Origin of the sequence: Corallococcus sp. AB032C, from assembly GCF_003668935.1 — a bacterium.
GTDB classification, from domain to species: Bacteria; Myxococcota; Myxococcia; order Myxococcales; family Myxococcaceae; genus Corallococcus; species Corallococcus exiguus.
Map to the genome: position 1 here is coordinate 57,095 of NZ_RAWP01000021.1, position 56,789 is coordinate 113,883.

Below are 56,789 nucleotides of genomic sequence, written 5' to 3' on the forward strand. Positions count from 1 at the left end.
GTCGCCAGCGTCTTCAGGAAGTTGCCCCCTTCCGGCGCCCACGCGGTCACCAGCGCCTGCGCGTGCTTGTGCACGTCCGCCGCCACCACCGCCGCGTAGGCCCGCTTGCGCGCCGCCCGGTCGTCCGCGGACAGCGCCGCCCACGTCCCCTGCGCCACGATGACGGAGTTGGGCCCACACGCCGTCTCCGCGCCCTCGTAGAAGAGCAGGTACTCCAGCGCCAGGAACCCGCGCCGCGTCACCAGGCTGGAGGAGAAGCTGGCCGACTCGTAGCCCTTGGACACGAGCTGCTCCTCGATGGAGCACCGGTTGTAGAGCGGGAACGAGTGGATGTTGTCGCGGATCTCCACGCCGCCCGGGCTGCTGCGCGGCGCCGCGGGCCCCACCTGCATGGGCTCCATCACCTGCCAGACGTCCATCGCCTCGTGGAACGCCGTGCGCGCCGCCGTCTGCGCCGCCGCGTCCGGCGCATCCCTCAGCGCCGCCGTCGCGGTCTGGAGCGCCGTGGCCTTGGGCAGGAACTCCCGCGCCGTCCCCAGGATGCACTCGCCCGCGGCGCTCAACAGCTGCGCGCGCACGTCCGTGCCGCCGTCCCCGGGGCCTGGATCCACCGGCTTGGGCTTGTTGTCGCTACACGACACGCACAGCACCGCGGTGAATGCCAGGGCCCTCACTCCCAGCCAGGAGGGCGCATCAGGACGGGCTTTGAAGACAGTCATGGGATCCGCAAGTATCAAACCCAAGTTGCGAATGACAATTATTATCGAAACCGGGATGTCGTCTTGACTTCGAGTGACTCGCAGTCTACTCACCGCCCCGAAACGCGTCTGAAAATGAGAATCGTTCTCAGGTTCACCACTATAAATGAGAAGTCTCTCATCTATGGCCGACCAAAATGAGAATCACTCTCATATTTCACTCATCCCCTACCCGAGGGTCGAAAATGACTAATCAGAGGAAGCGCCGGAGCATCACGAAGCTGCTGCCCAGCATGCTGGTCCTGGGCCTGACCGCGACCTACCTGGGTGGGTGCGGTGAGGACGACGTAGAGCCCACCCCGACGCCGGACGCGGGCACCAACACGGACGCGGGCACCAACACGGACGCGGGCACCAACACGGACGCGGGCACGAACACCGACGCGGGCACCGGCACGGACGCCGGCACGGTCACGCCGGACACGGACCTGGCGTTCGTGCGGCTGAACACCAACGGCTCGGTGGACACCAGCTACGCCACCAGCGGCATCTCGCGCGTGAGCCTGGGCACGGGCGCCGGCACGGTGCGCGACGCCATGTGGAGCGTCAGCCGCGACGCGCAGGACCGGCTGGTGGTGTTCGCCACCAAGAAGGCGGAAGGCTCGCGCACGGACACCGACCGAGTGGTCGCCCGCATCACCACCAACGGCGCGCTGGACGAGACCTTCAACGCGACCCCCACGCCGACGAAGGAGCGAAAGGGCTTCTACGCGCTGGACATCGGCGGTCTGGGTGACTCCGCCCGCCACGGCCTGGTGCAGGCGGACGGGAAGATCATGTCCGCCGGCTACCTGTCGCAGCCCTCGGGCGTGGGCGCGCAGTCCGCCAACCGCATCGTGCTGATGCGCCTGAACGACACGGGCACGGTGGACAACACCTTCGGCTCCAAGGGCGTGCTGAACTCGGCGCCGTTCGCCACGAACGACCCGACCAAGGAGTGGGGCATCTCCGAGGCCTACGCCGCGGTGCAGCTGTCCACGGGCGACTACATCACCACCGGCTACGGCCGCGCGGCGGGCGTGTCCGGCAACACGGTGGACCTCATCTCGTTCCGCTACACCGCGACGGGCGCGCTGGACACCACGTTCGGCGTGAACGGCGCGTTCATCCTGGACCTGGCCGGCGACAACGACCGCGGCCGTGACGCGGTGGCCCTGAAGGACGACCGCGTGTTCATGGTGGGCAGCGCGACCCGGGGCCCCGCCCAGATCGATGCCCTGGCGGTGGTGCTGACGGCGAACGGCCAGCCGGCCACGGTGGACGGCTTCACCGAGGGCTTCAAGCTCTACCCCTTCGACCGCCCGGACGAGGCCTTCTTCGACGTGGAGAAGAAGGACGTGGGCAACGAGGAGTACGTGGCCGCCGCGGGCTACCGCGCCGGTGGCGGAGAGGACGACGACGCCATCCTGCTCATCCGCAACATGACGACGGGCGCGGAGTTCGCGGGCGCGGTGCCCTTCTCCGAGACGGAGAACGACCGCTTCTGGGGCGTGACGTTCGGCCCTGACAACAAGGTGTACGCGGCGGGCTTCGTCACCGAGGGCGGTGACAACCGCTTCGCCGTCGCGCGCTTCAACCTGGATGGCACGCGCGACACCACCTTCGGCACGGGTGGCATCGTCACGGTGAACGTCATCGCCGGCAAGCTGGACGAGGCCGCTCGCGCCATCGCCGTGCAGGCCGACGGGAAGATCGTCATCGCGGGCGCCGCCGAGGCGCAGTAGTAGGCGTTCACGCAGTCGCGGTCGGCGGCGGTCTTCCGAGGCCGGCGGGGATGTTCCACTCCCCCGCTGGCGCGGTCGACCGCCGCATCTCATCGCACGTTCCTCCGGGAGTCTTCGTCCTCATGGGTGCACCGACCTGGGCAGTCGCCGTCGTTTCCTTCGTTGTCTCCTCGTCGGCCCCGGCCCAGACGCCGCCACCCCCACCAGAGTCTCCGCAGGCTCCGGCCGAGGCTCCGCTGGCGCCGCCGCCGGCCGCGTCCGAGCCCCCTGCCCCGCCGCCCACCGAAGAGCCCGCTCCGGCCACCGCCGGTGAGCCGTCCGTCTCCGCCCCCGTCACCGAGCCCGCGCCGTCAGAGCCCGCGCAGCAGGAGCCCGCCGTGGCGGGTGCCGTTCCGGCCGATGCGCCCCTCGACGGGACGCCGCCCGTGGACAACCGCCGCTTCGAGAGCGTCGTGGTGGGCACGTCCGAGGCGAAGACGAGCGGCTCCATCCACATCCTCAATCCGGAGAAGCTCCAGCGCTACGAGCTGGACGACCCCCAGGCCATCCTCCAGTCCGTGCCGGGCGTGTACGGCCGTGGCGAGGACGGCTTCGGCCTGCGGCCCAACCTGGGCCTGCGCGGCGTCAACCCGGACCGCAGCAAGAAGGTCACCCTGCTGGAGGACGGCATCCTCTTCGGGCCGGCGCCGTACTCCGCGCCCGCCGCGTACTACTTCCCGTTGATGACCCGCATGCAGTCGGTGCGCGTGCTCAAGGGCCCGTCCTCCGTGCAGCAGGGCCCGCAGACGGTGGGCGGCTCCGTGGACCTCATCACCCGGGACATCCCCGCGCAGGAGTCGTTCGGCCTGGACGTCGCGGGCGGCCAGTACCTCTACGGCAAGGCGCACGGCTTCTTCGGCGCCAGCACCGAGCGCGCGGGCTTCCTCATCGAAGGCGTCCACCTGCGCAGCAGCGGGTTCAAGGACCTGGACAACAGCGACGCCACCACCGGCTTCCACCGCAACGAGTGGATGGCCAAGGCGCGCTACCGGCTGGTGCCGGACGGCGACCTGCGCCAGACGCTCCAGCTCAAGCTGGGCTACTCCGACGAGGGCTCCAACGAGACGTACCTGGGCCTGTCGGACGCGGACTTCGCGGCGAACCCGCTGCGCCGCTACAAGGCCAGCCAGTTCGACCACATGCGGTGGCACCGCACCCAGGCGGTGCTCAGCCACGTGCTGGAGGGGCGCGACATCACGGTGACGACGTCGCTGTACCGCCAGGACCTGGACCGCAGCTGGCGCAAGGTGAACGGCTTCCGCGGCATCAGCATCTCCGACGTGCTCGCGGACCCCACCAGCGCGCGCAACGCCATCTACTACAGCGTGCTCACCGGCGAGCAGGACTCGTCCACGCCGGGAGAGACCATCCTCATCGGGCCCAACTACCGCGTCTTCGTGAACCAGGGCCTCCAGAGCGTCGCCCGCTGGTCGGCGCGGACGGGCGCGCTGTCGCACAACGTCGAGTTCGGCGTGCGCTACCACTTCGACAGCATCGACCGGCGCCACACCCAGGACGGCTTCCGCATGGTGTCCGGCGAGCTGGTCGCCGAGGGCGGCGCCACGGAGGTCACCGCCGACAACAAGGACTCCACGCACGCGCTCGCGCTGCACGCGACGGACGCCATCGCCTGGGGGCCCCTGGTGGTGACGCCGGGCGTGCGGCTGGAGGTCATCCGCTCCAAGTCCGTGGACAAGCTGGAGAGCACCACCCAGAACGGGTCGCTGGAGGCGCTGATGCCGGGCGTGGGCGTGTACGGCGCGCTCAACCCCGCGCTGGGCCTGTTCGCCGGCGCCTACCGGGGCTTCTCCCCGCCCGCGCCGGGCCAGCCCCAGGCCGTGGGCCCGGAGAAGAGCATCAACTACGAGGCCGGCGCGCGCTGGTCACGGCGCAGTGAGCGCTTCGAGGTGGTGGGCTTCTTCAACGACTACTCCAACCTCACCGACGTCTGCACCTTCTCCAACGGCTGCTTCAACGACAACCTGGACCGCCAGGTGGACGCGGGCGAGGCGAACATCTACGGCCTGGAGGCCTACGCGGAGAAGACCTTCCGTCCGGGCGGCGGCATCACCTTCCCGCTGACGGTGGCGTACACGTTCACGCGCACGAAGCTGCTCAACGACTTCCGTTCGGCGGATCCGCAGTTCGGCAACGTGGTGGCGGGAGACGAGCTGCCGTACGTGCCCAACCACCAGCTCTTCGCCTCCATTGGCGTGGAGGGCGCGCGCTGGGGCGCCTTTATCAGCTCCACCTTCCTGAGCAGCATGCGCGAGCAGGCGGGCCAGGGCGAAATCCCCGAGGGCCTGAAGACGGGAGCCCTGTTGACGTTCGACGTGAACGCCAACTGGAACATCACCCGCTGGGGGCAGCTCTACGTGAGCGGCCGCAACCTCCTGGACGAGGCCGTCATCGTCGGCCGCCGCCCGTACGGAGCGCGCCCCAACGCGCCCCGCATGCTCATTGGCGGCTTCAAGGTTCAGCTCTAGCACCGCTGGCCGCGCCCCTCCCGAAGCGCAGGTACAGGGAGGGGACGAGCAGCACGTTGAGCACGGCGGAGGAGAACAGCCCTCCGAGGATGACGACGGCCATGGGGTGTTCAATCTCCTGCCCGGGCTTCAGGCCTCCCACCACCAGCGGGACGAGCGCCAGGGCCGTCGTCAGCGTCGTCATCGCCATGGGCTGGAGCCGCTCCAGCGTCCCGCGCAGGACGAGCTCGCGGCCGAACGGGACGCCCTCGCTGGCCTCCAGGTGGCGGTAGTGGCTCACCAGGAGGATGCCGTTGCGCGCGGCGACGCCCAGCACGGTGACGAACCCCACGAGTGAGCCCAGCGAGACGACTCCACCGGTGAGCAGCACGCCCACCACTCCGCCCACCAACGCGAAGGGCAGCGTCCCCAGGGTGAAGGCCACGAGCCTGCCCGACTGGAAGTCCAGGTAGAGCACCAGGGCGATGCCCAGCACCGCGAGCATGGAGAAGCCCAACAACCGCGTGCGCGCACCCTCGCGCTCCGCGTACTCGCCCAGGACCTCCGCGTGGTGGCCGGTGGGCCAGTCCAGGCCGGAGAGCGCGGCCCGGATGTCGGTGACCACCGAGCCCAGCGCCCGGCCCTGGGCGTCGCAGGTGATGTCCAGCCTGCGGGAAGCGCCCTCGTGCTGGATGATGTTGGGCACGGACACGAGCTCCACCCGCGCCACGTCGCCCAACCGGTAGGGCATGCCCGACGGGGCCCGCAGGCGCAGTGCCTGCACCGCGGCCACATCCTGGCGCACGGAGTCCTCGCCCCACACGACGACGTCCAGGGTGCGCTCGTCGCGGTAGACCTCTCCCACCTTGGTGCCTTGCAGCAGCGTGGACACCGCCCGCTGCACGTCTCCCGGCGTGAGCCCCAGCCGGCGCCCCGCCTCCGGATCCAACCGCAGCTGGACCTGCGGCACCAGCACCTGCGGCTCCACCTTGAGGTTCACCACGCCGGGGATGCCTCGCAGCTTCGCCTCGATGTCGCGCGCCTTCGCGCGCAGCACGTCCAGGTCGGGCCCCGAGGCGCGCACCACGATGGAGCCGCTGGCGCCGCTGAGCACCTCCTTGATGCGCTCCTGGAGATACGTCTGCACGTCGCGGTAGAGGCCGGGGTAGCCCTCCACCACGTCGTGGATGCGCTGCACGGTGGCCGGGTAGTCGTCGACGGCGTCCAGGCTGATCCACAGCTCCGCGAAGTTGGGGCCCACCACCTCGTCGGCCACTTCGGCTCGGCCGATGTGCGCGCCGAAGTGGCGCACGCCCGGGATGGCCCGCAGCTCCTCGCTGGCCCGCAGCGCCGTGCGGAGGACCGCGTCTCCGGACGTCCCCGGCTTGGCCACCCAGTGCATGAGGAAGTCGGACTCCTGGAAGTGCGGCAGGAAGCCCTCGCCCAGCATCGCCGCGAGGATGCCTCCTCCCAGCAGCACGGCGATGACGCTTCGCACCGCCACCCGGGGCCGGTCCATCATCCAGGCGACGAGCGGGCGGATGCGCTCACGCAGCCATCCGCCCAGCCGCGGCGTGTGCTCCTCGCCCTTCCCCGTCAGGAACAGCAGGCACAGCACCGGGGTCAGCGTGAGCGCGACCGCCATGGAGGCGCCCACCGCCAGCACGTACGCCACCGCGAGCGGACGGAAGAAGGCGCCGCTCACGCCCTCCAGCAGGAACACCGGCAGGAAGACGAGGACGACGATGATGGTCGCGTAGACGACGGCGCTGCGGACCTCCAGCGACGCGTCGAGCACCACCTGGAAGGCGGAGCGCGGATGGCCCAGCGCCCGGTTCTCCGCCAGGCGCCGCTGCACGTTCTCCACGTCGATGATGGCGTCGTCCACCACCTCGCCCAGCGCCAGCACCAGGCCCGCGAGCACCATGGTGTCCAGGGTGGCCCCCACCAGCCGCAGCGCGACGATGGCGCCCACCAGGGACAGCGGAATCGCCACCAGGCTGATGGCCGCCGTGCGCACGTCCTGGAGGAAGGCGAAGAGGACGATGATGACCATCACGCAGCCCACCAGCACGGCGTGCCGGAGGTTGCCCAACGCGGTCTCGATGAAGGTCGCCGGACGGAAGATGCCCGGCACCACGGTGACGCCCTGGAGCGCCGGACGCATCTGTTCGAGCGCGGCCTCCACCTGCTCGGTGACCTCCAGCGTGTTGCCCCAGGGCTGCTTCTCGATGATGAGGAGGATGCCGGCCGTGTCGTCGACGATGCCCTCGCCGATGGGCGGTGGATGTCCCTCCTGCACCGTGGCCACGTCCGCAAGCCGGATGGAGGCTCCGTTGCGGAAGGCCACGGGCACGTCCTCCAGCGCGGCCAGCGTGGTGGAGCCCGGCAGGCTGACCGCCAGCCGCTGGTTGGGTGTGTCGATGAAGCCTCCCGAGGACGGAAGGCTCGCATCGCGCGCGACGCGCAGGACGTCATCCAGGGTGACGTTCGCGGCGCGCAGCCGTTCCGGATCCACCTTCACCTGGAACTGGCGATCCCGCTGTCCCCAGATGGCGACGTTCGCCACGCCCGGGATGCCCATCAGCCGGGGGCGGATTGTCCACCGCGCCACGTCCGACAGCGCCATCCGGTCCAACGTGTCGGAGCGCAGGCCGACCTTGAGGACGCGGCTCGTCGCCGACACGGGGGAGAGCATCACCGGAGGGCGCGCCACCGAGGGCAGCGTGGGTGCGATGCGAGCCAGCCGCTCCTGCACCAACTGCCGCGCCCGGAACAGGTCCGAGCCCCGCTCGAAGATGAGCACCACGGAGGACAGGCCCAGCACGGACTTGGAGCGCAACGTCTTCAGCGCGGGGACGCCCGCGAGGCCGTTCTCCAGGGGCGTGGTGATCAGCTTCTCCACCTCCAGGCTGGAGAGGCCGGGGACCTCCGTCTGGATTTCCACCAGCGGTGGAGCGAACTCGGGGAAGACATCCAACGGCATGCCGCGAAGGCTCGCGTAGCCGAGGATGAGCAGCAGGACCGCCGCGGCGATGGGGATGATCTTGAGTTGGAGGCAGGCGGAGATGAGCTTGTGCATGTTGGAATCAGGTCTTCCTCAGTGGCCCGCACCGAACTCCGTGCCGAACAGTTCCGCCGCGCCCACCGTCACCACGGGGGTGCCCTCGCGGGGCCCCCGTCCGAGCAGCAGGTCCGTGCCCTCCTGGCGCACGACGTCCACGCGGCCCCGGGCGTAGACGTGCTCCGCCTCCCGCACGTAGACCCAGGCGCCGCCCAGCGCGTCGTAGACGACGGCGGACGCAGGCACGGCGAGGAGCGCTTCTCCCGCGTCGAAGCGCAGCGACACCCCGACGCGCTGGCCCGGCGCGAAGCGCGCGGACGCGGGCAGTTCATAGAAACGGTCCACCGTGGCGGAGACCGGATCCGCGCTCGGAGGCCCCATCACCGGCAGCGCCTCCACGCCCTCGTCCTGGCCGGACAGCAGCGCGTGCACCCGCACGGGCACGTCCGGTTTCACGCGGTGGACCTCGTCGACGAAGAGGGGCACGCGCACCCAGTTCGCGGTGAGGCCGACGACCTCGAAGAGGGGGGCTCCCGCCGTGACGGTCTGCCCTGGCGCGACCGACACCTGGCGCAGGACGCCGTCGCGCGGCGCGAGGATGCGCATGCTGACGTCCGACTCCAGCGGTGAGCGGCTCACCAGCTCCAGCCGCGTGCGCGCGGCAGCCAGCTCCGACCCGGCGACGGCGCGCTCGGCCCTGGCCTCCTCGACGGCGCGCGCCGTGCCCGCGCCATCCGCGAGCACCCGCTCCGCGCGGGCGAGCCGTTCCGCCGAGACCTCGTCGCGGGCACGGGCCACGTCCGCCGCCCTGCGCGCCTGGGCAAGCAGGTCCCGGTCCACGGTGGCGAGCGGCACCAGCCGCAACAGCACGTCGCCCCGCTTCACCGTGGCCCCGGGACGCAGCGCGGTGCCGCCCTCCGCCACGACGCCGCCCGCCACGGGCGCGGTCACCACCAGCGCATTGCCAGACGGGACGACGACCTCGCCGCCCAGCATCCGCCGCCGCTCCGCGCTGCGCTTCTCCACCGGCTGGACGCGCAGGTCCAGCCGCGCCTCCGCCTGGGGCTGGAGCGTCACCGTCGCGAGCGAAGCCTCCGTCACGTGGGAACTCACCGCAGCGGCGGGCGGTGGCGCCGCGGGCTTCTGCTCCTGGCAGGCGAGCGATGGGGCGACAAGACCGGTGACGGCCATCAGCCGGACAAACCTATTCATGAGCCACTCCCTGTTTGCCCAGACCCCGGTCCAGTTGGGCGAGCGCGCGGCGCAGGTCCGCGTCGAGTTCAAGGGTGCGGAGCCTCGCGTCGGCCAACCGGCGCAGGGCATCCAGCACCAACACGTACGGCGCATCTCCAGCGTCGAAGGACTTCCGCGCGCCGTCGCTCGCGGACGTCAGCGCCGGGAGGATGTCCGCCTGAAAGGCCGCGAGTGAGGTGGACGCCTGGAGCACGCGCTCCCGGGCCACGAAGACCTCGTTCGCGACCTGCTGCCGCAAGAGCACGTAGCGGGAGGAGGCGCGCATCAACTCCGCCTCCGCGCGTCCGACGCCCCCGGGGTTCCAGTTGAAGATGGGAACGTCCAGCTGCGCGCCCGGCACCCACAGCGCCTGGGGCGAGCCGTTCGCGGACGTCGACGGCTTCACGTCCAACCGCGCGAGCAGGTTGACGATGCGCGCCTTTTCCCAGCCCAGCCGGCTCCCCGCCAGCTGGATGCCCAGCTCCGTGGCGAGCACGTCCGGCCGGGCGGCCTGCGCCAGCGCCATGAGCTCAGGCAGCGGACGCAGGGTGCGGGACTCGCGGGGGGATTCCTTCGGAACGGCCTGCGCGAACAGCGGGCTCTGCACCACGCCCATCAGGAGCCGCAACCGCTCCCGGGCCAGCAGCACCTCCGTGCGCGCGCGCCGGGAGGCGTCCTCCGCCAGCAGCTTCTCCGCGCGCAGCGCATCCACCTCCACGCGGCTGGCGTCCCCCGCGGCCAGGCGCGCCTCGGCCAGCTCCAGCGTCCGCGACCACAGGCCCGCGAGTTCCTCCAATGCTCCGCGCCGCCCTTCCGCGAGCACCCAGTCCGCGTGCGCGACGCGGACATCCCGGGCGACATCCAGGCCGTTCTGCACGAGCCCGCGAGCGACCTGCTCCACCTGCGCCTTCGCGGCCGCGACGCGGGCCGGACGCTGCCAGAGGGCGAAGAGCGGGAGGAGCAGCGAGGACTCGATTGTCCGGGGGCCCACGGGCAGCAGCAGGGAGAACGTGGGATTGGGCAGCGCTCCCGCCTCGGCCAGGTCGGCCCGCGAGACGCCGAGCTGTGCCATGTCCGCCTGGAGCGCGGCGCTGTTCCAGAGGGCGACGGCGACGGCCGTGCCTTCATCCAGGGTCGCCGCGTCCGTGAGGCCTGGCGGGAGGGAGGGGGTCCCATCCGCGCCTGGGCCCAGGGGAGCGGCACGCGCCGCGAGCTCCGAGGACACCCACGCCCGGTCGTAGGGCGAGGTGGCACAGGCCGTGGCCAACAGCAGCCACGCGAGCAGCATCAAGCGAGCATCGGGTCTTCGGGGCCTGCACCGGGAAGGCATGCGGCGACCCTGCCAGCCCCGGTTGAACGGCGGCTGAACGGCACCGGGAGCCCCCGGCCGGAGCCCTCCCGCCAGTGGTATAGCTCCGACTCGAAAGCCCGCCATGCGAGTCCTCGTCGTCGATGATCATCAGGAGCTGCGCGCCCTCGTCTCCCAGGCGCTGGAGCGCGACGGCCACGTCGTCCGGCAGGCCGGCGACGTGGAGCAGGCGCGGCAGGCGCTCATGGATGCGGTGGACGTCATCGTGCTCGACATCGGGCTGCCGGATGGATCCGGGCTCTCGCTCTGCCGCGAGCTGCGCGAGGACGGCGTCCAGACACCCATCCTCATCCTCACCGCCCACAACCGCGTGGCCGAGCGGGTGGAGGGACTGGACGCGGGCGCGGACGACTTCCTGGGCAAGCCCTTCGCCATCGCGGAGCTGCGGGCGAGGGTGCGAGCACTGGGGCGACGACGGGAGCGGGCCAGCACCGTCCGCGTCCAGTTGGGCGACGTGGTGCTCGACTTCGGCCGGCGGGAGGCGCTCCGCGCTGGCAGCACCGTGCCCGTCACCGCGCGGGAGTGGGCCATCCTGGAGATGCTGGCCGCGCACGGAGACCGCGTCGTGGGCCGGGACGCGCTGCTGGAGTCCGTCTGGGGCGAGATCACCAGCGGGGCCGCGAGCAGCCTGGAGGTCCTGGTCGGGCGAATCCGCCGCAAGCTGGGCGAGGACGTGGTGCGCACGCTGCGCGGCGAGGGGTATGGCCTTGGAAGCGGCTGACACCGGTCACCCCAGGGATTCGATGGTGCGCAGGCTGACGCGCGCCATGCTGGTGGTCACCCTGGCCAGCAGCGCGCTCACGGCTGGAGCCACCGGGCTGATTGCCTATCGCCTGCTGCTCGCGGGCGAGGACCGGCGCCTGCGGGACGCGGCGGTGGACCTGGTGGAGGAGACCGCCGGGATGGGAGCCACGGAAGCAGCGGCGGCGGCCCATGACGAGCAGAAGGAACTGGCTGCCTTTGGCATCCACATCGCACTGTTCTCCGAAAACGAATGGCTGGGCGGCGCAACCGGCATTCCCATCCATGACGGCTGTGATTGGTCCCCACTCCCGGGCGACTCGGGTGTGCGGCTTTGCGGTGTGAGGGGCCACGGGCATCTGGCGGTGGCCATGGAGCGGCTGGAAAGCATCCCCCTCTTGCGGCTCTCCCTCCCGCTGGCCGCGTTGATCGCCGCGGGCTGCGCGGCCCTGCTGAGCCTGGGGGTGAGCCGGCGCGTGGCGCGCTGGGCGGCCCGGCCCCTCACGGAGCTGAGCGAGGCGCTCTCACGCATCGAGCCCGGCGGTCCCATCCCCGCCCCCCTCCATGCCCCGGCCCGCTACGGAGAAGTGAACGCCGTGCGCACCGCGCTGGTGGACCTGCTCACGCGCCTCCATGAAGCCCTGGACCAGTCGCGCCGCTTCGCCGCCAACGCCGCGCATGAGCTGCGCACGCCCTTGACGACGCTGCGGGTGGAGCTGGAGCTCCAGGCGGAGACCCCACAGCCCGCCGAAACCGCGCAGGCGCTGGAGCGGATGCTCCGGACGGTGACGTCGCTGGGGGTGCTGGTGGAGCGGCTGATGGTGCTGGCGGAGGGAACCCAGGGCGAGCTCGCGCTCTTTGAGCCGGTGAGCCTGTCGGACCTCGTGGAGGACGTCGTGCGCGCCCTGCCCGAAGACGAGCAGCGCCGCGTCGACGTCGACGCAGGGACGCGGGGCCTCATCCCGGGGGATGGCCACCTGCTGCGGCAGCTCGTCGACAACGCGGTGGAGAACGCGCTCAAGTTCTCCAACGGCGGACGCGTCCACGTATCCCTCCAGCAGACCGGGGACGCCACGCTCCTCGACGTGCGCGACGAGGGACCGGGCATCGCGCCCGAGGACTCCATGCGCGTCTTCGAACCCTTCTACCGCACGCCGAGCGCCCGCGCCGGGAAGCAGGGCCATGGCATCGGCCTGTCCCTGGTGGCGCTCGTCGCCCGGGCCCACCGGGCCCACGCGGAGTTCCTCCCCTCGCCGAGGGGAGCCCACCTGCGGTTGTCATTCCCCCGTGCCACCGGGCCGGACTGCTAGGAATCCCATCGTGTCCATCCTCATCGTCGAAGACGAACTGCGGGTCCGCGCCTTCATCTCACGGGGCCTCACGGAAGAGGGCTTCCGCGTGCGCGAGTGCGTGGACGGCGTGCACGCCCAGGAGCTGATGCGCCACGAGCGCTTCGCGCTCATCATCCTGGACTGGATGCTGCCGGGCATGTCCGGGCTGGACGTGCTCCGGGCGCTGCGCGCGAAGCAGGACATGACGCCCATCCTCATGCTCACCGCGAAGGACGCGGTCGCGGACCGCATCAACGCGCTCAACGCCGGCGCGGACGACTATCTCATCAAGCCCTTCGCCTTCGATGAGCTGCTGGCGCGCATCCGCGCCATCCTCCGCCGCGTCGACAACCGCGCCACGCCCCTGCTGAGCCACGCGGACCTGACCATGGACCCCACCACGCGGAAGGTGATCCGGGCCGGCGTGGAGATTCCGCTGACCGCACGGGAGTACGCGCTGCTGCAATTCCTGCTCGAGCACGCGGGCGAGGTCCTGTCCCGGACCCGCATCGTGCAGGCCGTGTGGGAGCACGACTTCGAGACCTTCTCCAACGTCGTGGAGGTCTACATCCGCTACCTCCGGGCCAAGGTGGACACGCCCTTCTCCACCAAGCTCATCCACACCGTGCGCGGCGTGGGCTACGTGCTCCGGAGCCGCGCATGAAGCGCCCGCGTTCGCTCCGCGCACAGCTGACCTACTTCTTCGCCGGCTCCGTCCTGGGGACCACGCTCCTCTACGGCGTGCTGGTGACGGTGGTGCTGGCCACCAGCGAGTACTTCCAGCACGCGGAGAACCCCAGCCTGTGGTTGCACGAGGGAATCTTCGACGAAGCGTTTCAGGCCCTGGGCGCCATCGTCTTCAGCATGCCCATCGCGGTGGTGGGCTCCATCGTGATGGGCGGCGCGCTGGCCCGCAAGGCGCTGGCGCCGCTGCGCGAGGCCCGTGACCGGGTCCGCGCCGCGCGGGCCTCGGAGCTGGACCTGTGCCTTCCCGACCGGGGAACCGGTGACGAGTGGGACACGCTGGCGGGGACCCTGAACGAGCTCCTCGCGGACGCCCGCGCGTCGCTCGTGCGCATCCGCTCCTTCACCTCCGACGCGGCGCACGAGCTGCGCACGCCGCTCACCATCATCATGGGCGAGACGGAGGTCAGCCTGCGCAGGGAGAGGACGCCGGAGGAGTACCGCCGCACGCTGGCCATCGTGCTCGATGAGACCCGGCAGCTCAGCGTCCTGGTGGACGCGCTGCTCCAGCTGGCGCGCGCGGATGCCGGTACGCAGGTCATCACCCTGGAGCCCGTGGAGCTGCACGCCCTGGCGCGGCAGTCCCTCCAGCGCACGGAGCAGCTGCTGGCGGCGCAGTCCCGGAGCCTGACGCTGGAGCTGACGGGCGGCCCCACGCAGGTCCGGGGCAATCCGGTCCTGTTGACCCACGTGCTGGACAACCTGCTCTCCAATGCATGCCGCTACGCCCGCGAGCGCATCCGCGTGGAGCTGGACGCGACGGACACCGGCGTCCGCGTCACCGTGGGGGATGACGGCAAGGGCGTGGACGCAGGCTTCGAGGCCCGGCTCTTCCAGCGCTTCGCCCGGGCGGACGCATCGCGACAGGGCGAGGGCACCGGCCTGGGGCTCGCGGTGTCACGGACCATCGCCGAGGCGCATGGCGGCACGCTCGACTACGCGAGGGTCGACGGCGAAAGCCGCTTCATCTTGCGCCTCCCGAAGCCGGAAGTGTCTGACGGGCCGCCACTTCCGGCCGAGCATGCCAGCGCTGACAGGACCACAGCCTGAAGGTCGTCACCGGCCGCTCACCGCGGTGCACCGTCACGGAGGGCAGCTCACGCACCGCCGCGCAGTGCGCGTCCAGCCGCGCCTCCGCGTCGCGCAGCGGCTGGCGCAGGTCCGCGACGATGAGGGCGTCCGCGCCGGGACGCACCCGGTCCAGCCAGAAGCCATACGCCAGCCCGTCGCCGCCCAGCGCGGAGTCGGACTGGGTCTCCGGGTGGTCAGGCAGGTAGTAGGCCAGCTCGCTCGCCGTCTTGTAGCCCCAGCCCACCACCATGGGCGCGGGCGTGCCGGCCGCCTCGCGGTGCCGTTGCACTGCTTCGGCCAGCTCATGCCAGCCGCTCACCAGGTTGTCGCGCTCGCGAAAGGGAATCCACGGGCAGAGCGGCATCAGATACATGCCCGTCATCAGCACCGCGCCCACGGCCACGCTCAACGCCGCGTAGCCGCGCACGACCCGGTGCTCGCGCAACGCCCATGCGCCCGCGGCGGCGGCCACCATCACGCCCAGGTACGCGGGGGCCACCCAGTTCATCTTCACCCAGTGCAGGGGGCTCACCAGGGTGAACAGGGCGAGCCCCGGCACACTGGCGAACGCCAGCAGCCGTGCGCGGTCCTCTCCCCTCCACGCCTGGCGCACGAGGACGCCCGCCGTCAGCAGCAGCGCCAGGTAGAGCAGCGGCCCCACGGCCACCGCCTGGAGTCCCAGGTAGCGGCCCACGAGGTAGCCATGAAAGCCATCCACCGTCCGGGCGCGGCCGGTGGTCTGGAACGCGAAGGATGCCCAGGCATGCGCGTGGTTCCAGAGCAGCACCGGTGAGAACACCGCGAGCATGAGGAGACACGCGGCGTAGGGATGCGAGGTGCGCAGGGCTTCACGGCCCCGCCGTGTCACCAGCGCCGTGCCCAGCACCTGGAGCGGCAGCAGCGCGGCGGTGTACTTCGACAACAGCGCGCCCCCGCAGAACACGCCCAGCAGATACCAGCGCCAGCCCATGCGCCCGGGGCCCTGTCCATCCGGCAGCACCAATTCGCAGAGCACGCGGAGCGCGGCGGCCCAGAACAGCACGAGCGGGACGTCCGGCGTCATCACCACCGCGCCCAGACCGAAGAGGACCGTGGCGTTCGCGGCGACCGCCGTCAGTACCCCGACCGCCGGTGAGTACAACCGCTTGCCGAGCGAGTACAGGACCCCGCCAAGCATCGCCGAGGACAGGATGGCGGGCAGGCGCAGCGCGAGCTGCGAGTCCCCCAGGAGCCGGACGGACAAAGCCATCCACCAGGCGCACATCGGAGGATGGTCCAGGTAGGACAGGTCCAGGTGGCGCGCGTATTGCCAGTAATAGGCTTCTTGCGGCGCCAGCTCCACCTGCCCCGCGTAGAGCAGCCGTACGAGCACGAGCACCAGGGTCGCCCCCAGGCCCCATGGCCACCCGCGGTGCTGGGCAGCGACTCCGGGCGTGCTCGGCATCTGACGTCCTTTCGCCCCGATGACACCCGGACAGCCATGCTCCGAGGCGCGGGGATGTTGTGTTGACTCATGCCTGACACGGGAGGGCAGTGTCCGCGTGCCAATACCTCTCTGAGAGACTTTTCATCCCCACTTCATCTTCGCGCGGGGGTGTCCCGTGCGGTTGTCAGCGAATGAGAACTCCCTCATCCCTACCCCATGCGGATCTCATCGGTGTTCACCAAGATGCGGCCCATGCATGAGGTGGAGCTCAAGAGCGTCGTGGACGACCTGCCGCTGCGCCGCCGGCACGTCGAGGGCGCGGGCGGACGACTGCGCTTCGCGGGGACGATGATGGATCGGGACTACACGCTCGATACACGTCCAGACAGCGGAGCCGGGTGGCCGCGGGTCCGCACCTACAGGCACCGGAGGGCGGCTGGACGGAGTTGACGTGGAAGGGCAGCGCCCGAGGCCATCGAGCACGCCTTCCAGGCCACGAGGACTCCCCGCGAGCGGTTCACCGCAGAGCCGCTGAAGGAATTCCTCCGCCGCTTCGAGGCGCGGACCGGCACGAAGGCCTTGCTGACGTGATGCGCGCCTGACGCGCCTCCCCCGCCCTGTTCACCGACGCCGATGGCACGCGACGGGTGGGCTCCGCGAACAAGGAGGGGAAGCGGTATGTGCTCAGCCGCGCCCACGGTGGGCCGCGGCCCCCAGTCCTGTGTACAGGGGAAGCAATCCGGTAGTCTTCGCGGACGGGCGGAGGGCGACGGGCCACGGCCGCGCTGGCTTTGGAGGAACGAATGTCCATCAAGGTGCTGTCAAGCATCACGCTGCTGGGGGCCGTGAGCCTGGGAGGGTTCGTCCTCACTGGGGGCCTGGGACGTGGCCCTGCCGCTTCCGCGGCATCAGCGCCCCCCGTGCGCTTCGTTCCCGTGTCCAGGCTGAAGGATGAAGCCCTGCCCCCCTACACATTCCCCAAGGGATTGCAGGTGACAGGCACCGTCCGGGACAGCCGTGGCCAGCCGGTGTCCAACGGGTTCGTCTCCTTCACCCTGCCGCTCTTGGGCTGGTGCGGCAATGAGCCGCGGCGACTGGGACGCACACGCTTTTCGGACGGTCGGTTCAGCATGTCTCTGCCCGGCGCACAGGAGTTCCTGGTCGTCGCCGAGGATGGACGCGCGACACGGGTCCTGGTCGACAAGGGCATCACCCCGGAGGTGACGGTGTCAGTGGTCCTGCCAGACCATCCCGTCGCGCCCCGCGGAGAGGGAGACGCCTTGCCCTGGGCCCTGCCCGAGCGCCCCCCCTTCAGTGTCGCGCTCTTCGCCGTACCCGAATCGTCAAGCCATCGAAGTCCGCGGCAGGTGGATCCCGAGCTCGTGAAGATGCTGGAGCAACAGCTGCGGGAAAAGGGCTTCGCGCTGCAAACCGACACAGCCACACCGGAACGGATCCAATCCCTCATCGACTGCCGGGACGGGCGCGATGAGAGCTGTTTCCAGAAGGCCTTGCATGGCGTGACAGCCAAGGAGGCCATCATCCTCCAGCCGGGATACCACCCAGACCTCGGGTACATCACCTACTCCGTGGTGGAAGCCCCCACCGGCGACCGGCATGAACGGGGCGAGTTCCACATGCTGGAGCCGCTGGAGCCTCAGGGAAGCCGCTTCACCCGCCGCCTCGCGGAGTCGCGCCTGCGCGGTGGCCGATGGGGGATTGTCCGGAAGGGTCCGCCCACGAACGCCTGCGAGTACCTCGCCGGTGCACGCTTCGAGTCCATCAAGGCCGAGAATGGCAGCTACCACGCCGTCGAGTTCCCCGCGCAGTCGCCCTTCTCGATTCAGCTGCGAGGCAGTCCCAACAGGGACAGCAGCTCCCTGGACTGCGAGGGCTGGAAGTTCGTCTCGCGCCAGCCGTTCTCGAAGGAGCTCACGCCCCAGGGGATGGTGGATCCCCTGACCGGTCGACTCGTCCTCGACGGCCAGGAATACCTCCGGGCCGGAGTCGTCCGCTCCGAGAGTGAGTAGGAGTAGTGGACTCCGGGGGCCGCTGTCCTTTGAGAGGCCCTACACTCATCACCCTCCTGGCTCTTCAGTCCGCCCCCAGGGCGGAGAGCTTGAGCGACAGCTTCGCGAAGGCAGGAACCGATGCGTGCTCCATGCCCGCGGAGTACAGCCAGGCCTCTCCCAGCACGGTCCGCTGCCACGGCGCGAGCCACTCCAGCGATGGAGCGGCGTCGTCCGCCCAGCCGTCCCTGAGCCATCCCCTCATATGAAACCGAGCGCTTCTTTGAAGACAGGGTGCTGATGGAGGAGCTCGGCGAAGCGCTCGACGAGAGGCCGCAATCGCTCCTCCTTCATCATGGGAATGGCCTGGTAATACATGCAGCCCTGCCGGAAGAGCGAGTAGGTGCGTGTCTTGACGGTATTGGCCTTCAAGCCCTTCTCCATCCCGAGACTCTCCCCAGCGGCGCCCAGCAGCGTCAGCAGCACCTGGGCCAGGGCGCTCACCAGCAGCAGCCTGTCTCTGCGCTCGGGACTCTTCACGCGCACCGTGGACAGTCCCATCCCGAATCTCAAGTCCTTGACGTCCCGGAACGTCTCCTCGCACGAGAAACGCCGGGCGTGGAGGTCCACCACCTGGCGCGCGCTGGAGGCTCCCAGGCTGGTGGCCAGACACCACGGCTCCTTCATTCCCTTCTGGCGCACCAGCACCACCGCGGGCACCGGCGTGCGGTCCGCCGTCACGTGCACGTCCGTCAGCTTCTTGGCGTGCCCGCTGGTGGGAATCCACTCGGCCGCGGGACACCCGGTGCCGCCGGCCACCTCCACCCGCACGTCCTTGCGAAAGCGCACCACGTACTCGAAGCCCGCCTGGGCCAAAAGGGCATACAACCGCTGGTCCGCGAAGCCCCGGTCCGCCAGCACCGTCACCTTCACCCCTTCGGGCACGCACTCCTTGAGCCGCGGCAGCAGCTCATCCTCCGCATGGGCGCGGTTGCCCGCCAGCGCGCTCTTCTGGAGCGTCATCCACAGCAGGGGCGTGGTGCGTCCATGCGAGGTGACGAGGCTGGCCACCAGGGAGGTGTGGTCATCGGCCTCGAAGTCCGTCCAGTCCAGCGCCACCAGCGCTTCGGTGCGCTCGGCCAGCACGTACGGCACCCACGAGGCCGCCAGCTTCCACACGTCCACCGCCTCGTTGGACAGCAGCCGGTCCACCTGCTTGATGCCGTGCTTCTGCACTCCGCATCGCGCCCACGCCAGTGCCTGGCCAATGGCGTGCACCGACAGCGACGCGGCGTGCACCACGCCCAACGTCGCGTGCGCCAGCGACAGCACCCCAGGAACCTCAGCACCTGCTCTTCGTTGATGGCCACTTTGCGTCCCAGCATGGCCTCTCTTACTGCTCCCCACCACTCCGCCTCGCACGGGCCTGACAGGCAGGCGGCTGGCGATCAGCTTGCCGAAATGAGGGGATCTCTCAGCTCCCTGACCGGATGGTGCATCCTCCGGCCGACGTCGTCTGCTACACCTCGTGCGGCGCCTGGGGAGCCTCAGGCGCGCATTCACCTCCACCTGCTTCCGAGCCGATCCCATGAATGAAGAACTGGCCATCACGATCGGCAGAGTCGCCCGTGCCGCCCGCGAGGAGCAGGGCCTGACCCAAACCGAGGTGGGCCCTCGCGTGGGCCTCCTCTCCACCGTCTACAGCCGCCTGGAACGCGGGAAGATGCTCCCCAGCGTTCCGACGCTCTACCGTCTCTGCACGGAGCTGAAGGTGTCTCCGGAGGACATGCTCGGACTCACCGCCCTGGTGCGAGGCCGCAAGGGCCAGCGTCCGCGAGCGCGCGAGGACGAAGTGCCCGCCCTGCGCCGCCTGCTCTACCTTGCGCGCAAGCTGGACGCGGAGAAGCTCGAAGCACTCCTCCACGTCGCTACCGTCCTGACCCGCTAGAGGCCTCTACCTCCGCCGCGTCATCACGTCGGGTTCGTCCGCCTCCCGCCCTTCCGGTCCCGGTCACCAGCGCACCGCGACTCACCGCGCATTCTCGACTCCTGGCGGCTGAAAACGGTCCGTTCAGGGAACCCGGACTCCCGCGGGAGAGGCTTCCGTGCAACCTCCGGGTCCCAGGAGGCTGCATGAAGATACTGAAGGGAATGCTCAAAGGCGGGGTCCTCGGAATCCCCTACGCGGTCGCCGCGACGACCCTCGTCCTGATGATGTTCTTTGGCTTTCAGGGATGGATGCCTTTCTTCGAGCTGGCCCTGTTCGTCGCGGCGTACTCGGCGCCCGCGGGAGCCGCGGTGGGAGCGGGCATCGTCCTCACCGGGGCATATCAGCGGGGATGCACCTGGCGAGCGCAACTGGTGATGGTTGTCATCTACGTGTTGGTGGGCTTCGTGGGCCTCAGGACCACGGACATCTGGACCTTGGAGTGGATCGTGCGAGTGGCGCCAGCCTTTCTCCCGCTGGGCCTCCTCGCCACCTGGGCCGCGACGCGCTGGATCAAGCGGTAACCGGCGTCGGGGCGTACTCCGACCCAATGGCTCTCGCCCGCGTCCGTTGGATGCATTCCTCCATCAGCCGCCCCAGCTCCGCCTGGGGCAACACTCCGTTGCGCGCCAGGAAGGACTCATCGACTCCCGGGATGCTGGGGAGCGAGGGCGTCCTTTGCGTCTCCAGCGCATCCAATGCCTGACGCAGTGCCTGCTTCGCCTTGCCGCCGCCCCGCTCCAGGGCGAACGCAATGACATCCCAGGCCAGCTCCGCGTGCCGTCCCTCATCCTCCGCGATGACCGCCAGGGTCTCCCGCACGACCGGGTCGCTGGCCCGCCTTGACGCTTCAGCGGCGACGCTGGCTGCGAGTCCTTCACCCAGGCACCCATCCAGCAACGACCCGCGCACCAGCCGCGACCACTCGTCGCCTTCGCCTGGATTGGGACGCTGGGGGCGGTCCTGGCCCAGCTCCGGAATCATTCCCGCGCTCCAGGGCAGCCCCGAGTAGGCCCGGGCGAGCGCGAAGCACCGCCTGGCATGACGGACCTCGTCCAGGGCCGCCAGGTGACACGCCTCCAGCAGCTCCGAAGGTGCGCCCAGGGCGGAGAGCTTGAGCGACAGCTTCGCGAACGCCGGAACCGACGCGTGCTCCATGCCCGCGGAGTACAGCCACGCCTCCCCCAGCACGGTCCGCTGCCAGGGCATGAGCCCTTCGAGTTCTGGAGCGGCGTCGTCCGCCCAGCCGTCTCCCAGGGCGCGGCGGGCCACACGAGCGCGCCCCTTGAGACGCAGCACGCGTCCCTTCGAGAAGTTCATGTGACTGATTGCACTGTAGGCCCAGTACACGAGCCCCATCGTCGTGGCGCCCAGGATCGTCAGGACGCGCCCACGGGTCCCGGAGCCCTTCATCATGACGACGAGTCCCGACACGAAGAGCATGGGCCCCAGAAGGACGATGAAACACACGAACACCGCGATGAGCTCGACCATGCCCTCGCTGGAGCAACGCATGTGCCAGCGCGTGCAACCGCCCCCCAGGGGAAGGACGAGCGCCCCGGTGTGCAGGAGGGCGCGCACCTGTGCATCGTGCTGCACGCTGATCCGGATCGGAGCCCGTGGCATGACGAGGCGGGCCGCGGCGACGCACGCGGCGAGCATTCGACGGATGGCGGGCGTTGCCCGGACCCGACTTTCGCCATTCTGATGGGGAGCAAGGCAGCGAGGCGAGTGGATGAGCGAACGGGGCCAGGGAGCCGCGGCCATCGGGTGCGGCTGAAGAAAAGTCCGCCAAGACTTTTTTCTCCTGCTCACGCAGAAACACCTCCGATGGCCCGTTGCAGGAATCACCTGCCGACAAACGCGTTTGTTTTCACGGCCCGAGGGAAATTTGGAACCGAAGCGCGCCCGGAAATGTCAGACCGGCGCGCTATGAATCTCCCTGCGCGGCGCCATTCTGGGCGTCGCCGAAAGGGCTCCCTCCACAATGAATATGTCATTGGTTTCCCTCGGGCTTCTGGTCGGCATGACCGGTGTCGGATGCGCGGGTCTCGACGAGGCCGAGGCGGTGGACTCCGCCGTGTCCGCGGACACGACCTCCCAGCTCACCCAGGGCCTGATCACCCAAGTCACCGGTACCAGCCCGGTCACCTTCGTCGCCTCGTCGGGCAACACGACGAAGCCATACGACCAGTCCGCCACGTCGGTGGTGGCATACACGCGGGACTCCACCACCGGGGCGTTCACGGCCTATCCGGGCACGGGCTCCGCGGACGGCACCCTCTCCGTGCCGAACGTCCCTTCCGGCCGCATCTACCTGAAGCTGGGCTCGCGCTACCTGGTGAGCACCAGCCGCGCGTTCGACCTGGGCTCCACGGAGTGGGGCCGCGATGGCACCTTCGTCTCGCTGCCCACTCCCGTGACGGTGTCCGCCACCGGCCTGTCTCCCTGGCAGCCGGGGGACTACCTGGAACTGTATTCGTTGAACCCGGGCGCGTTCGGCTACATCAACACAGGCGTCACGGGGTTCCCCATGACGGGCGCCACGTCGCTCTCCGGGCTGACTTTCGATTACTCCGACATGCTCAACCCGGTGCTGCTCGACAGCGGCCTCGGGGATGTGTTGTCGCTGGCTCAGATGCGGTGGCAGACGAGCGCGAATGGAGTGCCCTACCGCGCGATGCACAAGGTGCTCAACACGAGCATGACGCAGGTGGAGGGCCAGCCCGTCTCCGTCAGCGGGACCTTCACCCAGCCCGCCGCGACAGGCACCTTCGCGGTGGACTGGAGACGCTCGGCCTTCGAAGCCATGCGCACTCAGGTGAACCCGGGCGCGGTCAGCACGTACAACGAGATCTGGATGTCCGCCCGGCCGGCCGCGCTGGGCTCGGCGCTCGCGTCCATCAGCGGGCAGCCTCTGCTCGTGAAGCTCAATCCTGATACGCAGCGGACCGACATCGTCACGGGGAGCATGACCTACAACAACCCGCTCCCGGCGGCGTGGCAGAAGGTGGCGCTCGCCGCCGCGGGCTTCACGAAGAGCTACGCGCTGGGAACCGCGACGCCCTACACCATGGGCGTGGACATCCGCGTGGATCAGGAGGCGAGCGCATTCACCGCCGCGCCCGTGCAGCCCCTCGTCGGGCCCGTGCAGGCGCCCCTGGTGAACACGCGCGGCGCGTTCCAGAACCTCACGGGCGTGGGGACTGACGCCTCGCTGCGCTGGTCGAAGCCGCTGGTCGGCACGGCCACGAACTACGTGGTGAACATCTTCCGGCTGGGCACGAGCAACGGTTACACCACCGCGACGCGCGTGGCGGCGCTGCACACGGATCTCCAAAGCGTGTACCTGCCCCCGGGCGTGCTGCTGGCGGGCCAGACGTACTTCGCGGAAATCCAGAGCTGGTACCAGCCCGGCTCGGACCTGGCGACGAGCCCGTTCAAGCGCGCCCTGCCTCGAGGCCGCGCCAGCGTGCTCACTGGCATGTTCAGCCCGTAGCCGCTGAAGTCGTGGGAAGGAGGGAGCCCGCTCCCTCCTTCCTCACGAGCCAATGGGCGAATGTCGAATCAGGACTCGTAGCCGCTGAGGGTCACGCTCGCGTTCCAACCCGAGCCGTATGCACCGATCTTCTCTCCCGATTCGAAGCGGATGGAACGCACGGGTTGTCGGTTGAGGCTGAATCCGGGGACGTGACTCCGTGGAGCGGGTGCTAGTTTTCCCGAGACACCCCATGACATTCCGCCCATTGCCCTTCGCCCTCCTCGCGCTGTCTGTCTCACTCAGCGCCTCCGCCCAGACTCCCGCGTCTCCGCTGGGGCCCATCTCTCCCACCACCGGACTGGTGCTTCGGGACGACGTGGTGCGTGCCCTCATCCAGGAGAGCTCAGGGGACCGGATCCATGACGGCGTGCAGCGGCTGTCCCTCATCGCGAGGGACAACCTTGATGGCTACTCGGAGGCGGCTGCATGGACGAAGGCCGCCGCCGAGGCCGCGGGGCTCCAGGACGTCCAGCTGGAGGCCATGAAGGCCGGCCCTCAGTGGCGGGCCACGCGCGGCGAGCTGTGGGTGGCCGGTCTCCACCGGTACCGCGTGACGTCCTACGCAGACCTGCCCATGGCCCTGGCGACCGGCAGTGGCAGCTTCGAGGGCACGGACCTGGAGCTGGTCGACGTGGGCACGGGCACCCAGGACGCGGAGTACGCGGGCAAGGATTTGAAGGGCAAGGTGGTGCTCACCCGGGGGCACCCCACGTCCGCGCTGCGCAACGCCGTGGTGAAGCTGGGCGCAGTGGGCGTGGTCTCGTCCTACTCGACGCCGCCGTGGAACGCGCCCCACCGCATGGACGGCGACTTCCCGGATCAGGTGGGCTGGGCCACCGTCCCCCGGAGCCTGATGCCGCAGGGCGCGCGGACGCCCTTCCTGTTCATGGTGTCCGACCGGCAGGGGCGCGAGCTGAGCGCCCAGCTGCGGGAGGGGCCGGTGAAGGTGGACGTGAGCGTCGCCACGCAAGCGCCCACGGGACACCTCAGCATCGTCAGCGGCGTCATTCCCGGGACGCTCGCGGGGGAGGAGGTCGTCCTCACCGCCCACCTGGACCACTACAAGCCCGGGGCCGACGACAACGCCTCTGGCTCCGCCACGGTGCTGGAGCTGGTGCGCACGTACACCACGCTCATCCGCGAGGGCGTGCTGCCCCAGCCGGTGCGAACCCTGCGCGTGCTGTGGCTGCCGGAGTTCGAGGGCACCCGCGAGTGGTTCTCCCACCACGGCGCGGATCCGGTGCGGCGGGTGGCTCAGTTCAACTTCGACATGCTCGGCGCCAGCATGACCCGCGTCCACTCGCGCTTCCAGGTCTCGTACACGCCGGACTGGAATGGCAGCTTCGTGAACGCGGTGTCTGAGTCCACGGTGGCCTTCATGAACCGTTTCAACGGAGTGGCCTACCCACCGAGGAAGGACTTTCGCATCGGGTCGGTGACCGGCTCGCAGGACCCGATGGATGCGCACATGGAGCGCTACGGACGGGGTTCGGATCACCAGCTCTTCAACGACCACGGCATCCCCGGCGTCGCCTACTCCACGTGGCCCGATGACGCCTACCACACCAGCGGCGACCGGCCGGAGAACGTGGACCCCACCCAGTTGCACCGCGCGGCGTTCGCGGGCCTGGCCGGCATCACCGTCGCCGCGTGGGCCGAAGGCACGGGCGCCCTGGAGCTCTCGCGCCTGGTGGCGGTGCACGGCGCGAAGCGCGTGGCGGAGGACGAGTTCAGGGCCCGCCGCGAGCTGGCCTCGACGCCCGCCGCGCAGGTGCCCGGCTTCGCCCGTCTGGCCCGCGCCGGGGTGCGCGCGGGCTACCAGCGCGAACGCGACGCCCTGCGCTCCTGCCTGGCCCTGGGCGCGCCCGCCGAGCCGGTGAAGGCGATGGTCCAGGCGCTGGAGACCGCCGAGTCCCAGGCCCTGAAGCGCCTGGACGCGGACGGGAAGGCGCGCGGCGTGTCCCTGAAGGAGCCCTCACCTGGAGAAGCCGAGCGCAAGGCACGGGCCTTCGTTCCGCGTCGCGTGAAGGGCCAGGAGCTCGCGTCGTTCGATGACCTGGAGCGCAGCGCGCCCCCCGAATCCAAGGCCCGGGTGGAAACTGTGAAGGCCGCCATGAACACCGCGTCCACGGCCCTGCGCGAACAGGGGGAGAGCGAGCTGCGCTTCTACCAACTGGCGGATGCGCTCGCGAGCTACGCCGACGGCAAGCGCTCCGTGGCGGACATCCGCGACGCGGCCCATGCCGAGTATGGCTATGTCTTTCCCGTGGAGGCCCTGATGGAGTTGTTCGGGCTGCTGGAGCAGGGCGGCGTCATGACGCGTGGACGCTAGAGCTGGGCTGACACCAGACGGGCGTAGGCGCCATCCCCTTGCACGAGCGTCTCATGGCGCCCCTGTTCCACGATGCGCCCGTCCTCCATCACCAGGATGAGGTCCGCCTTGCGGATGGTGCTCAACCGGTGCGCGATGACGATGCGCGTGCAGTTGAGCGAAGCCAGCGCGTCCTGGACCCGGTGCTCGGTGACGGAGTCCAGGGCGCTGGTCGCTTCATCCAGGAGGAGGATTTTCGGGTCGCGCACCAGGGCGCGGGCCAGGGCCAGCCGCTGCCTCTGGCCTCCGGACAGGGACATCCCCCGGTCCGCCAGCGGCGTGTCGTACTGGAGCGGCATGGCCATGATTTCATCGTGGATCTGCGCCTGCTTCGCCGCGCCGACGATGCGCTCCGGGGGCGCTGAAGGGTCCCCGAGCGCGATGTTCGCGCGCAGCGTCGCTCCGAAGAAGGAGGGCTCCTGCAGGACGATGCCCACCTGCTCTCGCACCGCGCTCAAGGACAGCTGCTCCAGGTCGACCCCGTCGTAGAGCACCCGTCCTCCCGTGGGCAGGTAGAGCCCCAACAGCAGGTTCGCGAGCGTGCTCTTCCCCGCGCCGGAGCGCCCGACAATCGCCACCAACTGCCCGGGCTCGATGCGCACGGACACGTCCTGGACGATCATCGGCGCCAGGGTGCCGAAGCGGAACGAGACGCGCTCCATTTCAATCCGGCCCTGCAGCTCCGCGCTCGCCTCTGGCCGCGCCGGGTCTCGCTCCACCGGGGTGTCCAGCACGTCATCGATGCGCTCGATGTAGCTGCCCACCAGCTGCAGCTGCCCCATCGTGGCCACCAGGTTCGCCAGGGGCGTGAGCAGGGCCACGGCCAGCGCGTTGAGGCTCAACATCGTCCCCAGGCTCAGCCGTCCCTCCAGGACCTGGAGCGCGCCCATGCAGAGCAGCAGCAGCGGCGCGCTCAACTTCAGCGTGCCGGAGAGCGCGTCCACCCAGGCGGTCAGCCGGCCTCGGGCCAGGGAGACGTTGAGCACGTCCACGAAGAGGCTGGAGTAGTGCTGCACGGCGCGGTGCTCCGCGCCGAAGGCCTTCAGCGTCTGCATCCCCGTCAGCATTTCAATCTGGTAGCTCTGGTTGCGCGCCTCCAGCTCCAGGTTGCGCGCGAGCAGGCTGCGCTGCTGGCGCCGGGACACCTCGAACACCAGCACCTGCAACGCGCCCAGGGCGCCCACCAGCAGGGCCGTTCCGGGGCTCGCCACGGTCAGGATGATGAAGTAGAGCACCACCAGCAGGCCATCCAGCAGCGTGGACACGAGGCTGGAGGAGAGCACCTCGCGCACGGTGGCGGTGACGTTGAGGCGCGCCATCAGGTCGCCCGCGGCGCGCACCTGGAAGAAGGGATACGCCAGCGACACCAGGTGCTCGAGGAACCCGAGCGTCATGTCGGAATCCACCCGCGTGCGCAGCTCCAGCAACAGGTGGCTGCGCACCAGCGAGGTCAGCAGGTGGAAGCACACCAGCGCGCCCAGCCCCACGCCCAGGACCAGCAGCAGGTGGTAGTCGCCCCGGGGAACGACGCGGTCCACCACCAGGCCGGTCAGCAGGGGGATGGAGAGCGTCAGGACCTGCAACATCAACGACAGGACGAACACCCGCGTGAGCGTCTGGGATTGGCGCGCGAACTTCTCCACGTAGCGCGACCTGCGCTTGGGTTTGCCCGGGGCGCGCACGAAGCTTTCACCGGGCTCGAAGAGCAGCGCCACGCCGGTGAAGAACTGCCGGAACTGCTCCATGGACACGAAGCGGCGGCCCTGCGCAGGGTCGATGATGTGCACGCCGTCGGAGGCCCACCGCTCCAGGACGACATAGTGGGTGAACTTCCAGTGGAGGACCGACGCCTCGGGCAGGAAGGGCACGCCGTCCAGGTCGACGGAGACGCCCCGCCCCCTCAGTCCAAAGGCGCGTCCCGCCGTCAGCAGGTGCGCCGCCGCGAGCCCGTCCTGGGAGGTGCCCATCACGCGCCGCAGCTCGTCCAGTCCCACGCTCCGGCCATGGAAGCCCAGCACCATGGCCAGGCAGGCGAGGCCGCACTCCGCCGGCGTCATCTGCCGCACTTCCGGAATGCGCTGGCCGCGCGCCGCCGCCTGGAGTCTCCGCAGCGCGGGGAAGCGCTCCACGAGCCCCCGTCCGGGTTCATCCGCCATGGGGGAGCAGCTCCTTCAGTCCGGGAACGAGTGTGAGGAGGATGCTCTCCGACTTCACCCGCGCCTCTGCCCGCGCCGGCATGCCGTCGTAGTAGTTGAAGGTCCGTCCCTCGCGAACGAACGTCCGCACCGGCAGCCGCGCGCGCACGAGCACCAGTGCTCCCTCCAGGGGAATGGCGTCCCCCAGCTCCGAGCCCAGGAAGCGCCGCGCCTCCGCGGGCCCGATGATCTGATCACCCACGGACTCGATGACGAGGTCGCGGTACTCGTAGGCGAAGCCCTGCAGTTCCAGGCGCAAATCCATGCCCGGCACGAGCAGCGGACGGTATTGGCCCGGCAGGAAGCCCAGCACCACCACCGTCGCGTCGTCCCCCAGGAGCGACAGCGCGCGCATGCCAGAGGGGATGTACTGGCCGGGCTGCAACCGCAGGTCCCCGACGACGCCCGCGTGGGGTGCTCGCAGCGTGCGCTCCTCCAGCCGGGACTGGGCCAGCTCGCGCTCCGCCCTGAGGCCCGTGAGCGCCTGGCGTGCCCCTTCATCCGAGGGGTCGCGCAGGTAGCGGACGAGTTGCAGTTCGAACTCGCGGGAGATGCGCGACAGGGTCCCCTGCTCCTGTTCGGACGCGAAGTGCACCAACGGCTGCCCCGCGACGACGCGCTGGCCGGGCTGCACGTCCACCGTCAGCACCACGCCGGAGAACGCGACCGTCAGGTCCGTCTTGCCCTCCACGCGGATCAGCGCGGGGCCCGCCGCGTATTCGAAGAGGGTGCCCACGCAGAAGAAGAGCAGCGAACAGGCCAGCGCGCCCACCAGCACCCAGTAGGCCCATCGGGTCCACGCGGGGCTGATCCGCAAGAGGTCGCCCCCGGACTCCGCGTGGGCCCGCTGCCGGTACTCCAGCGCCTCCTTGCGATACGGGCTCGGCCTGGACGTCATGGCGTGACCGCCTGGGATGCCGCTTCCTTCTGGACGAACACCCGCACCACGACACCCGAGGGCACCGGCGCATGGCCCTCCCGCGGCACGCTCGCGATGGCCAGGACCATGCGCGAGGCCGCATCTACTTCCGGTGCCAGGTTCTCCACCCTCCCCTCCAGGACCTGTCCGAGGGACGGCACCTCCACGGACAGCCGCGTGCCCACCGAAAGGCTCGCCGCCTGGTCCTCCGGAACGGCGAAGCGCACCTGCTGTGCTCCGGAGCGGATGAGGTGGAAGACGGCGCGGCCGGGAGCCACCATCGCCCCGGTGTCGAGGTAGCGGTTCGCGACCTGCCCGTCGAAAGGCGCGAGCACGGAGGCATCGGAGATCTTCTGGGCGATCTGCGCCACGCGCGCCTTGCGCTCCGCCACCATCGCCTCCACCGCGCGCAGACGGGCCACGGCGGTCTGCTCCTGGAAGCGCGCGGTGGCCAGCTCCTCCTCGGAGAGGGCCCCCAGGGCGCGCTGCTTCGGGTCGGAGCGGCGCTGGAGCCGCTCCTGCATCTCCGTGAGCGAGATGGAGGCGATGTGCTGCTCCGCCTCTCCTGCCTGGAGCGACGCCTGCGCCACCGCCAACTCGCGCTGGAGGGCCCGCGTGTCCAGTTGGGCGAGGACCACGCCCTGGCGCACGGTGTCTCCGACCTGCGCGCTCACGCGTTCGAGGGTGCCTTCCAGCCTGGCGGCCACGTCCACGCTGCCGCTGGCGACGATGACGCCCAGGAAGCCCTCACGGCGGGACGCAGGCTCCATCACGCGGGGCACGAGTTCCTGTGAGACAGCCGTTCCAGGCCGGACCACGGCCGAGGCTCCACGGCCGCCGTGCCACCGGATGAGCAGGAGCGCCCCCAGGAAGACCAGGGCGCCCAGGCCCATCATCCATGTCGTGCGTCGTGACATCACACAGAAGTCATGCGGGGGGCGGCTCGCACGGGCTCAAAGGGGCAGGATCGAAGGAAGGTGAGGCGAGTCGTAACCAGTGCCGCATTGTACTTCGGCGGGGCGCGGCGCCACTTTCCATCTCCAGGGGACGGGAGGCCAGGAGCCAGGCCAGCGCTCACCTCCCCAACAGCGCTGCCATTTCTCCTATGTTCAGTGCGCTCCCCCCACCGCGCATACAGGTCCTCCCCATGCTCCGCCCGAGACTCGTAGCCCTTGCCCTGCTCCCGCTCGTCTCCGCCTGCTCCGACCCAGAGTGCATGGACACAGCGGACTGTGCGTCCCGAGGCCCCGACATCGTCTGCGTTGAGGAGCGCTGCGTTCAGGCGTCCTCGCCAGATGCAGGTGCGGGTGACTCGGGCGTGGACGCAGGCACTTCCGACGACGCGGGCTCCGGCGACGCGGGCTCCGGCGACGCGGGCTCCGGCGACGCGGGCGCTCCGGATGCCGGGGACTCGGATGCGGGCACCCTGGATGGCGGTGAGCCTCCGCCGGAAGCCTCGCTTCGCATCACCGAGATCAACCCCGACGCCCCGCAGGACCTCATCGAACTGGTGGCCGTCACCGGCGGGACGCTGACCGGTATCTCCCTCCAGGAGCTCACCAACTCCGACTTCGCCTTCACCTTTCCCCAGGGCTACACGGTGGAGACGGGCGCCGTGCTGGTGCTTCACCTCGGCGGCGCCTGCACCGACGCTCCCAGCAACGCTGCCTCCTGTGGACAGACCGCGCCCTTCAGCGCCAGTGCCTGGGACTTCAGCATGCCTGGCACGCTGAGCTACTCCGGCAAGGCGTTCGAGCTGCTGTCGTCGAAGGGCGTGCCTGTCGATGGCGTTCCCTTCGTCCGAGCCTCCGGGGAGATGCCCTTGAGCATCGTCGCCGCCGTCCAGCGCCTTCAAGCGGACCGCGTCTGGGATGCCACCCCCTGCATCCACGACATGACCACCGGTTTCGCGAAAGACCGCTACTGCCGCAACATCGCCGCGGACTGGTCCAGCCTCAACGAGAACTCCAGCATCATGCGCATCAGTGGCACCGCGCCGCTGACGACTCCGGGGCTCAAGACGCAATGGAGTGGCCCACTGCCTTCGCGCTGGGGCTCCTACTGAGGCCATTGCGTGTGGGGGCTCAGGCTTCCGACGCCATCCTCAACGCGGCCGGAGGTGGGGCGTACAGTCGCAGGCGCTCCGCCGTCATGGGGTGCGTGAACGCGAGCGTCTCCGCGTGGAGCAGGTAGCCGCCATCTCCGGGCAGGCCGGGCGCATGCTCGCGGGGCAGACCTCCCGAGGCGAACATCGGATCTCCCGTGAGCGGATGGCCGATGGCCGCCAGGTGGATGCGGATCTGCTCGGGGCGACCCGTGTGGATGCGCACCTCGAAGAGGGTCTGCCCGTCACGCCGCTCCAGGACCTCCGCGCGGCTGTGTGACGCCTTGCCCTTCACGGTCGCCCCGTGCACCGCCCCCAACACGGGGTGGGGCACCAGCCCGATGGGCGTGTGGATGTCATAGGCCGCCTGCGCCGCGACCCCGTCCGAGAGCGCCCGGTAGCGCTTCTCCACGTCGCCCTCGCGCCAGTTGCCCGAGAGCTTCGCGGCGGCTTCCTGCGTGCGGGAGAAGAGCACCAGCCCCGAGGTCGCCCGCCCCAGCCGGTGCAGCGCGGACGCCTCCGGCCAGCGCAGCCGCACGAGCGAGAGCAGCGTGCGCTTGAGGAAGCCGCCGGAGGGCAGCGTCGGCAGCCCGCTCGGCTTGATGACCGCGAGCAGCGAAGCGTCCTCGTACACCAACTCGAAGCTGTCGGGCGCCTCCGGTTCCCGCCAGGGCGGCCGGTGCCAGCAGAGCTCCTGGTGGGCCCGCAGCACCTCGCCGCCGGTCGCGATGAGGCCGTCCAGTCGCACCTCGCCGCGCACGAAGCGCGCACGCCACTCGTCCTCGGTGGAGTGCCGGTACTTGTCCGACAGGTGGGCGAGCGTGGTGCGCCCCACGGAGGCGGCGCCAATCCGCTCGCGGTACACGTAGCCGTCATTCAGGCCGGAGGGGTCGTCAGGCTGGGACATCACCCGTGCACTCTACGTCAGTGCTGCTGACACCAGGACCTCGTGGTCCTTCCATGGGACGCGATATCAAAATAGAGAGAAGGCACACGCCCCAAGGAGGACCGATGTCGCCGCGTCATCTCGCGCCGTGGTTGTTGCTGGTGGCCCTTGTTACTGCCTGCGCATCGTCCCCACCGGTGGAGCAGCGAAGGCAGCCGCCCCCGAGGATCCTCTTCGAGTCGCCCCTCGCGTTGCTGCTCGAGAACTATCAGGAGCTGGGGCTGAGCACCGACCAGTTGATCAAGATTGGCCAGCGGGACGAAGCGCTGGCTGTGGCCAACAGGCCCCTGCGTGAAGAGCTCCGGGCAATCTGGACTCCCCCCATGGGAGGCAATCCGCCGCCGGGAGCCATGCCTGTCAGGGTCGGTCCCGCGGGCCGGGGAGGCCGGCCTCCGTACAGGCCGCCGGCCCAACCTCCCGAACCCGTGAGCGAAGAAGCGCTGAAGCGGCAACAGCTCCTGCTCCAGGCGATGGAGGCCAACGAGACCGCGGCGTACAGCGAGGTCGAAGCACTCCTGGAGGAGCCGCAGAAGGAGAAAGCGCGAGCGCTGGTCGAGAAGCAGCGCGAGGAGCGGGTTCGCGCACGTGAGTCGATGCAGAAAGCCCCCGAAGCCCCACCCGAGCCGTAGTCCTGGAGGGGTCTTGGCGCATGGCTTTCACCACGCGTGATTTCCCTCCCACGCGCCAGGGGAAATGGGGCGCCCGCGACTCACACCGTCATCACCCGGTGATACATGAAAAGGCCGCGGACGTTTGAAGCAGCCGGAGTTCGCGGGCTAGCCTGGGTGGGCCGTCAAAAAAGGAGGCGGCTCAACATGATGACCCCCGACATGATCATCCGCGCCTGGAAGGACCCGTCGTTCCGCGAGAGCCTCACCGCCGAGCAGCGCACCCAACTGCCCGCGAACCCCTCTGGCGCGACGCTGAACGAGCTGAGCGAGACCGAGCTGATGGACGTGGTCGGAGGCAGGATCGACGTCGGTTTCACCGCCACCAACTCCTGTGAGTACATCTGCACCAACCTGACGTTCTCCCTTTGCTGATGGACGGTGTGTGACGGGCGGCTCCCACAAGGAGTCGTCCCGTTTCACTCGAGGCGCGGGGGCTCCGGTCCTCGCGCCTGTCTTTTTCCAAGTCCAGACGGACGTGCAGGGCGCGCATGCGAGAGGGCTTGAAGATGGGTGCGTGGGAGCGGGCTGCCTTCCTCCATGAGCGGGAGGCCGAGGGAGAGGACCCTTCCGCCCCGTCGCTCCAGCAAGCCGAGTCGCGCCTCCAGGCGTGGCGGCGCAGCACGCTGGGGGATGAGGCGTCCTTCGATGAGCGGCTTCGCGGCGTGGGGCTGGACGCGGCGTCCTTCGTGCGCAGGCTCGCGGGAAGCATCACGCGGCCGGAAGCCCTGACGTGGCTGCCGCTGCTGGAAGAGGTGCTGTCGGACCGCGCGGCCGACGTCGCCCTCCCCTCCCCCGTGGATCCAAGCCCACGGATGCGCGTACCCGCACTGACGCGCCGGTTCCTCCAACTGGGGCTGCGCCGGCTGCGGGCTGGCGTTGATGCGCTGGCCACCCGGAGTGGTTTGGCCGCTGATGCATTGCTGGACGCGCGCGCCGAAGCCTGGCTCGTGGACGCACTGGAGCAGCGGCTGATGCAGACCGCGACCCGGTCGCTGGTGCTGGAGCTCAACGTGGCCCGGCTGCGCGGCGAGTTGCAGGGCGAAACACCCCAGGCGCGCTTCGAGCACTTCGCCCTGCACCACCTGGAGGCCCCGGGCCGGCTCGCCGCGTTCCTGGAGGAGTACCCGGTGCTGGCGCGGCTCCTGGTGACGTCCCTGGAGCGATGGTTCCAGACGAGCTTGGAGCTGCTGACACACCTGGCGGAGGACCGGGAGTCCCTGGTGGCCGTGCTCGGCGCGGACGTGGATCCAGGGCCGCTCGTGGAGGCGTGCACCGGCGCGGGAGATCCGCACCGCGAGGGCCGCAGCGTGGCGCTGCTGACCTTCCGCTCCGGCCTGCGGGTTGTCTACAAGCCGCGGTCGCTGGAGGTCGAAGCGCGCTACCAGGGCCTGCTGGAGCAGCTGGAGCGCTGGGGCCTGCGCCATCCGCACCGCAGGCTGAAGGTGCTGACGCGCGAGTCGCATGGCTGGGTGGAGCACGTCGAGACCGGCGGGTGCGCCGACCGCGACGCCGTGGCGCGCTTCTATTGGCGGCAGGGCAGCCACCTGGCGCTGCTGTATCTGCTGCGCGGAGTGGACCTGCACTCCGGCAACCTCCTCGCCGCCGGGGAGTTCCCCGTCCTGGTGGACCTGGAGGGGCTCTTCCACCAGTTGCCCGCCCCACGCGCTGACGACACGGCGGTGTCCCGCGCCGCGCGCTTCCTTGAGCGGTCCGTGCTCAGCAGCGGCCTGCTGCCCACGCTCATGTTCGGCAGGGAGGGCCGGGCCGGCGTGGAGCTGAGCGGCCTGGGCGGCGAGGCCGGCCAGCTCTTCCCCCACGCCGCGCCCACGCTGGAGGACCGCGCGCGGGACACCCTGCACGTCGTTCGTCGGCAGCCGACCACGGCGGCGGCCCACAACCGCCCGCTGCTGGAGGGCCGGCCCGTGGACGTCACGGCGTTCGGGGCGTGCATCGAGGAGGGCTTCCAGGAGACCTACGCGTTGCTTCTCCAGCATCGCGAGGAGGTAGCGCGGACACTCGAGGGGTTCCGGGACGTGGAGGTGCGCCACATCGCCCGGGCGACGATGCGCTACGGATTCCTCCTCCAGGAGGGCCTGCACCCGGACTTCCTGCGCGACGCGCTCGACCGGGATCAGCTGCTCGACAAGCTGTGGGCGGAGGTCCGCGTGCGGCCCTCGCTGGCGACGCTGACGCCCTCCGAGCACGAAGACCTCCGGCTGGGGGACGTGCCCGTCTTCACGGCGCGACCGGGTTCCCGCCACGTCTGGGACAGCCGGGGGCGCTGCATCCCGGATCACCTGCCGCGCGCCGGCCTGGAGGGCTCGCGCCAGTTGCTGGAAGACCTGGGCCCCAAGGACTGCGCCGACCAGGTGGCGCTGATCCGCCAGTCTCTGGTGACGCTCGAGCGCGAGCAGGAGACCGTGGCGCCCCGCGCGTCGGGCACTGCCGCTGGAGATGCCCTGCCCCCGCCAGCCACGGCCGAGGCGTGCCTGGCCGGCGCGGTGCAGTTGGGCGAGCTGCTGGCGGCCCGAGCCATCCAGGGCGCCCACGACGTCGGCTGGATTGGCGTGGGCATCCAGGACCTGGAGCGCCGTCGCTGGGGGCTCACTCCCCTGCGCACTGACCTCTTCGACGGCGTGGGGGGCGTGGCGCTCTTCTACGGCTACCTGGCGGCGGTGACAGGCCGGGAGGACTTCGCGGCGCTGGCGCGCAGGGCGTCCGTGCCGGTACGCGAGCAGTGGCGCGCGCCCGAGTCCCAGGACCCTTCCGGCGTCGGGGTGTTCACGGGGCGCGCGGCGAACATCTACGTCCTCAGCCATCTGGCCGTGGCGCTGGGCGACGCCGCGCTGCTGGACGAGGTCCATGCGGGCCTGGCTTCGCTGGAGGCGAGAATCGACGCGGACACGGCGCTGGATCTGATCGCGGGCGTCGCGGGGACCGCGCTGGTGCTGACGCGGCTCCACCAGCAGACCGGCAGCGAGGAGGCGCTCCGGCTGGCGCGCAAGTGCGGGGAGCGAATGCTCCAGACAGCGAGCGACTCCGAACACGGTGGACGTGCGTGGGTGGTGCCCGCGGCCGGGCGCGCGCTCACGGGGCTGGCCCATGGCGCGGCGGGCTTCGCCTGGGCCCTGCTGGAATTGGCCACACTCACTGGCGACGAGCGCTACCGGGAGGCGGCACGCCAGGGATTGGCCTTCGAGCGGGCCCTGTTCGTCCCGGAGCGCGGCAACTGGAAGGATTTGCGCACGTCGAAGGAAGGCGAGCCGCTGGTGCCCGGCGGCTTCATGACGGCCTGGTGCAATGGAGCCGCGGGCGGAGCACTGGCCCGACTGCTGTCACTGCGCCACCTGGACGATGCGCGGCTGCGCGACGAGCTTCGCGCGGGGCTCGCCACCGTGCAGCGGGAAGGCTTCGGCGGCAGCCACTGCCTGTGTCACGGCGACGTAGGCAACCTGGAGGTGCTGCACCTGGCGGGAGAGGTGCTGGGCGACGAGGCCTGGAAAGAGGCCGCCCGTTCACGGGCCGCGAGGGTGCTGGCTCAGGGCCGGGACGGAGCGTGGCGCTGCGGCCTGCCGAGGTTCACCGAGGCGCCAGGATTGATGCTGGGACTTGCCGGCATCGGGATGGGGCTCCTGCGCCTGGCCGCGCCCGACTTCGTGCCGTCCGTGCTGGCCCTCCAGGCTCCGCGCGGCCTCCCCTCTCGGTAGCGTCGCTCATGACTCGGGGCGCATCAGACGCCCTCCCGGGAAGCCCCCTGCTCGCCCGGCAAGCAGGGCCCAGGCCATCCAGGTAAGGCATCTGCTGTGGTCGCGGCAGGTCGTGTTCTCGTTGCTCCCGAGGTGACATCCTCCAGCGCCTGGGGCGTGAAACACGGACCTGGTGGATTTTGCCCACGACAAGGACGGCGCATGTTCTGGCAGGTGGAAGTGGATCCCAAGAGCGGCACGGCCCGGATCCAATACGATCTGGAGTGGCTGCTCGCGGTCATGACCGTGTCCGCCAGCTCGATGGTGCCGTTCACGTTCTTCTCCGTGGGAAAGGCGAAGAACCGAAGCTTCCCATCGCGGTCCTACCCACGCTCCGCCACGCCGGGGTTCATCCTGGGCCCGAATAGCGCGATTGATGCCTCCGCGCGCGCGGGTGGACGGCTGCATGTCGACGGGGCTCGCGTGTTCGAGCTCTGCGACCTCTTCGCGCCAGGGACCCGGGACCTCCCGATTCCGCTCAGCGACGTCGCGATCCAGTCCAAGCGGGCGGTCTGCGTGGAGGTGATCCGGACCTTCAAGGGCAAGAACTTCCAGCTCAGCGGAGGCAATCCACACAGGGACAGCCGGTCTCCGGACTGGCGGATCCACGGCTACCCCATGCTCTGCATCATCGGAGGGGCGAGCAAGGTCTTCCCGAAGGACCAGGGAGAATGGCGGGCGGTCCAGTGTGTCTTCGGCGCGCTGCTGACCCAGCAGATTCGCGCCAGGGGGATTGGCATCGAGGTCGTCTCGCGGGAAGGGTTTGGTTCGGTGTTCCCGACGCTCGCGGACCTCCCGGACGGCATCCGGCTGGACCCGGGGCTGCTGCCGCCCGGCGCGGGAGCGGCGGCCATCGCCGCGGCGCTCGCGGTCACCGACCAGTTCATCACCGAGATGCGGAAGCTGAAGGTGCCCGAATCGATCGGCACCTTGAATGGCTACACCTCCGCGGCCCTTGAAGCCGTCGACCGCCTGATGGCTGTCTTGCATGACCACGCATTGACGACGCCCCTGGCCAACGCCAGCACCTACGCGACGGCCGTCGCGAGGTATACCGGCCGCGCGGCCGAATGCGCGCTGCCAGCGGTCAAGGCCACCATCGCCTACGAACTCCCCGGCATCCTGCCCATCGCCAGGGGCCCCAAGAAGAAGCTCCGTCCCGAGCCCGAGGAGGACTCCGGCTATGGGTCGGAGTCCGACTACGAGGACGAGGACGAACCGGCGCCAAAGAAGAAGAGCGGCAAGAGCGACGGTGACGAGGAGGTCGCGACCCGCGAAGGGTTCACCGTCAAGAAGATCTCCGTGCTCTCCGGCATGGCCGCGCTCCGGATGGCCACGTTCTACGGGATGCATTATTCCAAGGCATTGTTCAACGCCAAGGGGAGCATGAAGGACAGCGGATTGACAGGCACGCAATTGCTCAATGCCTGGGCTCCCTACTTCGAGCTCGACCATGATCCCATCTACCAGGGAATTGTCTCGAAGGATGGCGTGCGGATCCTGGTCATGGACGGCGCGCCCAACCCCATCAACATCACCGGCGAGGCCATTCCGAAACAGAATCAACTGGGCGCTGTCGTCATCGACACGACCAACAACACGTCGAGCGAGAAGGCGGAGTATCTGGCGTTCTTCCAGGCGCTCCTGGCGAGCGCCCCAGACTCCAAGAGGGCCGGGGGATTGCTGTTCATGGTCGAAAGCGCCAGCAAGCACCCAACGGGCGGAGACCTGGTTCACGGGGTCATGCGGGTGTGTGGCACCCGTGTGTCGGTCAGGACGTTCTTCACCAGATTCCTCAAGAACCACCTTGAGATCATGAGCAGCACCACCAGTGCTTACGGTCTGACGGTGCTGGACGAAAATGAGACGCTCGCGCGGCGAGCGATGCTCGCGAACCGGCTGGTGATGCGAAACGGGGATCTCTTCAGGACGGGTGGCACCGCCAGCCCCGGGGGCTCCGAGCTCGGCGGCTCCAAGCCGGGCGGCGTCGAGCTTGTCGGCTCCAAGCCTGGCGGTGCCGAGGATGCGCCGGTAGTTCCGCGTCCGAGCACGGATCTCCCGCTGTTGGCCCTCCGGAACATGGGCAAGGTGAGACGGGTCGCGCTCCGCCCCCCTGTGGCGCCAGCTCCCATTGATGGCTTGAAGAAGAAGAAGAAGGAAGTCCCGTCAGCCAGCGCCGGAGCGAGGGAGGAGCCACTCGAGGAGCAGGATGTGGCTTCGTTGAAGAAACAATTCGCGGCGCTGGGATCGTTCGAGGCCCCGCCGCAGGTGGCGCCGAATCTCGAAGCCCCTGGGTACTATTACGAGGAGGACGACATCTACAACCTCCAGCGGTATCTGCTCAGGAACCAGGCGAATGTCGCGGTCCTGCCAGGGGTCAGCAGGCCACAGTGGCTGCAGATGGGCCGCGCCGCGTACACCACCGGCGTGCACCCGGCGATCACCACGAATACACAGATCATCATCCAGCCGCTCAACCGGGGCGGCAACCACTGGGCCCTGCTCTACATCACGCTGGGCGCGCTCGACCCGCTCGGGGGCCGCCACGTGAGGATGCTCTATCTCGACCCGCTTCACCCCAACGATGTCCCCGTCGAAGACCTCCGTCTTCTGCATCTGCCGTTCCCTGGAATCGAGATCGAGCACTGCGACATCCAATATCAGGATGACAACGATGGACCTCTGCTGAAGGGCCAGGACAGCTGCGGCGCCTGGGTTGTCCATCTGGCGGTGCATCTGGCGCTCAACGGCCATGTCCTGCCTCCCGCCAGCCCGAACCGCAGGACCGCCGCGCTGCAACTGCGACTGGATCACAATGCAGACATCGCAGCGGCCCGGGTCATGGACCTGCCGGTCGCCCCCGACGACCGCCGGCGGCACGTGGTTGAGCCGCGCGGAGAGCCCGTCTTGAGGCGCCGCGCCAGCTTCGGGAGCCTGCCGGCCCTGGCGCCGTCAGGGCTCCAGGGAGGAAAGAAGAAGCCCCCCAGCTCCGAATACTGAGGGACTTCGCTGGCCTGCATGAGCCTCAGGGGCAATGCGTGCAGTAGAAGTAGTCGGTATGGACGGGGTAGGCGCTCTCCACGCCCCAGCAGGTGGGATTGCAGGACGCATCCAGCTCACACTCACCGACCTGCCCATCCGCTTGCATGGGGAGTGAGGTCCAATAGGTGGTGAGCCTGGGGACGTAATGCTGGGTACAGGCGCTCGCCGTCACGGAGCCTCGGACCTCGTTCCCGGTGCCTTCCAGGCTGGAATCGCCTCCGCACGCAACCAGACCCGACGCCAGGAACGCAGCCACTGCCAGGAATTGCTTCATGGGCCCTCACCTCGTGAAAGGAGTTCTGGATGAATCTCGCACGTTCGTTCATCCCAACTCCAGCCAGGAACTCCGCTGGCTGACCGCCAGCGTTCAAAGCGCCAACAGCACATCCACTTGCGCCTGGAGCGTCCGGGCCTCTTCGGACTTGCCGAGCCGGGTGTAGAGCGCCACCGCGTCGCGACGCTCCTGGATTTCACGCTGGACGAGCGCATCCACCGCCTCCGGCGACAACAGCAACCGGGGCACCTCTCCACTGCCGAGTCCCTTCACGCCGCCGGCGATGCCGCCATCGACCGGGGCAGGCGCGACACTCACGTCGGGCGCCTCGGCATTGTCGATGGCGGCGAGCGTTTCCCGAAGCACCGCCGAAGCGGGAGCATTTCGGGTGCGCAGGGCTTCTTTCAGCGAGGCCCGCAGCGTCGCCTTCCATTCATCCACGGTTTTCATGAGTCGAGGTCCTACGACGTCTGCAAGAAGAGGGTGGCATAGCTGCCGCTGCAATCCAGCGCATACAACTGCTCGTTGCCGGTCGACAGTATCATGCAGGCGCGGCTCGGGACTCCCAGACGCTTCCGCCCAGAGAAGATGTTGTTCCCCGCCACTCCCTTGGCGAAGCGTCCGAAGAGCGTCTTCCAGCCTTTCTCGGGCACGAACGGATCCAGCTCGATACCGCGGAGTGAGCGACCTCGATGAGATTCATGGACAATCACCGAGGCCACGAAATGCGCGAAGCATTGAAAGCGTTCCACCGCGTATGCGTCGATGGAAAACGAGGCATCACCATACAGGGTGATTCCCGCCTGCATCGCCTCTGACAGGGACATGTGGCTGTTCTCCTGCCTGATTCCGTGGAGGTCCGGAATGCGGGCTTGGACTCCGGCGCCCTGCGACTGCCAATCAACGCTGACGGCACCCAGATCCGTGATGTTCATCTCGGGCGAAAGGAACCTGTTCACTTCGTCCCGCAGCTTGACGTCCATGCCACCCCTCTTGACGCATTGGGATGCGAACAGCAACGCGCGAGTCCTCCGGGGGGCCTGCGCCGTCATCCGGGTGGTGTAGGCTCATGCCTCGCCGCACTCCTTCTGGATGGTCTTCCTTGGAAATGCTTCTTGCTCCCGCCCGGCGCATCGACCTGGGCAAGCGCGCCGGTGTCACCGGCGGTTTGTTGGGCGTGCTCTGCGTGGTCGCGGAGTTCTGCTTCCTGTTCCCCCACGTGCTCGTGTCCAACGATGGCCGGGCCTTCTACGTGGAGCACCTGGAGGTCTTCCGGGGCATCCTCCAGGTGTCCATCATCGCCACCTTCCTGCTGGGCACCTTCAGCGTGATGACCCTGCGCTCCAAGGCGCACGGCGGCATCGCCATGATGCTGGCGTTGGTGGCGTTGCTTCTGGGAGGCAGCGAGGCGGAGCCCCTCACGCACACGCCGCGCGCGATGAGCGCGGGCCTGGACTTCTTCGCGTTGGACCTGCTGGTGCTCGGGCTGGTGTTCATCCCCATGGAGCGGCTGTGGGGGCTGAACGAACAGAAGATCTTCCGCGCCGGCTGGCAAACCGACCTCAAGCACTTCTTCGTCAGCCACGTGGGCGTGCAGCTCATCTCCTTCGCGGTGCTCATCCCCGTGCAGGTGTTCCTGTCCTGGGCCGTGAAGCTCGACTTCCAGGCGTACGTGGCCGCTCAGCCCATCTGGTTGCAGTTCTTCGAAATCCTGCTGGTCATCGACCTGGTGAGCTACTGGGTGCACCGGGCCTTCCACACCGTTGGGTGGATGTGGAGCTTCCACGCCATCCACCACTCGACGCTGCAGATGGACTGGCTGGCCAGCTCGCGCAGCCACCTGGTGGACATCCTGGTCAACCGCTTCGCGGGCTTCGTGCCGGTGTTCCTGCTGGGCTTCCACCCGTCCGCCATCTACGGCTACCTCGTCTTCGTGTCCTTCCACGCCGTGTACATCCACGCCAACGTCAACCACCGCTGGCCATACCTGCGCTGGATCTTCGCGACGCCGGAGTTCCACCACTGGCACCACACGTCCGATGACGAAGGCATCGACAAGAACTTCGCCGTCTTCCTGTCGTTCATCGACGTCATCTTCGGCACCGCCCACATGCCCACCCACTGGCCCTCGAAGTACGGGACCACGAAGTTCCAGCCGCCGGAGACCTACCTGGGCCAGCTGGCGTACCCGTTCAAGCGCCATGAAGAGACGCCCTACGGGTAGCGCCCGGCCCGGGGTCGGATGACGCGTTGGAAGCCGGGCAATAAGCACTGGCAGTCATTTCCCTGCGCAAAAGGGCCAATTGCGGTGGAGTGCCCCTCTTCTCAGGTTTCAGCCAGACGAGAAGGTCACAGCAGCGCGATAGCTCAAGGGGGGAATCATGAAGACAACGTCGATTCGCGAACTGGGGCGGCGGTGTGGGGGATATGTGCTTGGATTGTCGCTTGCCGTGGTGGCGCTGCCTGGAGCGGCCATCGCCCAGGCACCGGGCGGGCTTCCCAACACGTACACCCAGCGGAACCTTGTCTCCGATGGCAGCGTGGCCGCGGAGCATCCGGATCCCCATCTGATCAACAGCTGGGGGCTTGCCTTCAACCCGTTCGGCGCCGCCTGGGTCGCCGACAACGGGACGGGGGTGTCAACCCTCTATGATGGCGATGGGAACGCGCAGTCGCTCGTGGTCACCATCCCGGTGCCCACGGGAGCCACGGCTCCGTCGAGCCCCACGGGCGTCGTCTTCAACGGCTCCGAGGGCTTCGTGGTCACCTCGGGAAGCGCCAGTGGGGCTGCTCGCTTCATCTTCGTGACGGAGCAGGGCGTCGTGGCTGGCTGGTCTCCGCTGGCGGCCCCAGCCAATGCCATCCTCACGGTGGACAACTCTGGCAGCAACGCGATCTACAAGGGCGTCGCCCTGGCGAACAATGGCACCGCCGCCTATCTCTACGCGACCGACTTCCACAACGGAAAGGTGGATGTCTTCGACAGCAATTTCGCGCCCGCAACGCTGAGCGGGAACTTCACGGACCCGAACCTGCCTGCCGGCTTCGCGCCGTTCGGCATCCAGAACATCAACGGCGACCTCTACGTGAGCTATGCGCAGCAGGACGATGACCGCAAGGACGACGTGCACGGCGCGGGCCTGGGCTACGTCAACGTCTTCGATTCAAACGGGAACCTGATCCGCCGACTCATCTCCGCGGGCAGCCTGAACGCGCCGTGGGGCATGGCCGTGGCGCCGGCCAGCTTCGGGCGGTTCGCCGGGCGCCTGCTGGTGGGTAACTTTGGCGACGGCACCATCAACGCCTTCGACACCGTGACGGGCACCCTGGATGCCCAGCTCCAGGGAACCAACGGGCAGCCGATCGTCATCGACGGCCTCTGGGCGCTCGCGTTCGGCAACGGCCTCATGAACCAGCCCACCCGCACGCTGTTCTTCACCGCGGGACCGGCGGAGGAGAGCCAGGGCCTGTACGGCCGGCTGGACGTGGCCACCCCGGGCGCGACCCGCGTCCCTTCCCGTCCCACGCGCTGAGCCGCGCGCGGTCGAAACAGGGAACATTCCAGGGATGCGCCCGGGGAAGCCTGCCCCGGGCGCGTCCCCTTTTTCTTTCGCATCAACGGGGCCCCCATCCCTCGAATGCGTCAGGCCTGTCAGACCTGGCTGCCAATTCAACTTCAACACGAATCAACCCAAGCCAAAATCCCCCACCCGGAGCATGAGTGCATGCGTTGTCCTGCCACGGATTGGTATCGCTGGAACTTCGCGAGTCCTCCTGGGGGGTCCACGGGCTGGAACATCCCCATCAACGCATCCAGCCCGACGAGCGCGAGCCGGAGATGGCCCCAGAGCGACTGCGACAGAAGCACGCTCCTGTCCTCCGGTCGCAGACCCTGGTGGCCTGTGAGCCGGCTGCCTTCGCGTCCGCCAGCGGCCTGGAGCTTGTCTCACGGGTGAAGGGCTCCACGGAGGACTGCCTCAACTCGCTGTTCTATGCAACGGCCCCCCAGTCCGGGCAGATCTTCATCGAGAGCAAGATGGTCACCATCGCCAACGCGCTCGCCGTCAGCGCCCAGCAGTACGCGGGCAACAACTCCGCGCAGACACTCCAGCTCATCCTGTTCCTGCGCGCTGGCTACTACGTCCAGTTCTACCAGTCAGGCACGGTGGGCAGCTACGGCGCCTCGCTGCGCGACGCCATCCGCCCGGCCCTCGCGGCCTTCGTCGCCAATACCCATTTCACGGACGTCAACGACGCACACGGCGCGGTGCTGCGGGAGTTCGTCATCCTCATCGACAGCGCGGTGGAGGCAGCCCAGCACCTGGGCACGCTACGGGGCCTGCTGGACCGCTTCAATGCCTCCACCGAGGCGTCCTATTACATGAGCGGCGCCACCAACAGCGTCTACCAGGTCCTCTACCGGAGCCATTCCAACGCGGACTTCCTGGCGGCCGTGCAGGCGGACACGTCCATCCTCCAGTCGCTCGAGTCCTTCATCACCCGCACCGAACACCTGCTGGGCGCCTCCAACCAGTACCTCACCGTCAACGCGGCGCGCGAGCTGGCCCGCTTCCTCAGACACACCGGACCGCTCCAGACCCTGACGCGCCCCAAGGTGAAGGCGGTCATCGACAACCACTCGATGACAGGTCCCTCGGCGGGCCTCTGGGTGGGCGCGGCGGAGATGGTCGACTTCTACGACAAAGCCAATTGCGCGTACTACGGCACCTGCGACTTCCGCCGGACGGTGGAACAGACGGTGCTCGGCATCACCCACACCTGTGGAGCCACCCTGCGCATGCGCGCGCAGCACATGACGGCGACACAGCTCACGCGGAGCTGCGACCAGCTCGCCACGCAGGAGACGTACTTCCACGACACGCCGAAGACGAACCGCGTGCCCGTGGCCAGCGACAACAACACGTCCCTGGAGGTGATCATCTTCGACAGCAGCATCGACTATCAGAACTACGCTGGCGCGCTGTTTGGCATCAATACCAACAATGGCGGCATGTACCTGGAAGGGGACCCCGCCCTGATGCATCCCCTCATTTCTGATTCCCCCTCGGAGCTCGCTTGGTCGGCTGCCCGTGCGTTCTCCGAGGGGAAGTTTCAAATGAGGGGATAGCTCAGGACCCCGCCGCCTCCGGCAACCAGGCCCGCTTCATCTCCTACGAGGCGGAGTGGCTGCGGCCCACCTTCGAAGTCTGGAACCTGCGCCACGAATACGTCCATTACCTGGATGGCCGCTACAACATGAAGGGTGACTTCAACACGAGCACCAGCCAGCCCACCGTCTGGTGGATCGAGGGCCTGGCCGAATACATCTCCAAGAAGAACGACAACGCCAGCGCGGTGACGCTGGGCAAGAGCAAGGCCTTCCAGCTCAGCGAGGTCCTGCGCAACAACTACAGCAACAGCGCCGACCGCGTGTACTCGTGGGGCTATCTTTCCACGCGGTTCATGTTCGAGCGGAACGCGGACCAGGTGGACACCTTCCTCGCACAGTTCCGCGCGGGCAATTACACCCCCTATCGCCAGTCCCTGGATGCGCTGGGCACGGCGAACGACACGGAGTTCCACCAGTGGATTGACTGCGTTTCGAGGGCCGCGGACCCGAGTGTCTGCGTGCCCCCTGGCTCCGGCCCCGGGCCGACTCCTGCCTGCACGGCGTCCAACCCCCAGCAGCTCGACAATGACTGCTACCGGGGCCCGCTGGCCTCCACCGGCACGCTGCTCTACTTCTATCTCTATGTGCCTCCCGGCGCGCGCAACCTGCGCTTCGTGGCAAGCGGCGGCACGGGCAACGCGGACCTGTATGTCCGCTGCGGCACCTGGCCCTCGCAGACCGTGTATGACTACCGGCCCTATCTCCCAGGCAATGACGAGACGGTGGAAGTCCCCTCCCCCACCACTGGCGCCTACTACTACCTCATGCTCGTGGCCCGCACGCCCTACTCGGACGTGAAGCTGGAGGCCCACTTCGACAGGGCGCCCTGACGCGACCGGGCGGGCTCCCGGTTGGACTCAAGGCCACCCGGGAGCCATCCACGGGGTGAGCCGTTGCGCGAGGGCGTAATCTGAACGCCATGAATCGATTGAGGAGTGCCACCCTTGCGCTCGTCTTCCTCGGCTGCGGCTGCGCCGCCGACGATGCACCCCCTGAAGACGAAGTCCTGGCGAGCGCTGAGTTCGCCGTTACAGCCGAGACGCCGTACACGCTCGCCGCCTCGACGACCCCGCTCGTGAGATGCAAGGCCTATGGCTTCTTGAAGTATTGACCGCGCGGAGCCCCATCCTCCCGCGCGTGACGCATTCCGTCTGAAGGCCCGCTCTCTTCGCGTTTTACGCGGTTGCCTAGAACATCTTGAGATGCGAGCATTGGTGAAACATCCGTAGTACGTCGGAGGTTTCGCCATGAAGTTGTCGAAGCAGCCCCTGCTCGTCGCGGCGGTGTTTCTTCTCTCGGCGAGCAGTGGCTTCGCGCTGTCCTTCCAGGGCATGGGGCCCGTGTCCCAGGCGCCCCGGTTCTGCACCAACTCCCTTCAGTGTGAAAACCCGTGGTCGCCAGACGGCGAATGCTGCGCCGTCCAGCCCCTGGACCCCAACATGGGCATCTGCGCCCCGCGCCAGGCCGGGCTGCCCTGCCTTGACGTCTGAACCCGCACATTCCCAGGAGGAGTCCACGTGAAGCAGATGCTGATGGGATTGTTGTGTGCCCCCTTCGTCGCGCTGGCGAGCGAGGCTTCGGCCCCGGCCGAGTCCCGCGAGGCGCAGGAGTCGGCTGCGTTGGTCAACCCCGGCTACATCGTCGCGATCAGCCACAACATCGCGGGAGAGCTCGCCTACGGGGGAGGCACGGGCGCCATCGACCTGGTGAACTCCTTGATGGGCGGCGCCAATCAACCCGACGTGGTCGCCCTCCAGGAGGTCTGCCAGACGCAGGCAAGTGCGTTCTGGAACGCCAACCATCCCCGGGGCTATTGGGCCGCGTTCTACCCCACCAAGTACAAGGCGGCTTGTGGGGACGCTGGCGGGGCGCTCAACCACGGCAACCTGATCGCCGTGCGGACGGAGTACGGCCCCTCCGTGCAATACAACCTCGACCTCCCCGGGAACTCAGGCCACGGGATGATCTGCATCGACTTCACGAAGCAGGGCCGGGCCTTCCGGGCTTGCAGCACCCATCTCATCGCTGGCTCGGGCCCGGACGACAACACGCGGCTGGCTCAAGCCAATACAATCCGCTCCTGGGCGACCAGCTGGATGAACTCGGGTTACCGGGTCATCGTCGGCGGAGACTTCAACGCGGCGCCCAGCTCGCCCGTCATCCAGACGTTGAACCACCTGGGCAACGGTGACCCGTTCATCGACGCGGACTTCAAGGCGCCCCGCGAGACCAAACGTCAGTACAGCCCGGCCTGCAACCAGCCGTGGAACTCGAAGCTCGACTACGTGTTCTTCTCGTACAACTGGACGGGGAGGAACAACATCGAGGCCACCCTGCGCGGAGAGACGTGCTCCGATCACCGCGCGCTCATGGGCACGGCCAAGGTGACGAACTGAGCCGGGTTCACTGGCTCGGAACTCATCCCTGACGGGAGCCCCTCGGCCGTCTGCCCCGGGGGCTCTCGCCGGCGTACCGCCGGTACACGCGTCGAAAGGCAGCCGCGTCGGCGTAGCCCACCCGGGCGGCGACATCATCGACCGAGTCCCGGGTCGTCTCCAGGAGGTGGGAGGCATGCGCCACGCGGACCCGCTGAACGAACTCGAGCGGCGTCATGCCCAGGCCGGCCTGGACCCGCCGCGCGAGCGTGCGCGGTGACGTGGCGGCGGCGCGTGCGAGTTCCGCCAGCGTCAACTGCCGGCCGAGGTTCGCGGTGATGAACCGTTCGACCGAGCGCAGCACCGGGTCCGAGACGCGCAGATGCTCCATCACCATGTATCGGGCCTGCGAAACGCGCTCGTCGAGCACGAGGTAGCGAGCCACCAGGTGCGCCAGTGACGGGCTGGCGACGCGCGCGACGATGGCCAGCATCAAGTCGGCGTGCGCGAAGGCCGATCCCGCGGTGAGGACCCCGTCACTCTCGATGACCATCCGGTCCGCGCGGACAGTGACCTGGGGGAAGCGGCGCACGAACGCGGGCACCAGCCACCAGGTCGTCGTCGCGTCCCGTCCCGCGAGGAGCCCCGCCGCCGCCAGGACGAAGGTCGCCGAGCACGAAGCAGCGACCATCGCCCCCTTCGCCGCCGCTCGCGCGAGCAGCTCCATGCCGCGCGCGGTGTCGGCGCGGGAGAGCAACTGTTCGACGGCGCGCTCGCTGGCCGCGGAGAGTCCGGGCACCAGCAGCACATCTCCCGCCTTCACGCTTCGCAGGCTGAGCGCGCCGTCCACGCAGACGGAGCGCCCCGTGCCGGAGCGGACCGGGCGGCCGTCCAGCGACACCACACGTTGACGCAGTGGGTTCGCTCCGCGTGGAGCGCTTGGGACAAGGCCTGACTCCAGCAGGCGCGTGGCCGTGTTGATCACGTCGAGGCCGACACCCAGCGGGCCCTCGGCCACGCCATCCAGCACGACATGCAGGATCATGTCTGGCAAGGGTAGACCGAAAGCTGTCAACGTCGCCACTGGCTCGCAAGGGAGGGGCTCCCGCATCGTCCGGGCATGACTCCTTCCCCCCCCGAGCCCACCGCCGACGATCCCCTGGATGACTTCGAGCGGCGCGCCATCACGCTTCAGTCGACTCCGCGCGCCGTCAACGTCGCCGGTCGAGGTCCCGCGGTCATCGTCATGGCCGAGATGCCTGGCATCAGCCCTCACGTCGCGCGCTTCGCACGCTGGGTCCGGGATGCTGGCTTCACGGTCTACATGCCGTCGTTGTTCGGGAGGGATGGAGCCTATCCGCAGGCGGAGGCGGGGCTCGCCGTGATGAAGAAGGCCTGCGTGAGCGCGGAGTTCCGCGCGTTCGCTGCGAATGCGTCCAGCCCTGTGACGCAGTGGCTGCGTGCGCTCGCGAGCCTCGCGCACCAGGAATGTGGAGGCCCCGGCGTCGGCGCCATCGGCATGTGCTTCACCGGCAACTTCGCGCTCGGCATGATGCTCGATCCCGCGGTGCTGGCGCCCGTCCTGTGCCAGCCCTCACTGCCGCTCGAACATCCGGAAGCGATTCAAATCGCCCCCGAGGAAGCCGCGGCCGTGAAGGAGCGACTCGAGCGTGAAGACCTGACGGTGCTCGCGTACCGCTTCGACGGCGATCGCTTCTGCACGGCGCAGCGCTTCGCCGCCTACGCCGAAGCGCTGGGGCCCCGCTTCCACCCCAGGGTTCTGCCCTCGTCAGCCGCGAACCCCAGGCCCCCACCCTTCTTCGAACGGATCGTCGGCGGTGCGCACAGCGTCGTGACCGCGCACCTCATCGACGCGGCCGGAGAGCCGACCCTCGCGGCGCGAGACGAGATCCTGTCCTTCTTCGCGCGGAGGCTTCGCCGCTTTCGTGAAACAGGGGGGCGATGACCGCCCCCCTTAAAAGCTTGTCGCTACCAGATGCAGCTGAGGAATCCGCCGGGGGTGAACACCGGAATGGAGCTCAGCGCGCCATCCGGAACCTCACCGTGCGCGGTGGCGGCCACGGGTGACCGATACATACCGGGGAGAGAGGAGTTGATATACCCCAGACTATACACGGTGCTGCTCGAGCGCTCGCGCAAGAGAGCGCCGCACCAGGGCTCGTGCGTGTTGTTGGCAAGCGTTCCCAAGGGGACGATCTTCACGCTGGACGCGCCCCCGTAGTAGGCGAGGTCCGATGCATTGGTGATGGGGTACTTGGCGCCCGCGATCCAGAGATAGACCTGGCTCCCCGTGCGCTCCTGGACCAGGACCTTGTAGGAGTAGTTGAAGAACGTATCACTCCAGCCGGCGTTCGGGATGTTGTTGATGGTCCTCCAGTCATCCCAGTAGTCCAACTCCGTGGGACTCGGAATCCACCAGAACATCTCTCCCACCACGACATAAATCGCAGAGAAGCCAATCTGGCGGAGCAGCGTGCCCTCCTGGGGAATCTCCGCATAGGAATCGATGGTGGCCTGGGACAGCACCACCGTGCTGGCGGAGGAATAATTGCTCCACTGCGCGGGAGGGATGAAGAACCGCGCGCCACCCGCCACCACGTATCGGTTTGTCGTGTCCGTGCTGAGGAGAACGTAACCGTCCGGGATGGGCGCGTAGCCAGCGAGGGCCTGAGCACCAAAGAGACTCAGTCCCAGAGCGAGCCAACGAGGAAACATTGCGAGAAACGAGACAACGCGCACGGATTCATCTCCATTCAAGGGTGGGTGCTGCCGAGCGGACCGGGTATCCGGGGACAAGGCGACTCCGCTGACAGCCACTGGGGGGCGGACAATGATTCGCACTCCCCAGGAACTGACGTCGCCCGGGCCGGTGGCGACGCCTTGAAGGTAGAACAAATCAAACCAACGGAGCAACGATTGCTTGTCTGGTGAACGCTATCGCCAGGATTTGCACCTCTACCAGGAAGCGCATTGCACCAGCATTGGAGAAGTCCAGGGTAGGTACCGGAACCGGGCCCGCCCAAGGCCACTGACTCATCACCCCTCGACGATGAACGTGGTGGAGTCCACTCCGGTGTTGCCCGTGACGGGGTCGTACGCAGTCACCGTGACTTCGTATGCGCCCTGCTGCTGGACGGAGAGCTCTGCCTCGAAGGTGCTGGTCTTCCCTGCGTACTTCAGGGGGAGCTGGGTGAGCGGCTTTCCATTGTGCTTCACCGTGGCCTGCAACTCATACCGAGTGGAATCCCAGAGCCCCTGGGGCTCCGTCGGGCAACCACACATGAGGATGAGGTTGGCGCGAAGAGGCAGGGTGAGCTTCTTGTCTTTCGCGAGCTTGACGAACTCGTGAGCGGATGGCGTCAGCACATCCACCACGAAGCCAGGCAGCTCCAGGATGAGGCCATCGCCCTCGATGTGCTTGCCGGGCAGCAGCCAGAGTTGGGTCGTGCTGGTCGCGAGCGCCTGCCGCTGAGCAAGAGGCCCGGACACCTCCACCGTCACCCACCGCGGCTCGGCGAGGTCCAGGGTGGCCGTGAACTTCGCGGAGGCCTCATCCGCGAGCGGCGCGCCTCGCACCTGTGGCTGCTTCATCAGCGTCTGGGTGTTGCCTGTCGAGCCGGCGGTGACTCCGCTGGCCAGCACCTGGCCGGTCTGACCATCCCGGAGCACCACGCGCACGCCCCCCATGGATGTCCCGATGAACTTGCCGTCCCGGGCGCGAGCCCTCACGACCAACCGGGTCTCCGCCGCAAGGGCTGTCGTGGAGAACAACAGCAAGGTCCAGAGGATGAGGCTTCGCATGACTCGCTCCATATCGAAGAGAAGATCTGAAGCGAAGCCACGTACCACGACGGGCTCACGACTGTCGCACGTGCCCTGTCGACGCCCCTCCCCGCGAAGGCGCGCACTGCTAGGATGTCGCGCCATGAGTAAGAAAGCTGCTTCGAAGTCGGGTGGGGCCATGCCATGGTTGGAGTTGCGCCGAGGGGCGATTTCACCGCTTCGACGCCGCGGTGTCTGCCCAGAATTCGCTCACTGCGTCATGAGTTTGTCGAAGCGAGTGAGCGAGGCGCGCGGAGGGCATCGTCAGCTCGGCGCGTAACGCCGAGGCGACAACGTTCCTGACATGGGGGGATAGCCCGTCCGCCGTCAGTTGCCGCGGTAGGTGGTGTTGAGGATGCCGATGCCGGCGCTTTCCACGTACAGGCTGACGGACGTGCCCTGGGTGGCGGCCTGGGTGGCGCGCTCGAACAGGCCCAGGCGCTCGGCCTCGCTGTACTGATAGCCGGCGGACGAGGCGCCCGAGCCCAGGTAGTAGTAATTGCCGACGAAGCTCCCTGTGCAGTTCGCCCCGGTGTTCACCTGCACGACCACGTAGCCCTGGCCGTAGGTGACATTGGGTTGCCGGGTGTACGTCGCCGCGCAGACGTAGCCATTCACGGTGATGGGGGCCGCCAGGGCCGTGCTGGCAAATCCGACCGACATCATCACCGCCGAAACAACGATGGACGCTCGCTTCATTGTGTTGTCCCCTTATGCCGTTGGCTGAGACCTCCGCGCCCGGGATGGGCGAGGGGCTCCGGAAAGCGTTTCTGCATTTCCGCTCGAAGTAACGTGCGGGACGGTATTTCCTCCTCACCTCTTTTTCGCGTTCGAGGGCCATGACCGCCGTGGGTGAGGACGAGTTGCTGGAGGCGCAAGGCCCAGCACACATCGGCCTGGATTGACATGACGGGTCAGCCTCAGCGGTGTTCTTGCTCGACGCCTCGTCAGTCTGGGCCTCAAGTCCGAGTGCTTCTCGGGAACAACCATCACAACCAGGTCGCGGGCTCTCACGCGAATGAGTCCCTTGCCACACCGGGCGTTCCGACGTGGTTCACCCATGCCCCTGAGTGTGGGCGGTCTCAAACGGTCGTCGCAACGCCGCGCTGCAAGCCCAGGTCAGCAAGCTCACCGGGTCCGTGGACGCGCGCCACCCGCAGTGCCTCACCCGCCACCGCCAGACGGCGCGGTAGCGGGCGGGCCCGCCCGGGACTCCGCGGGCTACGGCGTGGTGAACGCGGCGCTGAACGTGGACGCGCTGGAGCCGGGCAGCCGCTCCATGCTGATGGAGGGCGCACGCCAGGGCTCGAAGCCCGGCGAGCCATCCGCCGTCACACGCAGGAAGTACGTGGAGGCGGGCTCCAGCGCGTTGGGAGGCAGGCGCAGGTACGTCCTGTCGCCGGGCACGTAGAAGCGCTTCGCGGGCGGCGTGACGGAGCTGTCGGTGAGCTTGGTGAGCGTCACGCTGTAGGCCTGGGGCGTGCCCAGGACCGGCTGCCGCCAGCTCACCACCGGCTGGGTGGTGCCCACCGACCGCGACACGTAGGCATCCAGGCCGTCGATGCGCACCTCCCGCGGTGGTGAGATCTTCGGCACGATGGGACCCGCGATGAAGTGCTCCAACCGGTCGACGACGGTGATGGAGCCAGTGGGGTAGTGCCCCCTGGCCCCCACGACGACCGGGGCCCCCGCGCGGAACGTATAGGTCGCGTACCCCAGCACGCCCCACGAGGCGGGATAGGGATTGCCGAAGGCCATCCGGCGCGTGATGACGCCGTTCTCACCGCGCGGCAGGGTCAGGTTGAGCAGCTCTCCCTGGTAGCCCACCCAGCCATCCTCCAGGCCGTGCGGCACGGGCAGCACCTGGAAGATGGGCAGGCTGAGCGTCGAGTCCGGGTTCACGTCCGCGCGCCAGCGGGTGAACTCGGACAGGCGCCACTCCATGGAGAACTCGCTCCGGGGCGTGGGCTGCAGGCTGCTCGTCAGCGACAGGGGCGTGGTGCCATCCGGCGTGAACGCGAAGGACGGCAGGTGCTGGCTGCTCGTCACCGTGGTGTAGGCCATGGGCGCGCCGCTCGGCAGGGTCCCGGACGGCACGGCATTGAGCTGGTTGACGTACACCCGGTCGCCCTTCGCCGGATCCAGGACGGGCAGCGGGTAGCCGGTGAAGCCTGTCAGGAAGGCGTCCGGGTCTTGATGGGACGTGGTGCCGGCCGAGGGCCACGCCGTGAAGTCGAGCGACGCGGCCAGGTCCACGTCGCCGCTGACCACCTGGAAGAGCGTGCCCGGCGAGCTGATGGACTCGTAGTCCTGCCAGGGATCCATCTGGGACAGGTCCGCCGCCACGGGCGTGTAGGTGACCGGCGAATAGACGGCATCCGGACGCCCCACGCGGTTGACGCCCAGGTCGAAGCGCCGCTCCCGGGTCAGGTAGTAGAGGTGGTTGGAGCGGACGAAGAACTCCCCGTCCGGGATGTTCTCGAAGCGCATACCGCCCGGCACGGGCGTGCCCGAGCGCCGGTCGAAGCCCACCCCGCTCGGGTCGGGCACGAGGAGCTCCAGGTCGCGGGTGGACAGGTCCTGGGGAACCACCGTCACGCCGGTGCTCGCATGGAAGCGGGAGTCGGCCGTCACCAGCACGGAGGTGTCGGGTACGCCCGCGTCCGGCTCCACCGACCCCGCGTCGGGTTCGCCACAGCCCGGCAGCAGGTCCCCGTCGCTGACCGTCGCGGTGCCTTCGCGGGGGTCGCTCCACACGACGTCCGGACCCTTCACCTCATCCGAGGGAAGCCCTGCTTCCGCGCAGCCCAGCCAGGCCGCGCAGGAGGGAACGAGCAACAACGACAGACGGCGCAATGACATGACGGTCCCGGGAGGCATGCAATGGATTGACGGCCGGGCCTCAGCCCAGACCCGGCCCCTCTATACGCAGTGGGCGTTTTTCCCTGGCTCATTGAATTTCCCGGGATTTTCCAGCAGCTCCCCGCGCGCTGACCGCGTCCGGATGGACCGCGCTGCGGTGGACGGTGAACGCGGAGAGGAGCCAATCTGGCGTGTGTCTGCTGGAGCTGTATGGCCTCTGCGCCGGCCCGGAGTGCGGCGCATGGGCCCCCGTCAGCGTCCCTCACGTCCCACGCTGCTCCCGCCCGCTACGCCCAAGAGGGCTCCTGTCCTTCCTATGCTCAGCTGATGTCCCCGTTGGCCGCTACGATGGCATTCGTCCGGGAGGAAGCCGTGGCCGGGGTGCCAGGCCGGGCCAGCACGCCGCCCCCCCGGCTCCGCCAACAGCCTCGATGCCCTGCCCCGTGCCCATACCGATGCCGGCCATGCCGTAGCCGTTGGGGGCGCCACCAGTGCCACGCACACCCAGGCCACTGGCCGGGCCGTCCGTGGCGGCCAGTCCGTCACCTGCGCCTGCGCCGGTGGCGATGACGCCCGCGCCGTTGGCGGCCCCGACTGTCGCCTGGATGGTGGCCCCGCGGTCCACTCCCTGAAGGTCACCTTCGGGCTGGCGGTGACGGTGCCTGAGAGCGTGGTGGAGCCGGTGACGGCGCGGGTGCTGCCCAGGGTGGTGGCCCCCGACACCGTGGCCGTGCCGGTGATGACGGTGCCCGCGTCCGCGCCCGTCTGCCAGCGATGCATTTGCGTCGCGTCGACGGCGACGGCCATGACGCCCGCGCTGGGCCAGCCAGTACAGCCCCGTGGCCAGCGCCACGTCGAAGGAGAGTCCCGGTGCGGCCAGCGTGCCGGAGTTGAGCTTCAGCGGGGCCAGCATGGCCCCGCTGCCCGAGCGGCTGAGGCTGTCCGTCAGCTCTGTGGAGATATCCCCCAGGGTGCTGTTGGCCCAGGTGCTGGAGATCGTGGTGCCGGGCACCACCGGGTTGCCTGTGGGCAGCGTGTACGTGCCGGAGGAGTTCCGCGACGCGTCCGCGGGCGGCATGAAGGTGAGGACGAGGCCGAGGGCGGCGCCCACGGCGGCCGCGAAGACGGGGAGCTTGCGCATACCCGGTAGCGTCTGGCCGGGTGTGGACTTCGTATACTTCGGAGAGTCGCTCACTCCCCGAGAGTCATGGCCCCCGTGGACAAGGTTCAGACTGGGGCCCGGACGGGGCGCGGAGGAGGCTCGCGCGCACCCAAAGGGTCAACGCGGGCGCGGGACAGAGTGCGGACGATGGGGGGCGCCCATGTCCCGAAAGGCAGACCCCCGCCCGCCGACAAGATTCAGGTAGAGCGCCACGGAAAGCTCGGCCCGCAACAAGTAAGCCTGCAATTTCAAGAACTTGCGAAGCCGAATAACAGACTGCCTGGGTTTACTTTCGCCATGTCTGGGGTATTGACATGTCCCCCTGAGTCGTTATACGCTACCGAGCACGAACGCCTACTTGTCGACACTCCGACGCTCGGATAGAGTTTTCCTGCGCCTAACCCAGGCCACAGGAGGCAGCACATGGCGTGTCCCCCTACCAGCATCGCGAAGGTGTTCGAGTTCGAGTCCCACCGGGTCCGCACCGTCATCGGCCCGGACGGCGAACCGTGGTTCGTCGCGAAGGACGTGGCGGAGGCGCTGGAGTACCGGATGGCCAGCGACCTGACGCGGATGCTCGCGGAAGATGAGCAGGGTACGCACGTCGTGCGTACCCTTGGAGGCGAGCAAGAGATGACGGCGGTGAGCGAGCCCGGCGTGTATCGCGCCATCTTCGCCGCCAAGCCCAAGAGCGAGGACAAGGCGGAGAAGGTCGAACGGTTCCGCCGATGGGTGACGCACGAGGTACTACCGGCCATCCGCAAGACGGGCTCCTACGCCTGGCGCGGCCCCACTGCTCTTGCGGAGGAGGAGCCGCTGCTCGGAATGGCGAAGAGGTTCCTCGACACCAGAGAGTCGTGGAGGCTGAAGGATGCGGCCCGACTCCTGCGCCTCCCGGAACGGAAATTCTTCGCCTGGCTCCCGCGCGACAAGGTCGTGTTCCGTGAGTTCAAGGGCGGACCGTGGGTGCCGTACGCGCCCTTCCGCGAGAAGGGGCTGCTCGTTTTTGTCCCGCGCGTCACGGCGCCGAGGTGCCCCCGCCAACAGCCCAGGGCGTACGGCCAGACGCGGGTGACAGCCGCAGGCTTCGAGTGGCTGTCTAGGCAATACGGCCACCTCGCAGCGCCGATTCGTGCACAGGGGGAGTTGTTCGGGTCGATGGTCGGCTTGGCTCGCCGTCCGACCCACCACTCCACCCTGCGCGCCTCCACGTGAGGCGCGTCTTCCGGCCGCCCGCTCCCCGCCAGGAGCGGACTCTCGGCGCGTCAGCTTCCCGTCAGTCCTCTTCGTCCTCGCCGAGCAGTTCGTCGTAGCCCAGCTTCTTCAGGATGCCACGAGAGAGCGTGACGGGGTCGGGCGTGGTTCCCAGGCACTGACGTCGCAGCTCACGCCTGAAGTCGCGCCTCGTTTCCTCCTTCAGGTGGATGGACACGAGCGTCTTGAGAATCACCTTCGTCTCGTCGGTCGTCAGCATGTCGATGGGCATGCGGCAAGCCTACGACCGGGCTCTCTGCCCGGCCATTTCCTATCACAGCCCCTGCCCCACGAGAGGCGCTGGACGATGCGGAGGTGCTAGTCCTCGCCCTCGGCCAGCTTCACGTAGAAGT

At 68.7% G+C, this 56,789-nt stretch carries 48 protein-coding genes (2 of these 48 running past the window's edge); 25 read left to right on the forward strand and 23 right to left on the reverse strand.

The window, feature by feature from the left end:
* On the reverse strand, positions 1-719 hold the 5' portion of the coding sequence (locus D7X99_RS12170; protein ID WP_121777936.1) for an imelysin family protein. Its footprint begins 508 nt before the window's first position; the window shows 719 of its 1,227 coding nt (coding positions 1-719); the start codon lies at positions 717-719; the stop codon falls past the left edge of the window.
* 224 nt (positions 720-943) lie between these two features.
* On the opposite strand from D7X99_RS12170, the gene D7X99_RS12175 reads away from it, so the two are divergent.
* Positions 944-2,482 (forward strand): hypothetical protein, encoded by a 1,539-nt coding sequence (locus tag D7X99_RS12175; RefSeq protein ID WP_121777937.1) that lies wholly within the window; start codon positions 944-946, stop codon positions 2,480-2,482.
* 122 nt (positions 2,483-2,604) lie between these two features.
* On the forward strand, positions 2,605-5,007 hold the full coding sequence (locus tag D7X99_RS12180; RefSeq protein ID WP_121777938.1) for a TonB-dependent receptor: 2,403 nt from the start codon (positions 2,605-2,607) through the stop codon (positions 5,005-5,007).
* Here the strand turns inward: D7X99_RS12180 and D7X99_RS12185 are convergent.
* Genes D7X99_RS12185 through D7X99_RS12195 form a run of 3 tightly spaced genes read right to left on the reverse strand, consistent with a single transcriptional unit; the run spans position 4,991 to position 10,571 of the window.
* Positions 4,991-8,068, reverse strand: a complete 3,078-nt coding sequence (locus tag D7X99_RS12185; protein ID WP_121777939.1) for an efflux RND transporter permease subunit — start codon at positions 8,066-8,068, stop codon at positions 4,991-4,993. The genes D7X99_RS12180 and D7X99_RS12185 overlap by 17 nt on opposite strands.
* 18 nt (positions 8,069-8,086) lie before the next feature.
* A complete protein-coding gene (locus tag D7X99_RS12190) occupies positions 8,087-9,262 on the reverse strand; it encodes an efflux RND transporter periplasmic adaptor subunit (protein ID WP_158626991.1) in 1,176 nt (391 codons plus the stop codon).
* Positions 9,255-10,571, reverse strand: a complete 1,317-nt coding sequence (locus D7X99_RS12195; protein WP_171805530.1) for a TolC family protein — start codon at positions 10,569-10,571, stop codon at positions 9,255-9,257. The genes D7X99_RS12190 and D7X99_RS12195 overlap by 8 nt, the downstream gene beginning before the upstream one ends.
* Positions 10,572-10,716: 145 nt before the next feature.
* Between D7X99_RS12195 and D7X99_RS12200 the strand changes: the two genes are divergently transcribed.
* Genes D7X99_RS12200 through D7X99_RS12215 form a run of 4 tightly spaced genes read left to right on the forward strand, consistent with a single transcriptional unit; the run spans position 10,717 to position 14,518 of the window.
* On the forward strand, positions 10,717-11,373 hold the full coding sequence (locus tag D7X99_RS12200; RefSeq protein ID WP_121777942.1) for a response regulator transcription factor: 657 nt from the start codon (positions 10,717-10,719) through the stop codon (positions 11,371-11,373).
* Positions 11,374-11,395: 22 nt separating this feature from the next.
* Positions 11,396-12,703 carry a HAMP domain-containing sensor histidine kinase gene (locus D7X99_RS12205; RefSeq protein WP_158626993.1) on the forward strand — a complete coding sequence of 436 codons (1,308 nt, stop codon included), beginning with the start codon at positions 11,396-11,398 and terminating at the stop codon, positions 12,701-12,703.
* Between the two features lie 10 nt (positions 12,704-12,713).
* Complete coding sequence (locus D7X99_RS12210; protein WP_121777944.1) at positions 12,714-13,388, forward strand: response regulator transcription factor; 675 nt, start codon at positions 12,714-12,716, stop codon at positions 13,386-13,388.
* Positions 13,385-14,518: a sensor histidine kinase KdpD gene (locus D7X99_RS12215; protein WP_121777945.1), complete on the forward strand. Its 1,134-nt coding sequence runs from the start codon at positions 13,385-13,387 to the stop codon at positions 14,516-14,518. The genes D7X99_RS12210 and D7X99_RS12215 overlap by 4 nt, the downstream gene beginning before the upstream one ends.
* Here the strand turns inward: D7X99_RS12215 and D7X99_RS12220 are convergent.
* Positions 14,433-15,983 carry a glycosyltransferase family 39 protein gene (locus tag D7X99_RS12220; RefSeq protein WP_121777946.1) on the reverse strand — a complete coding sequence of 517 codons (1,551 nt, stop codon included), beginning with the start codon at positions 15,981-15,983 and terminating at the stop codon, positions 14,433-14,435. The two genes, D7X99_RS12215 and D7X99_RS12220, sit on opposite strands and share 86 nt — an antisense overlap.
* 213 nt (positions 15,984-16,196) lie before the next feature.
* Here D7X99_RS12220 and D7X99_RS12225 point away from each other — a divergent pair, with 213 nt between their 5' ends.
* On the forward strand, positions 16,197-16,415 hold the full coding sequence (locus D7X99_RS12225) for a hypothetical protein (RefSeq protein ID WP_147476135.1): 219 nt from the start codon (positions 16,197-16,199) through the stop codon (positions 16,413-16,415).
* 353 nt (positions 16,416-16,768) lie between these two features.
* Positions 16,769-17,995 carry a carboxypeptidase regulatory-like domain-containing protein gene (locus D7X99_RS12230; protein WP_121777948.1) on the forward strand — a complete coding sequence of 409 codons (1,227 nt, stop codon included), beginning with the start codon at positions 16,769-16,771 and terminating at the stop codon, positions 17,993-17,995.
* 64 nt (positions 17,996-18,059) lie between these two features.
* Here the strand turns inward: D7X99_RS12230 and D7X99_RS12235 are convergent, their stop codons facing one another.
* Both D7X99_RS12235 and D7X99_RS12240 read right to left on the reverse strand, forming a co-directional pair.
* Positions 18,060-18,239, reverse strand: coding sequence for a hypothetical protein (locus D7X99_RS12235; RefSeq protein WP_233613315.1), 180 nt, complete (start codon positions 18,237-18,239; stop codon positions 18,060-18,062).
* On the reverse strand, positions 18,236-19,306 hold the full coding sequence (locus tag D7X99_RS12240; protein ID WP_158626994.1) for an IS4 family transposase: 1,071 nt from the start codon (positions 19,304-19,306) through the stop codon (positions 18,236-18,238). The genes D7X99_RS12235 and D7X99_RS12240 overlap by 4 nt, the downstream gene beginning before the upstream one ends.
* Before the next feature lie 256 nt (positions 19,307-19,562).
* On the opposite strand from D7X99_RS12240, the gene D7X99_RS12245 reads away from it, so the two are divergent.
* Complete coding sequence (locus D7X99_RS12245; protein ID WP_120574885.1) at positions 19,563-19,922, forward strand: helix-turn-helix domain-containing protein; 360 nt, start codon at positions 19,563-19,565, stop codon at positions 19,920-19,922.
* A gap of 185 nt (positions 19,923-20,107) precedes the next feature.
* Positions 20,108-20,485: a hypothetical protein gene (locus D7X99_RS12250; protein WP_147476136.1), complete on the forward strand. Its 378-nt coding sequence runs from the start codon at positions 20,108-20,110 to the stop codon at positions 20,483-20,485.
* On the opposite strand, the gene D7X99_RS12255 is transcribed toward D7X99_RS12250, so the two are convergent.
* A complete protein-coding gene (locus D7X99_RS12255; RefSeq protein ID WP_233613316.1) occupies positions 20,475-21,542 on the reverse strand; it encodes a ferritin-like domain-containing protein in 1,068 nt (355 codons plus the stop codon). The genes D7X99_RS12250 and D7X99_RS12255 overlap by 11 nt on opposite strands.
* 406 nt (positions 21,543-21,948) lie before the next feature.
* Here D7X99_RS12255 and D7X99_RS12260 point away from each other — a divergent pair, with 406 nt between their 5' ends.
* Positions 21,949-23,460, forward strand: a complete 1,512-nt coding sequence (locus D7X99_RS12260) for an ABC transporter substrate-binding protein (protein ID WP_121777951.1) — start codon at positions 21,949-21,951, stop codon at positions 23,458-23,460.
* A 232-nt stretch (positions 23,461-23,692) separates the two neighbouring features.
* Positions 23,693-25,834 (forward strand): M28 family peptidase, encoded by a 2,142-nt coding sequence (locus D7X99_RS44455; RefSeq protein ID WP_121777952.1) that lies wholly within the window; start codon positions 23,693-23,695, stop codon positions 25,832-25,834.
* Here the strand turns inward: D7X99_RS44455 and D7X99_RS12270 are convergent.
* From D7X99_RS12270 to D7X99_RS12280, 3 genes are read right to left on the reverse strand one after another with little or no spacing between them, the layout of a single operon-like run.
* On the reverse strand, positions 25,831-28,029 hold the full coding sequence (locus D7X99_RS12270; protein ID WP_121777953.1) for a peptidase domain-containing ABC transporter: 2,199 nt from the start codon (positions 28,027-28,029) through the stop codon (positions 25,831-25,833). The two genes, D7X99_RS44455 and D7X99_RS12270, sit on opposite strands and share 4 nt — an antisense overlap.
* Positions 28,019-28,966, reverse strand: a complete 948-nt coding sequence (locus D7X99_RS12275) for an HlyD family efflux transporter periplasmic adaptor subunit (protein ID WP_121777954.1) — start codon at positions 28,964-28,966, stop codon at positions 28,019-28,021. Before D7X99_RS12275 ends, D7X99_RS12270 begins: the two co-directional genes overlap by 11 nt.
* Positions 28,963-29,904, reverse strand: a complete 942-nt coding sequence (locus tag D7X99_RS12280; protein WP_121777955.1) for an efflux RND transporter periplasmic adaptor subunit — start codon at positions 29,902-29,904, stop codon at positions 28,963-28,965. The genes D7X99_RS12275 and D7X99_RS12280 overlap by 4 nt, the downstream gene beginning before the upstream one ends.
* A gap of 401 nt (positions 29,905-30,305) precedes the next feature.
* Between D7X99_RS12280 and D7X99_RS12285 the strand changes: the two genes are divergently transcribed.
* The gene (locus D7X99_RS12285; RefSeq protein WP_233613317.1) at positions 30,306-31,052 is read left to right on the forward strand and encodes a hypothetical protein; all 747 of its coding nucleotides are present in this window, start codon (positions 30,306-30,308) and stop codon (positions 31,050-31,052) included.
* A 19-nt stretch (positions 31,053-31,071) separates the two neighbouring features.
* Here the strand turns inward: D7X99_RS12285 and D7X99_RS12290 are convergent, their stop codons facing one another.
* On the reverse strand, positions 31,072-31,998 hold the full coding sequence (locus D7X99_RS12290; protein WP_121777957.1) for an RluA family pseudouridine synthase: 927 nt from the start codon (positions 31,996-31,998) through the stop codon (positions 31,072-31,074).
* Between the two features lie 104 nt (positions 31,999-32,102).
* Between D7X99_RS12290 and D7X99_RS12295 the strand changes: the two genes are divergently transcribed.
* From D7X99_RS12295 to D7X99_RS12310, 4 genes are all read left to right on the forward strand, one after another.
* On the forward strand, positions 32,103-32,666 hold the full coding sequence (locus D7X99_RS12295) for a hypothetical protein (RefSeq protein ID WP_121777958.1): 564 nt from the start codon (positions 32,103-32,105) through the stop codon (positions 32,664-32,666).
* A 186-nt stretch (positions 32,667-32,852) separates the two neighbouring features.
* Complete coding sequence (locus D7X99_RS12300; protein WP_199745882.1) at positions 32,853-33,080, forward strand: mersacidin/lichenicidin family type 2 lantibiotic; 228 nt, start codon at positions 32,853-32,855, stop codon at positions 33,078-33,080.
* Between the two features lie 116 nt (positions 33,081-33,196).
* Positions 33,197-36,415 carry a type 2 lanthipeptide synthetase LanM family protein gene (locus tag D7X99_RS12305; protein ID WP_121777959.1) on the forward strand — a complete coding sequence of 1,073 codons (3,219 nt, stop codon included), beginning with the start codon at positions 33,197-33,199 and terminating at the stop codon, positions 36,413-36,415.
* 201 nt (positions 36,416-36,616) lie between these two features.
* Positions 36,617-39,454 (forward strand): hypothetical protein, encoded by a 2,838-nt coding sequence (locus D7X99_RS12310; RefSeq protein ID WP_121777960.1) that lies wholly within the window; start codon positions 36,617-36,619, stop codon positions 39,452-39,454.
* 25 nt (positions 39,455-39,479) lie between these two features.
* Here the strand turns inward: D7X99_RS12310 and D7X99_RS12315 are convergent, their stop codons facing one another.
* The 3 genes from D7X99_RS12315 to D7X99_RS12325 form a co-directional block, all read right to left on the reverse strand.
* The gene (locus D7X99_RS12315; protein WP_121777961.1) at positions 39,480-39,770 is read right to left on the reverse strand and encodes a hypothetical protein; all 291 of its coding nucleotides are present in this window, start codon (positions 39,768-39,770) and stop codon (positions 39,480-39,482) included.
* 93 nt (positions 39,771-39,863) lie between these two features.
* Positions 39,864-40,220, reverse strand: a complete 357-nt coding sequence (locus D7X99_RS12320) for a hypothetical protein (RefSeq protein WP_121777962.1) — start codon at positions 40,218-40,220, stop codon at positions 39,864-39,866.
* An 11-nt stretch (positions 40,221-40,231) separates the two neighbouring features.
* The gene (locus D7X99_RS12325) at positions 40,232-40,753 is read right to left on the reverse strand and encodes a hypothetical protein (protein WP_121777963.1); all 522 of its coding nucleotides are present in this window, start codon (positions 40,751-40,753) and stop codon (positions 40,232-40,234) included.
* Positions 40,754-40,878: 125 nt separating this feature from the next.
* On the opposite strand from D7X99_RS12325, the gene D7X99_RS12330 reads away from it, so the two are divergent.
* From D7X99_RS12330 to D7X99_RS12360, 6 genes are all read left to right on the forward strand, one after another.
* Entirely contained in the window at positions 40,879-41,994 is a 1,116-nt protein-coding gene (locus D7X99_RS12330) for a sterol desaturase family protein (RefSeq protein ID WP_233613321.1), read from the forward strand.
* 157 nt (positions 41,995-42,151) lie between these two features.
* Positions 42,152-43,303 (forward strand): TIGR03118 family protein, encoded by a 1,152-nt coding sequence (locus tag D7X99_RS12335; protein ID WP_121777965.1) that lies wholly within the window; start codon positions 42,152-42,154, stop codon positions 43,301-43,303.
* Positions 43,304-43,608: 305 nt separating this feature from the next.
* Complete coding sequence (locus tag D7X99_RS44250) at positions 43,609-44,898, forward strand: M9 family metallopeptidase N-terminal domain-containing protein (RefSeq protein WP_121777984.1); 1,290 nt, start codon at positions 43,609-43,611, stop codon at positions 44,896-44,898.
* Complete coding sequence (locus tag D7X99_RS44255; RefSeq protein WP_121777966.1) at positions 44,847-45,770, forward strand: collagenase; 924 nt, start codon at positions 44,847-44,849, stop codon at positions 45,768-45,770. Before D7X99_RS44250 ends, D7X99_RS44255 begins: the two co-directional genes overlap by 52 nt.
* Before the next feature lie 417 nt (positions 45,771-46,187).
* Positions 46,188-46,430, forward strand: a complete 243-nt coding sequence (locus D7X99_RS12355) for a hypothetical protein (protein WP_121777968.1) — start codon at positions 46,188-46,190, stop codon at positions 46,428-46,430.
* Between the two features lie 36 nt (positions 46,431-46,466).
* The gene (locus D7X99_RS12360) at positions 46,467-47,336 is read left to right on the forward strand and encodes an endonuclease/exonuclease/phosphatase family protein (protein WP_233613323.1); all 870 of its coding nucleotides are present in this window, start codon (positions 46,467-46,469) and stop codon (positions 47,334-47,336) included.
* Positions 47,337-47,358: 22 nt separating this feature from the next.
* Here D7X99_RS12360 and D7X99_RS12365 read toward each other — a convergent pair whose 3' ends face one another.
* Positions 47,359-48,360 (reverse strand): GlxA family transcriptional regulator, encoded by a 1,002-nt coding sequence (locus tag D7X99_RS12365; protein WP_121777985.1) that lies wholly within the window; start codon positions 48,358-48,360, stop codon positions 47,359-47,361.
* Between the two features lie 75 nt (positions 48,361-48,435).
* On the opposite strand from D7X99_RS12365, the gene D7X99_RS12370 reads away from it, so the two are divergent.
* Entirely contained in the window at positions 48,436-49,281 is an 846-nt protein-coding gene (locus D7X99_RS12370; protein ID WP_121777970.1) for a dienelactone hydrolase family protein, read from the forward strand.
* A gap of 23 nt (positions 49,282-49,304) precedes the next feature.
* On the opposite strand, the gene D7X99_RS12375 is transcribed toward D7X99_RS12370, so the two are convergent.
* The 5 genes from D7X99_RS12375 to D7X99_RS12395 form a co-directional block, all read right to left on the reverse strand.
* The gene (locus tag D7X99_RS12375; protein WP_233613318.1) at positions 49,305-49,934 is read right to left on the reverse strand and encodes a hypothetical protein; all 630 of its coding nucleotides are present in this window, start codon (positions 49,932-49,934) and stop codon (positions 49,305-49,307) included.
* 438 nt (positions 49,935-50,372) lie between these two features.
* The gene (locus D7X99_RS12380; RefSeq protein ID WP_121751844.1) at positions 50,373-51,137 is read right to left on the reverse strand and encodes a hypothetical protein; all 765 of its coding nucleotides are present in this window, start codon (positions 51,135-51,137) and stop codon (positions 50,373-50,375) included.
* Between the two features lie 348 nt (positions 51,138-51,485).
* Positions 51,486-51,857: a hypothetical protein gene (locus tag D7X99_RS12385; RefSeq protein WP_121777973.1), complete on the reverse strand. Its 372-nt coding sequence runs from the start codon at positions 51,855-51,857 to the stop codon at positions 51,486-51,488.
* A gap of 522 nt (positions 51,858-52,379) precedes the next feature.
* A complete protein-coding gene (locus D7X99_RS12390) occupies positions 52,380-54,020 on the reverse strand; it encodes a hypothetical protein (protein ID WP_147476137.1) in 1,641 nt (546 codons plus the stop codon).
* Positions 54,021-54,363: 343 nt separating this feature from the next.
* Positions 54,364-55,215 carry a hypothetical protein gene (locus tag D7X99_RS12395; RefSeq protein WP_147476138.1) on the reverse strand — a complete coding sequence of 284 codons (852 nt, stop codon included), beginning with the start codon at positions 55,213-55,215 and terminating at the stop codon, positions 54,364-54,366.
* Between the two features lie 390 nt (positions 55,216-55,605).
* On the opposite strand from D7X99_RS12395, the gene D7X99_RS12400 reads away from it, so the two are divergent.
* A complete protein-coding gene (locus D7X99_RS12400) occupies positions 55,606-56,397 on the forward strand; it encodes a phage antirepressor KilAC domain-containing protein (RefSeq protein WP_121777976.1) in 792 nt (263 codons plus the stop codon).
* Positions 56,398-56,458: 61 nt separating this feature from the next.
* On the opposite strand, the gene D7X99_RS12405 is transcribed toward D7X99_RS12400, so the two are convergent.
* Both D7X99_RS12405 and D7X99_RS12410 read right to left on the reverse strand, forming a co-directional pair.
* The gene (locus D7X99_RS12405) at positions 56,459-56,668 is read right to left on the reverse strand and encodes a hypothetical protein (protein WP_121777977.1); all 210 of its coding nucleotides are present in this window, start codon (positions 56,666-56,668) and stop codon (positions 56,459-56,461) included.
* A gap of 86 nt (positions 56,669-56,754) precedes the next feature.
* On the reverse strand, positions 56,755-56,789 hold the end of the coding sequence (locus D7X99_RS12410) for a hypothetical protein (RefSeq protein WP_121777978.1). It continues 217 nt past the right edge of the window; only the last 35 of its 252 coding nucleotides appear in the window; its start codon lies off the right edge, out of view; it ends in the stop codon at positions 56,755-56,757.

What these genes read in the sequence shown, in the direction of transcription:
- D7X99_RS12230 (WP_121777948.1), top strand. Translation starts at nt 16,769, where the DNA reads ATGTCCATCAAGGTGCTGTCAAGCATCACGCTGCTGGGGGCCGTGAGC.
- D7X99_RS12175 (WP_121777937.1), top strand. Translation starts at nt 944, where the DNA reads ATGACTAATCAGAGGAAGCGCCGGAGCATCACGAAGCTGCTGCCCAGC.
- D7X99_RS12275 (WP_121777954.1), bottom strand. Translation starts at nt 28,966, where the DNA reads ATGACGTCCAGGCCGAGCCCGTATCGCAAGGAGGCGCTGGAGTACCGG.
- D7X99_RS12220 (WP_121777946.1), bottom strand. Translation starts at nt 15,983, where the DNA reads ATGCCGAGCACGCCCGGAGTCGCTGCCCAGCACCGCGGGTGGCCATGG.
- D7X99_RS12315 (WP_121777961.1), bottom strand. Translation starts at nt 39,770, where the DNA reads ATGAAGCAATTCCTGGCAGTGGCTGCGTTCCTGGCGTCGGGTCTGGTT.
- D7X99_RS12295 (WP_121777958.1), top strand. Translation starts at nt 32,103, where the DNA reads ATGTCGCCGCGTCATCTCGCGCCGTGGTTGTTGCTGGTGGCCCTTGTT.
- D7X99_RS12190 (WP_158626991.1), bottom strand. Translation starts at nt 9,262, where the DNA reads ATGAATAGGTTTGTCCGGCTGATGGCCGTCACCGGTCTTGTCGCCCCA.
- D7X99_RS12365 (WP_121777985.1), bottom strand. Translation starts at nt 48,360, where the DNA reads ATGATCCTGCATGTCGTGCTGGATGGCGTGGCCGAGGGCCCGCTGGGT.
- D7X99_RS12205 (WP_158626993.1), top strand. Translation starts at nt 11,396, where the DNA reads ATGGTGCGCAGGCTGACGCGCGCCATGCTGGTGGTCACCCTGGCCAGC.
- D7X99_RS12400 (WP_121777976.1), top strand. Translation starts at nt 55,606, where the DNA reads ATGGCGTGTCCCCCTACCAGCATCGCGAAGGTGTTCGAGTTCGAGTCC.
- D7X99_RS12405 (WP_121777977.1), bottom strand. Translation starts at nt 56,668, where the DNA reads ATGCCCATCGACATGCTGACGACCGACGAGACGAAGGTGATTCTCAAG.
- D7X99_RS12325 (WP_121777963.1), bottom strand. Translation starts at nt 40,753, where the DNA reads ATGGACGTCAAGCTGCGGGACGAAGTGAACAGGTTCCTTTCGCCCGAG.
- D7X99_RS12330 (WP_233613321.1), top strand. Translation starts at nt 40,879, where the DNA reads ATGCTTCTTGCTCCCGCCCGGCGCATCGACCTGGGCAAGCGCGCCGGT.
- D7X99_RS12310 (WP_121777960.1), top strand. Translation starts at nt 36,617, where the DNA reads ATGTTCTGGCAGGTGGAAGTGGATCCCAAGAGCGGCACGGCCCGGATC.
- D7X99_RS12360 (WP_233613323.1), top strand. Translation starts at nt 46,467, where the DNA reads ATGCTGATGGGATTGTTGTGTGCCCCCTTCGTCGCGCTGGCGAGCGAG.
- D7X99_RS12180 (WP_121777938.1), top strand. Translation starts at nt 2,605, where the DNA reads ATGGGTGCACCGACCTGGGCAGTCGCCGTCGTTTCCTTCGTTGTCTCC.
- D7X99_RS12185 (WP_121777939.1), bottom strand. Translation starts at nt 8,068, where the DNA reads ATGCACAAGCTCATCTCCGCCTGCCTCCAACTCAAGATCATCCCCATC.
- D7X99_RS12380 (WP_121751844.1), bottom strand. Translation starts at nt 51,137, where the DNA reads ATGCGAAGCCTCATCCTCTGGACCTTGCTGTTGTTCTCCACGACAGCC.
- D7X99_RS12280 (WP_121777955.1), bottom strand. Translation starts at nt 29,904, where the DNA reads ATGTCACGACGCACGACATGGATGATGGGCCTGGGCGCCCTGGTCTTC.
- D7X99_RS12305 (WP_121777959.1), top strand. Translation starts at nt 33,197, where the DNA reads ATGCGAGAGGGCTTGAAGATGGGTGCGTGGGAGCGGGCTGCCTTCCTC.
- D7X99_RS12245 (WP_120574885.1), top strand. Translation starts at nt 19,563, where the DNA reads ATGAATGAAGAACTGGCCATCACGATCGGCAGAGTCGCCCGTGCCGCC.
- D7X99_RS12195 (WP_171805530.1), bottom strand. Translation starts at nt 10,571, where the DNA reads ATGCTGCTCGCGTGGCTGCTGTTGGCCACGGCCTGTGCCACCTCGCCC.
- D7X99_RS12290 (WP_121777957.1), bottom strand. Translation starts at nt 31,998, where the DNA reads ATGTCCCAGCCTGACGACCCCTCCGGCCTGAATGACGGCTACGTGTAC.
- D7X99_RS12260 (WP_121777951.1), top strand. Translation starts at nt 21,949, where the DNA reads ATGAATATGTCATTGGTTTCCCTCGGGCTTCTGGTCGGCATGACCGGT.
- D7X99_RS12215 (WP_121777945.1), top strand. Translation starts at nt 13,385, where the DNA reads ATGAAGCGCCCGCGTTCGCTCCGCGCACAGCTGACCTACTTCTTCGCC.
- D7X99_RS12235 (WP_233613315.1), bottom strand. Translation starts at nt 18,239, where the DNA reads ATGAGGGGATGGCTCAGGGACGGCTGGGCGGACGACGCCGCTCCATCG.
- D7X99_RS12250 (WP_147476136.1), top strand. Translation starts at nt 20,108, where the DNA reads ATGAAGATACTGAAGGGAATGCTCAAAGGCGGGGTCCTCGGAATCCCC.
- D7X99_RS12320 (WP_121777962.1), bottom strand. Translation starts at nt 40,220, where the DNA reads ATGAAAACCGTGGATGAATGGAAGGCGACGCTGCGGGCCTCGCTGAAA.
- D7X99_RS12385 (WP_121777973.1), bottom strand. Translation starts at nt 51,857, where the DNA reads ATGAAGCGAGCGTCCATCGTTGTTTCGGCGGTGATGATGTCGGTCGGA.
- D7X99_RS12370 (WP_121777970.1), top strand. Translation starts at nt 48,436, where the DNA reads ATGACTCCTTCCCCCCCCGAGCCCACCGCCGACGATCCCCTGGATGAC.
- D7X99_RS44455 (WP_121777952.1), top strand. Translation starts at nt 23,693, where the DNA reads ATGACATTCCGCCCATTGCCCTTCGCCCTCCTCGCGCTGTCTGTCTCA.
- D7X99_RS12300 (WP_199745882.1), top strand. Translation starts at nt 32,853, where the DNA reads ATGATGACCCCCGACATGATCATCCGCGCCTGGAAGGACCCGTCGTTC.
- D7X99_RS12355 (WP_121777968.1), top strand. Translation starts at nt 46,188, where the DNA reads ATGAAGTTGTCGAAGCAGCCCCTGCTCGTCGCGGCGGTGTTTCTTCTC.
- D7X99_RS12335 (WP_121777965.1), top strand. Translation starts at nt 42,152, where the DNA reads ATGAAGACAACGTCGATTCGCGAACTGGGGCGGCGGTGTGGGGGATAT.
- D7X99_RS12200 (WP_121777942.1), top strand. Translation starts at nt 10,717, where the DNA reads ATGCGAGTCCTCGTCGTCGATGATCATCAGGAGCTGCGCGCCCTCGTC.
- D7X99_RS12270 (WP_121777953.1), bottom strand. Translation starts at nt 28,029, where the DNA reads ATGGCGGATGAACCCGGACGGGGGCTCGTGGAGCGCTTCCCCGCGCTG.
- D7X99_RS12390 (WP_147476137.1), bottom strand. Translation starts at nt 54,020, where the DNA reads ATGTCATTGCGCCGTCTGTCGTTGTTGCTCGTTCCCTCCTGCGCGGCC.
- D7X99_RS44250 (WP_121777984.1), top strand. Translation starts at nt 43,609, where the DNA reads ATGGCCCCAGAGCGACTGCGACAGAAGCACGCTCCTGTCCTCCGGTCG.